The organism is Plantactinospora siamensis (assembly GCF_042434095.1).
Lineage (GTDB): Bacteria > Actinomycetota > Actinomycetes > Mycobacteriales > Micromonosporaceae > KBS50.
The window spans coordinates 621,984-678,440 of sequence record NZ_JBHLUE010000026.1 but is presented as its reverse complement, the minus strand read 5'-3'; the positions used below and the strand labels follow the sequence as shown (position 1 = coordinate 678,440).

Here is a 56,457-nt window from a genome sequence, read left to right as displayed (position 1 = left end):
GCCAGGCTGACCACCCCGTTGTAGCCCCACTTGTCGGCGCCCACCCAGTCCAGCAGCGGTGTCCAGGACTGCGCCGTCTGGTCCCACCGGTACGCGCCGCCGATGTCGGTGCGGGCGTAGATCAGGTTCTTCTCGCCGGGGTTGAAGACGACGCCGGGGACGAAGCCGCCGCCGTCGATCCGGACGTTCTTCCAGCTGTACGCGTCGGCCGCGACCGCGGCCGCCGGGGTGGCGGCCGGCACGGCCAGTTGCACCGCCACCACCGCCAGGGCGGCGGCCAGCGCGGACGCGAGCGCGCCGGAAACAATTCTCCGCATCTGCGGGTCCTCTCGGGGTCGACGCCGACGGTGGCGGGCGGGCCCGCGCCCGTGGCGTACGTCGGATCGGGATGGCCGGACGGCCAACCGCTCCGCGACGGCTGCCCGGCCTCGCGGAGGTGCTGCATCGGCTCCCGCAGATGGAGTGCATTCACGGTAGACGATCGGCCCGGCCGCACGGAAGCGCTTCGACGCCTCGTACGCTGCGGCGGTCCGCATTCGGTGGTCGCGTCGGGTCTTCCTTCCCGGCGGGTGGGGCCGCGGGTGCGGGTGGGATCGGCTATAAGTGACGCATGGATCTCCCGACGCACCTGGGCTCGATGCCGATGCACGCGATCACCGAGATCCATGGCGAGTCCGGGCTGCTGGAACGGTTCCGGCTGGAGGCGGACCGGTTCGAGCCCGGGGCACGCCGCCGGCTCACCGCCGCGCTCGAGCTCGCCGCCGAGCTGCACCGGGCCGACCGCCGGGTCCGCGAGCCGTACCTGAACCACCTGCTCCGGGTGGCCATCCGGCTGATGCACCACTATCAGGTGCGGGACGTCGATGTCATCGTGGCTGGCCTGCTGCACGACGCCGTCGAGGACCATCCGGCCGAGCTGGCCGGCGTCGTACCGGCCGGGACCGCGCCGCGGGACGCGGCGCTGGCCGCGCTGGCCAACCGGTTCGGGGACCGGGTGGCGCGCCTCGTGGCGGCGGTGACCAACCCGGAGTACGACCCCGAACGGGACCGGCACCAGCAGTACCGGGAGCACGTGGCCGCGAGTCTCGACCGGGAGCCGTGGGCTCGGGTCATCAAGCTGTCCGACTTCACCGACAACGGGGTGGGGATCATCCACACGGTCGGCCCGAAGGTGCTGTCGTCGGCCATGAAGTACCGCCCGCTCGTGCCGGTGTTCCGGGAGCTGGTGGCCCGGCCCGACACCCCGCTCTCGGAGCCGGTCAAGCAACACATCTACGAGCAGCTCGACCTGGCCGAGGAGCGCTTCAGCGCGATCCTGGACGAGGCGCCGTCCGACCGCTGATCGGGCGCTTTCTTTTCCGGCTCGCCATGGGTTTGTCCGGTGTGCCGGCGGGCACCCTGCGTACAGCGTCCTAGGATCCTGTCTTGTTGGACGGTTCCGGCCCGGAAGCGCGCGGCGCCCCGACACCCGCCAGGGTGTCGGGGCGCCGCTGGGCCGGAGCGGACCCGACGGGTTACCGCTGCGCGCCGGCGGGCGCCGGCCAGCTGTCGCGGAAGACCTTCGTGCCGCTGCCGGAGGTGATGGCGAAGCTGAAGTTGCGGTCCACCTGAGCCGCCTCACCCGAGCTCGGGTACGGGTTGGTGCAGGAGGTGCCGGCGCTGCCGCCGGACATCAGGATCGCGCAGCTGCCGTTGTAGTTGTCCGGCAGGCCGAGCAGATGTCCCATCTCGTGCGCGACGATCCGCAGCGGGCTGTACTGGGCGGCCTGCTGGGAGTCGATCACGATGTACCCGTTGCCGAGGCTGTACGTCACGGCGTACGAGCCGCCGCCGGACGTGTAGTAGATCATGATGTTCGAGCCGCAGCGGGACACGTTGATGTTGGCGGTGGCGTTGTTCCAGATCGTGGCGGCCTGGTTGGCGTAGGTCGCGTACGGGCCGGCCTGGCTGGTGCTGTAACACACGTTGCGGATGGCGAGGGTCGAGGCGCCGGCGGCCGCGGGCGTCGCGGCGCCGGCGGTGGCGGCGAGCGCGGCCAGCGAGGCGGCGGCGAGGCTGACCAGGACGCGCTTGAGGGGACGCAGTGACACGGTTCCACACTCCCGGATCGACGCTGAACGGGGACGAAACAATCGTAAGATTTGAATATCTGGATGTCTATCCCCGATCTTCGCCCGGCCGCCCGCGGGCGCTTGGCGCCCCGCACGCCACCGGCACACCGGCACACCGGCGGCCCGGCGCGGAGCGCGCCGGGCCGTCGGTGCCGTCCATCGGTCAGGGCGTCCGCCACCGCTGGTTGGAGCGGTTGTTGCAGGACCACTGGATGACCGGCGCGTTGTTGCTCGTCGAACCGCCCCGCACGTCCAGACACCGGTTGCTGTGCCGGGCGATCAACGGGGTGTTGCTCAGCGTGCTGATGTTGATCAGGAACGACTGGTTGCCGGAACCCACGCAGGTGTACTGGTCCACCTTCGCGCCCTTGGCCTTGCTGCCCCCGTGCACCGTGAGGCACTTGCCGCTCCTGACGTTGCGCAGCGCGTACGCCACCCCGCCGGTCCACTCGAAGGTCCACCGCTGGTTGGCCGCGCCCTTGCAGGTGTACTGGTCGACCGGCGCGTTGTTGGCTTTGCTGGCGCCATGCACGGTCAGACACTTGCCGCTGTGCCGGTTTTTCACGTACCCGGTGGCCGGCCGGGCCAGGACGGTGACGCCGGCCGGCGTCACCCGGCCGGACTCCGCCGGCACGAAGACCAGGCCGGCGTTCGCGACGCCCCCTGCGGCCGCCGACGTGGTGGCCGGTCCGGCGGCCGCGGTGGCGGGTTCGGGGCCGGGCCTAGCGGCCGCGGTGGCGGGTCCGGCCGCCGCCGGCAGCGCCGACGTGGCGAGGAGCGCCGCACCGGCCAGCAGTGCGGCCAGGGACATGACGATCGATGGTCTTCTCATCCTGTCAAATACCATTTCTGATTGGAGCGGCCGTTGCAGGACCACTGGATGACCGGCGCGTTGTTGCTCGTCGAGCCGCCCTTGACGTCCAGGCACTTGCCGCTGGCGTAGCCCTTGATCGGGTACTTCTTGCCGGTCACCCACCTGCTGCTGAAGAGCTGGTCCGGCGCGTTGTTGCAGGACCACTGGATCAGCGGAGCGCCCTTGCTCTTGCTGCCGCCCTTGATGGACAGGCACTTGCCGCTCTGGAAGCCGACGATCCGGGCCAGCATGGGCATCGTCCGGTAGACCACCCACCACTGGTTTCGGGCCCCCGATCGGCAGGTGTACTGGTCGATCCGGGTGCCCTTGGCCGTGCTGGCCCCGTGCACCGTGAGGCACTTGCCACTGTGCTGGTTACGGATGTAATAGACGTTGTCCCGGGCGCCGAGCACGTGCTCGAGCGCCACGCCCGACGGTCCCGGCGCGACCGCCGGCGCGGCCGCGGAGCCGACCGCCGGCGCCGGCCCGGGGAGGGCGGCCGGCGCGGCAACGGCGGCCGGCGCGGCAACGGCGGCCGGAGCGGCAACGGCGGCCGGCGGCGCCGCGAGGGCGAGGCCGGCGACGGCCAGCGCCACCGGCAGCAGCGCGCCGATCCGCCGGCCGGCGGGCCCGGTCGGTCGGGACGGCGCGGTCACGGCCGCCCCCTCGAACGGCGCGGCGAACTTTCGAATTCCATCAAATACCTCTCGTTCGGTCCGGCAGTACCGCCACGATGCATGCCGGACGATGTGCCGGCGTTGGACGGACGTTGGGCCCGGCCGGACGACGAGTGGGCAAGGGCCGTGCCGTCGCCTCCGTGGCCCGAGCGGACCGGGACGAGCGGCCCGTGGTGGGGGGAGGTCGCATGAACATCGAGTTCCGACTGCTGGGCGAGCTGGAGGCCCGCGCCGCCGACCGGCGACCGGTCCATCTCGGCCACCACCGGCAACGGTGCGTGCTGGCGATCCTGTTGGTCGAGGCCAACCGCACGGTCGGCGCCGACCAGCTGGCGGCCCGGGTCTGGGGGGACGACCCGCCGCCCGGGGCCCGCGGCACCCTGCGCAGCTATCTGTCCCGGCTCCGCCAGGCGCTGTCCCCCGCCGGCTGCCTCGTCGAACGCCGGTGGACCGGGTACGCCGTGGCGGTCGACGAGGAGTCCGTGGACCTGCACCGGTTCCGCCGGCTGGTCGCCCAGGCCCGCCGGGTCGGCCCGGGCGAACCGGCGATGGAGCTGCTCGACGAGGCGCTCCGGCTGTGGCGCGGCGACGCCTTCGCCACGCTCGACGCCCCCTGGTTGAACAGCCTGCGCGAGACGGTGGCGCGGGAGCGGTTGCTCACCCAGCTGGATCGGGCGGAACTCGGGCTGCGCCGGGGGCGGCACGCCGAGCTGCTACCGGAGCTGTCCGCGCTGCGCGCCGCCCATCCACTGGATGAGCGGCTGGTCGGGCAGCTGATGCTCGCCCTGTACCGGTGCGGTCATCAGGCCGAGGCGCTGATCGAGTACGACCGGCTGCGGCGGTCCCTCGCCGAGGAGTTCGGGGTGGACCCGGTGCCCGACGCGCAGGCGCTGCACCACGCCATTCTCCGGGCCGATCCGGAGCTCACGGCCGGCGCCGCCGACCGGACCGCCGGGTCACGGCCGTTCGAGTTCGGCCGTCACTGAGCGCGTACCCGGCTCTGCCGTCCGCCGTCCGCCGTCGGCGGCGCGGTCGCCGCGCCGGCTTCCGGCCCGTCGGCGGGCGCGGCCCCGCCCCGCGCGCCCGCCAGCCGGTACGCCCGGCGCAGCGCCGCGTACGCCCAGTAGGCGTCGGTGGCCAGGAAGCGGTGCTTGAGCCCGGCCAACCCGCCCGGGGTCGGATAGCCGTCCGCTGGCCGGTAGCGGCGAAAATGCCCCGCCGCCCGATGGAAGAAGTCGGCCCGGTCCCGCTCGGGCAGCCGGGAGTGATTGCCGACGATGACCAGGTAGTGGTCGACCATCAGCCGGAACAGCCGGGCCCGGAACGGCTCGGCCGCCGGGCCAATCCGGTCCAGCTCGGCGAAGACCCGCTCGTACTGGTCGAACACGTCGAAGTGACGGCGGCTGACCGTCCGGGTGATCCCGCCGGTCACCCGCTGCCGGTAGTGGTAGCAGACCCGGTCCAGCGCGGCGATCGTGCCGGCGCCGACCAGCAGCGGGTGACTGAACGCGCAGTCCTCGTACCAGCCCGGGTGGAAACGCAGGCCCCGCTCGACCAGGTGCGCCCGGCGGACCACCTTGTTCCAGGCGGCGTGCTGGAACTCGAGCAGCTCCGGGGCGCCCGACAGTGGACCGGCCGCCGTGATCCCGCGCAGGATCCGACCGCTCGGGTCGGTCTCGGAGCGGCCGTCCCGGTCGTACACCCGGAGGTGGTCGATCAGCAGCACGTCCGGGCGGTGCGCGCGCAGGGCGGTCAGCACCGCGTCCACCGAGCCGGGCGGGAGCGTGTCGTCGCCGTCGACGAACCAGACGTAGTCGCCCGTGGCGCGGTCGAGGCCGGCGTTGCGGGCCCGGCCGAGGCCCACGTTGGCCTCCAGGTGCAGCACCCGGACCCGCGGGTCGGCATCCGCGTACCGGTCGAGCAGCGCGGGGCACCCGTCCGGCGAGGCGTCGTCGACCGCCACCACCTCGAGATCGGCCGTGCCGTCGGCGAGCACGGAGTCGAGGCAGGACCCCAGGAACGACTCGACGCCGTACACCGGGATCACCACGCTGAGCAGTGCGTTCCGGCCGGTGGGCGCGCTGGCGGTCACTCGGACACCCTCCCGGTCGTGCGTTGGCGGACCATCACGGCAGGGCGTGCGAGAGGCTGCCGGAGGGTGAACAGCAGGCCACCACGGCAGGTTCGCGGGGCTGACGCGGCGGCACGGTGCCCGGTCACGACCGTCATCACCGTACCAGCCGGTCGGCGCGGTCCTCTGTGGCGCGATCCCCACCCGGGCCGCGGTCCGGCCGCCCGGTCCGGTCCGGGGCGGCGGCCCGCGCCAGCAGCTCGTCGGCCACCCGCCGCACGCCGCGGCCGTCGACGGCCGCCCAGGCCCGCGCGCCGAGCCGGGTGCGCCGATCGGGATCGGTCAGCAGCAAACGCAGCTGCTCCGTCGCCCGGCCGGCCGCGCCCGCCGCGTCGCCGGCCGCCGGTCGGGAAGCCTCCGCCTCCTCGCCGGCCGCCGGTCCGGAAGCCTCCGCCGCGTCGCCGGCCGCCGGCCGGGATGCCTCCGCCTCCTCGCCAGCGGGAGCGGGCAGCCCGGCGGGGTCCGCGGCGAGGTCGGCGAGCCGGCCCAGCCCGGCCACCAGCTCGCGCCGCACCAGCCGGTCGTAGCCGAGCCGCTGGTTGTCCACCACCCACACCAGCGCGGCGGGCGCCCCCAGGCAGAGCAGCTCCCAGGCCGAGGTCCCGCTGGCGGCCACCACCAGGTCGGCCGCGGCCATCAGCGGGGCCAGCTCGTCGGTGGGCTCGATGACGGTCAGCCGCTGGCCGGCGCCGGGCGCCAGCTCCCGCAGCTGTCCGCGGATCCGCTCGGTGGCGCCGACCACCGTGGCGTCCAGCGGCGCGCCGGTGCCGAGCAGCAGGCGGGCCACGGTGGGCGCGGCCCCGAACGCGTCGGTGCCGCCGAAGAAGCACAGCACCCGCGGCACGGCCCGCTCGCCGGCCGGCCGGGGCCGCTCCGGGCGGAGCCGGCGGACCGCCGACCCCAGCAGGCAGTACCGCAGGCCGGCCAGCCGAACCGCGCCGGGTGGCAGCGCCGGCGTGGCGAGCTCGGCGTCGAGGTTCTGGTCGACGTAGACGTCGGCGACCGCGCCCCGCGGCTCGCCGTCGATCAAAGCCAGCACCGGAACGCCCGCCGCGCGCAGGGCGACGCCGGTGCCGGGGTCGAGCGTGTACGAGTCCAGCACCACGGCGTCGAGGCCGAGTCGGCGGACGGCCGCCACCAGCTCGGCCGGCCCGGCCGGCGCCGGACCCCATTCGAGGTCGTGCGCGCCGATCCGGTCGACGGCCCACGGCAGGCCGCCGACGTCGGCGAGCAGGTGCACGGCCGCGCCCCGGGCGGCCAGCTCGTCGGCCAGCGCCAGGCAGCGCATCAGGTGTCCGACCCCGGTGACCGGGCCGGCGTCGCAGCGGATGCCGATCCGGATCATGCCTTCGACAGTTCCTTCTGCCGGACGTGCGCATTGAGCAGGCGCAGGTGCGGCCGCTCGGCCAGCCAGTCGGCGAGGGTGCGCAGCGACACCGGGTCGTCGCCGAAGTGCGCCACGATCTCGCTGATGAGCCGCCAGTCGTCCTCGGTGTCGAGGGTCAGTCGCAGGTGCGACAGGTCCGGTTGCAGGGTCAGCCCGACGACCCGGAACAGCTCCGGATGGGTGTAGACGTACGAGGTGACGTGGGTGCGGTGGTGCTCGGTGGCCAGCCCGTCGACGGCCCGCAGCACCCCGGGCCGGACGATCTCGACGTCCATCCCCCGCGGCAGGGTGCGGGGGATCGAGGTGCTCACGTAGTCGACCTCCGGCATCGCCGCGAAGGCGGCCGTGACCTGCGCGATCAGCGCCGGATCCAGCAGCGGGCAGTCGGCCGTGAAGCGCAGCACGGCCTCACTGTCCCGGGTGTCCAGCACCCGCATGAACCGGCTCAGCACGTCGTCGACCGGCCCCCGCACGCACGGCACGCCGAGGGTGTCGCACTCGGCGGCCACCGCGTCGTCGTCGGGATCGGTGCTGGTGGCCACCACGAGGTCGGCCACCGCGCCGCTGGCCCGGGCGGCCCGGACCACGCGATCCAGCACCGTGTGCCCGCCGAGCCGGCGCAGCACCTTACCGGGAAGCCGGCTGGAGCCCATCCGGGCCTGGATGATGCCGAGGGTACGCATGGCCGTCCTGTCGTCGGAATTTAGAAGGGTCACTCGCCGGCGGCCGCCACCGCCGGTCGCCGGGTCAGTCGCCGAGGATGCCCCGCAGGGTCGCCACCACCCGGTCCTGATCGCTCTCGGACAGGTCCACGAAGAGCGGCAGGGAGAGCTGCTCCGCGTAGAACGCCTCGGCCACCGGACACATCCCGCGACGGTAGCCCAGGTCGGCGAAGGCCGGGTGCCAGTACGCCGGGATGTAGTTGACCTGCACGCCGATCCCGGCCGCCCGCATCCGGCCGTACACCTCGCGGCGCCGGCCGGCCAGGATGCGCACCGGGTAGAGGTGGCGGGTGGGCTCGACCCAGTCCCGCCGGACCGGCAGCCGCAGCCCCGGCACGTCCGCCAGGAGCTCGTTGTACCGCTCCACCAGCGCCGCCCGGCGGGCCTTGAAGTGATCGAGCCGGGCCAACTGGGCGCTGCCGAGCGCGCAGAGCAGGTCGGGCAGCCGGTAGTTGAGGCCGAACTCGTGCACCTCCTGGTGCCATCCGCCCTCGTCCGGCTCCCGCAGCGAGTCCCGGTCCCGGACCATGCCGAGGCTGCGGAACCGGGCGGCCCGGCCCAGCAGCTCCGGGTCGGCCGCGGCCACCGCGCCGCCCTCGGCGGTGGTGAGGTTCTTGGTGGGGAAGAACGAGAACGTCGTCAGGTCCGCGAGCGTGCCCACCGGCCGGCCCCGGTAGGTCGAGCCGATCGCGTGGGCCGCGTCGGCGATCAGGGTGGCGCCCACCGAGTCGGTCACCTTGCGCAGGTCGTCGTACTCGGCGGGGTGTCCGGCGTAGTCGACCGCCGTGACGGCCCGGGTCCGCGGACCGACCAGGTCGGCCGCGGCCGCCGGGTCGAGGTTGGCGGTGTCGGACTCCACGTCGGCGAACCGCACCCGGGCGCCGAGCATGACCGCCGTCGAGGCGGTGGACACGAACGTCATCGGGGTGGTCACCACCTCGTCGCCCGGCCCGACGCCGGCGGCCGCGTACGCGGTGTGCAGCGCGGCGGTGCCGTTGCTCACCGCCACGCACGGGGCGCCGGCCACCGCGGCCAGGTCCGCCTCGAACCGCGTCACCCGCGGGCCGGTGGTCAGCCAGTCGCTGCGCAGCGCCTCGACCACGGCCTCGACGTCCGCGTCCGTGATCGACTGCCGGCCGTACGGCAGCATCGTCACGGCTTCGCCGCCAGGATGGCGCGCATCTCCTCCACGGACAGCCACAGGTCGTTGGTGTCCGACCGGTAGGTGAAGCCGTCCAGCACCTGCTCGCCGCCGGACGGGGTCTCGTAACCCCAGCTGGCCACGACCGGCTGCACCACGTACCGGTCCGGATACCGCAGCGTGCGGCGGCTGTCGTCCGCGGAGATCATCTCCTCGTGCAGCTTCTCCCCCGGCCGCATTCCGATCTCGTGCGTGGCCGCGTCCGGGGCGACCGCCTCGACCAGGTCGAGGATGCGCATGCTGGGGATCCGCGGCACGTACAGCTCGCCGCCCTGCATGCGCTCGAACGACTCGACCACGAACCGGACGGCCTGGTCCAGGGTGATCCAGAACCGGGTCATCCGCTTGTCCGTGATCGGCAGGCTCTCGCCGGCCGCGTTGAGCTGGCGGAACAGCGGCACCACCGAGCCGCGGCTGCCCATCACGTTGCCGTACCGCACCACCGCGAACCGGGTGGGATGGTGGGCCGCGTAGTGGTTGCCGGCGATGAACAGCTTGTCGGCGACCAGCTTGGTGGCGCCGTACAGGTTGATCGGGCTGGATGCCTTGTCGGTGGAGAGGGCCACCACCTTCTGCACGCCGGACTCGATGGCCGCGTCGATGACATTCTGCGAGCCCTCGATGTTCGTGTTGACGAACTCCGATGGGTTGTATTCCGCCGTGTCCACCTGCTTGAGGGCGGCCGCGTGCACCACGTGGTCGATGCCGTGCATGGCGCGGATCAATCGGTTCCGATCCCGGATGTCGCCGAGGAAGAAGCGCAGTCGCGGGTCGTTCCCGAACTGCTGGCGGACCTCGTACTGCTTGAGCTCGTCCCGGGAGAACACCACGATCCGCTGCGGGTCGAGCTCGGCGAGGGCGTACCGGAGGAACGCCCGGCCGAAGGACCCGGTGGCTCCGGTGACCAGGATGGAAGATCCGGATAGAACGCTCAAGACTGTGCTCCAAGGGGTGCGGGGTGCGTGGTACGCGGCCGCCGGTGATCAACCAGGAGCCGGTGGCTCCAACGCGACTCGGATCGGAAGCATAGCGGCGCGCGCTGGCAGGAACAGGGGGCAGGGCAGCGGGCCGGCAAAGCGCAAGCCGCTATTCACGCCTCGTTCAACCGGCATTCGACGCCGGGACGGCGCGGGTGCGGAAACTCATAATCCCTGCCCAGATGGGCCACGGCGACGCGATCGGGCGGCCGGGAGACCCAGCCGGGCCGGCCGGACGGCCCGGTCAGCCGGGCTCGCCCGGGCCGGGCCGGAGGACCCGTCGGGCGGCGCGGTGCAGCGCGGGACCGCTGGCGTACAGCGCCGGGCCGGGCTCGGGCCGCGGGCTTCCGTCGAGGCCGCCGAAGCACCCGCCCGCCTCGGTGAGGATGAGCGACGGCGCGGCGTAGTCCCAGGCCTGGCCGCCGGTCTGGACGGCGAGGTCGAGCCGGCCGGCCGCCACCAGCAGCCCGGGATGGGTGATCCACGGCACGGTCGCGGTTACGGCCGCCAGCGGCGCGATGAGGTCGCGTTCGCCCCCGCGGAGCCGGTCCGCCGGCGGGACCACCCCGAACCGGCTGGCCGGCAGGTCGTCCGGCCGGTCCCGGGCCACCCGGATCCGCCGGGGCGCCACCAGGGTCGGGCCGGAGATCTCGGCAGTGAAGGCGCCGGCGCCGCGGCCGGCCCACCAGAGCCTGCGCTGGGCCGGGACCGCGGCCACGCCCACCCGCACCTCGCCGGCCTCCTCCAGCGCGACCAGGACCAGCCACCGGTCGTCGCCGGCCACGAAGAGGGCGGTGCCGTCGATCGGGTCGATGATCCACCGGCGGCCGGCGTCCCCGGTCTGCCCGCCCTCCTCGCCGAGCACCGCGTCGGCGGGCCGGGCGCCGGTCAGCACGGCCCGGATGGCGGCCTCGACGGCCCGATCGGCCTCGGTCACCACGCTGCCGTCGGCCTTGACCTCCCGGGGCAGCCGGGCGAGGGCGGCGAAGTACCGCAGCGCCACGGCCGCGCCGGTCAGCGCGGCCCGGCGGGCGAGTTCGAGGTCGGTCTCCACCGGCTCATCATCGCGGCGCGCGGGGCGCACCCGCCTAGACCAGGTCCCAGGTGAGCGGCGTGCCCTTCGTCACATCCGTCCGGAAGGTCCGGCCGAGCACGCCGGACAGCGCGTCCGGCGCGAGGCCGCCGGCCGGGCGGATGGAACGGACGTTCTGCGCGGTGACGGGATCGCCGGCCCGGACGTCCTCGACCACGTACAGCGAACGGCGGAACCGCAGCCCCTCCCGCTCGGCGGGGGTGGGCCCGATGGTGGTGTCGCCCAGCGCCTGCCAGGCCCGCTCGGACTCGACCACCAGCGCCGCGAGCTCGGCCGGCTCCAGCGAGAAGGCCGAGTCCACCCCGCCGTCGGCGCGGGCCAGCGTGACGTGCTTCTCGATCAGGCAGGCGCCGAGCGCCACGGCCGCGACCGGGGCGCCGATCCCCATGGTGTGGTCGGAGAGCCCCACCGCGGCGCCGAAGACGTCGGCCAGCACCGGCAGCCGGCGCAGGTTGCTGTGCTCGGGCGGCGCCGGGTACGAGGCCGTGCAGGCGAGCAGCACCAGGTCGGCGCAGCCGCCCTCGCGGGCGGCCCGCACGGCCGCGTCGATCTCGGCCACGGTGGCCATCCCGGTTGAGATGATCATCGGCTTGCCCGTGCCGGCGACCAGCCGGATCAGCGGCAGGTCCACCAGCTCCGACGAGGCGATCTTGTAGATCGGCACGTCGAGCCCCTCGAGCAGGTCCACGGCCGTCGGGTCGAACGGGCTGGAAAAGGCGGTGAGGCCGTGCTTGCGCGCCCGCTCGAAGATCGGCTCGTGCCACTCCCACGGCGTGTGCGCCCGCTGGTACAGCTGGTAGAGGTGCTCGCCGCCCCACAGATCGTGCCCGGAGCCCAGCCTGAACGGCCGGTGGTCCACGTCGAGGGTGAGCGTGTCGGCCGTGTACGTCTGCAGCTTGACCGCGTGCGCGCCGGCCTCGGCGACCGCGTCGACCAGGGCCAGCGCCCGGTCCAGGTCGCCGTTGTGGTTCCCGGACAGCTCGGCCACGACGTACGGCCGCTGCCCGGGACCGATGAGCTGCGGCCCGACGGAGAACGGCTGGCTGCGCTGCACGGGGGTACCTCCGGAACTCGGGGACACGAACCGACGACGCTAGCCCCCCGGCGCCCAACCCCGGGTTACTGCCGGGGGTTTCCCGGGCGAACCCCGGGTGAAGGAACGGTCCCCGGTTGTCCCCGCCGGCACGGCGCGGGATCCCCGGTCAACCGGTCGGCCCCGGCGCGCGGACCCGCGCCGCCACCTCCAGCGCCGCCCGCACCGGGTCGCCGCCCCACCGGCTCGGGAAGGCATCGTGCAGCCGCCAGCCCGCGTCCCGCAGCGTCCGCTGCCGTTCCAGGTGCGCCTCGACGCCGTCCGCGTGCGGCCCGCAGATCAGGCCCACCGCGTCCGGGCCGTCACCCACACACAGATCGACGCGCCACCGCCCGACCGGGTACGCGTACCGGACGGGCAGCCCCAGCCGGCGCAGCCGGGTGGCCAGCTCGGCGGGCCAGCCGTCCGGGGCGGCGCCGGCGGCCGGCGGCTCGGCCAGCCGGTCGGCGTACCGGAGGTAGTCCCCGACCAGACCGTCCGGCGAGCCCAGCGAGGTGACCAGCACCATCCGCCGCCGCGCCCGGGTGATCATCACGTTGAACAGGTTCGGGTCGGTGGCGAAGCGACGCCGGGCCGGCGGGTCGGCGTCAACCAGGCCGAGCGACGCGACGACCACGTCGGACTCGCTGCCCTGGAAGCCGTGCACGGTGCCGCAGCGCAGGCCCAGCCGTTCGATCTCCTCGGCCGGGTACGCGGCCAGCAGCGCCGCCTCGATGGCGTCGGCCTGAGCGCGGAACGGGCTGAGCACGCCGATCCCGCCGGACTCCGCGCCGGCCGTACCGCCGCCGTCGGCGTGGCCGTCGCCGTCGGCGTGGCTGTCGCCGTCGGCGTGGCCGGCCCCGTCGGCGTGGCCGGCGTCGGCCAGCTGGCCGACCAGCTTCAGCACCGCCGCCACCTCGGCGCGGTTCACCCCGTCCACCACCTGCGCCGCGTCCACCCGGACCACGTCGATGACGTCGGAGCGCTCGTTGCGGGGATGCCGGGTGACCAGTTCCAGGCGGTCCGGATAGAACCGCCGGGCGGAGAATCCGATCAGGTGCGGGGCGGACCGGTAGTGCTCGCTCAGCCAGGTCACCGGCGCGGCGCCGGTGGCCACGTCCAGCACGCTGGCGCGGCGGACGTCGAGCCGGTCGGCGAGCTCGGCGAGCCCGTGCCGGCGCAGCGTGTCGGCCACCTCGACGTCGGCCACGAACGAGACGAAGCGCAGCTGCCGGGGATCGCCGGCCACCAGGGCGCGCCGGGCCCGGGCCAGCACGGGCGCGGCCCGGAGTTGGTCGAGGTGCGCGGCCTCATCCAGCACCACGAGATCGAACATGCCGGGCAGCGGCGGCAGCAGGTCCTCGACGTCGGCCGCCGTGCCGACCCAGAGCGGCAGGGTGCGGACCAGCGCCGCGCCGTCGAGACCGGCCAGCAGCTCGCGGCGGCGGTTCCGGCCGGCCTTCAGCGCCACGGCCAGCGCGGCCACGCTGCGCCGGCCGGCCCCGGTCCGGCGCAGCGGGCCCGCGGCCCGCTGTCGCATGGCGGCGCCGACCGCGCCCGCCAGCGCGGCGTCGGCAGCGGCCAGGACCGACCACGCCGACTCCAGGTCGGTGCCCCCGGTGGCCGCGAGCCGCGCCGCGGCGGCGGTCGCGGCGGCCGCGTCCAGCGCGGACCGCAGCCGCTCGACCGGTACGCCGGGGCCGGCGCCCACCCGGCGACGCAGCCGCTCGACCGCCCGGCTCCGGCGCCAGCGGCGCCACGAGCGGCCGGCCGGATCGGCGTCGACACCGGCGGCGGCGTTCGCGCCGGCGGCCGTGCCACCGGCCGCGGTCAGCAGGGCGCGGGCCGCCTCGATGTCGAAGCCCGGCTCGAACGCGCCGGGCGCCTCGGCCGCCAGCGCGGGCAGCAGCGGCTGCCAGCCGGCCAGCGAGCCGGCCGCGCGCTCGAGCTCCAGCGCGGCGGCGATGCCGGCCCGGATCGACGCGACCTCGTCGGCGGCCCGCCGGACGGCCCGGTCGGCGTCGCCGGCCGGGTCCGCCGCGGCGGCCCCGCGCGCCAGCTCGGCCGCCACGGCCTCGCGCCGCTCGGCGTCCCCGAACAGCACCGGCGGCGGACCGGGCTGCCGCCGCAGCAGCTCGCCGAGGACGTCGACGGCGTGCACCGACTGGGTGACCATGAGCACCGAACCGCCGCGGTGCACGGTGTCGAGGGCCGCCGCCACCAGGGCGTGGCTCTTGCCGTTTCCGGGCGGCCCGGAGACCACCACCAGCGGCTCGGCGCGGACCCGGCGAACCACCGCGCGCTGCGCCGCGTTGAGCGGCAGCGGCGAGAGCAGCTCGGCCGGGCCGGCCGGGGCCGCGGCCGGTTCGCCGTAGATGCGGGCCAGCGCGGTCGCCGCCAGACCGGGCCGGTTGGCCCAGCCGAGCAGCGTGTCGCGCAGCCCGGTGGCGAGCACGTCGCGCACCACGTACAGGCCGGCGGCCGGCACGCCGGCCAGGGTGGCGTCGTCGACCGCCCCGGGCGGCCCGGTCAGCACCGTGTGCAGCCGTAGGCCGGCGCTGTCCGCCGCGGTCCGCAGCCAGGCCCGGGCGTCCGGCCCGGCCAGCCAGGCCGGGGTGGCCATCCCGGGCACGTCCTCCAGCCGGGCCGCGAGCGCGCGGTCCTCGATGAGCGGGGTCAGCTCGATGTCGCCCGCGGGCCGGATCCGGTAGCCGCCGCGGCCGCGGTCCAGCCGTACCGGCTGGCTGAGCAGCGGCAGCCGAACGCGGCGCCGGGCGCCCTCGACCACCTCGGTCCCGACCACGAAGGCCAGGCCGCGGCGCAGGATCCGCTCCTGTCGGTGCAACGCGTCCAACGCCGCGAGCCGGTCCAGCCGGCGGCCCCGCGGCGCCCGATCCGGGTCCCGCAGCCACACCAGTGGGCGCCCCGGCCCGGTGACGTCGTAGACCCGTTCGGCCCGGGCGGGCGCCAGCTCGGCGAACGCGGCCAGGACCCGGTTGACCTCCATCGCCCGCAGATTCTGCCGTACGCCGGGCAACCCGGCCCGGACGGACCGGCCGGCGACCGACGGGGCGACCCGGCGCTGGCCGAAAGGCGGCGCGTGGCGCGGCGGGCGCCCTCAGGGCTTCCGGGCCACCCCGCCGAAGATCGTGTAGTAGGTGTCGGTCTGCCCCGCCGTCTCCTCGGCGTCGGGACGCCACTCGGCCAGCGGAACCAGCCCGGGCGACACCATCTCCAGGCCGTCAAAGAACGACATGATCTCCTCCGGGGAGCGCCACCTGCCGGTGCCGAGGGTCGCGTTGAAGACCTTCTCCACCTCCCGGGTCCGGCGGGAGACCTCGGGATGCGCCGCGCCCGGGTCGGTGAAGTGCGAGATCGCCAGGTAGCTCCCGGACGGGACGGCGGCCACGAGCCGCCGGACGACGCCGCCGGGATCCTCGTGGTCGTGCAGGTGGTGCAGGATCGCCAGCAGCAGCAGCCCGACCGGTAGGTCCCGATCGATCATCCGCCGCACGTCGGGGTTGTTGAGGATCTCGTCCGGCTCCCGAACATCCGCCCCGACCACCGCCGTGGTCCGGGAGTCGGCGAGCAGGGCGCGGCCGTGCGCGAGCGCCATCGGGTCGTTGTCCACATAGACCACCCGGGCGGCCGGGTCCACCCGCTGGGCGACCTCGTGCACGTTGCCCTGGGTCGGCAGCCCCGACCCGAGGTCGAGAAACTGCCGAACGCCGGCCTCGGCGGCGAGGTACCGCACCGAGCGCCGGAGGAAGGCCCGGCAGGCCCGGCCCGCCTCGGCGCCGTCCGGGGTGACCCGCAGCGCCATCTCGGCCGCCTCCCGGTCGACCGCGAAGTTGTCCTTGCCACCGAGGTAGTAGTCGTAGACCCGGGCGATGCTGGGCCGGGAGGTGTCGACCCCCGGCGGCACCCCGTACTCGCTGCGCAACGCCTCGCTCCCTCCTGGCCGGCGGCCCCATCGGGGCGCTGATCGCCGGCCGACCGTGACCACCCGGGCGAACCCGGCCCGAATCCCGGACCGCGATCAGTGCCGAGACTAGATCAGAGCTTTCCATACGTCGATCCCGCCTTGGAGCGCTCCCACCCGCCGCCGGCCGGTCGCGGCTCGCGACCGACGCCGGTGGCCGGGGCCGGCCGCCGGTCGCCGCACACCGGTCGGCGCGCCACCCGGGCGGGCGTGGACGGCAGGTCCGGGTCATGATCGGGGCATGACTTCCTTGACCCGGGACGAGGCGCGGACCAGAGCTGAGCTGCTGCGGGTACGCCGTTACGACGTGGAACTGGACCTGACCGGACTGCTGGCCGGCGCCACGCTGCGCAGCCGCAGCACCGTGGACCTCTCGGCCCGCCCGGGCGGCGAGCCGACCTTCATCGACATCGTCGCCGACGAGGTGCGGGCCTGGCTGGACGGCGCCGCGCTGCCGGCCGACGCGCACGACGGGGAACGGCTGGCGCTGCCGGCGTTGGGCGGGGACCACCGGCTGGTGGTGGAGTCCCGCACCGACCGGACCGAGCAGCGGTCCGGTCTGCACCGCTGGGTCGACCCGAGCGACGGCGGCACGTACGTGTGGACGTCGTTCGAGCCGGACGACGCCCGCCGGGTCTTCGCGTGCTTCGACCAGCCGGATCTCAAGGCGGTGGTGGCGTTCACCGTGCACGCGCCCGCGGAGTGGACGGTGGCCTCCAACTCGGCCGTCCTGGACCGCTCGCCCCGGACCGCCGACGCGACGCCGGCGAGTGCCGGACCGGGCGACGGGGGCGCCGCGCACACCTGGCGGTTCGCCGACACGCCGCGGATGTCGCCGTACGTCACGGTGGTCTGCGCCGGCCCGTTCCACCGGGTCGACCGCGCGGTGGACGGGTACGAGCTGGCCCTGCTGGCCCGCCGCAGCCTGGCCGCGGAGCTGGACCGGCAGGCCGGCGAGCTGTTCGACCTCACCGCGGCCGGGCTGCGCTTCTTCGGCGAGCAGTTCGACATGCCGTTCCCGCAGCGGACCTACACCCAGGTGTTCTGCCCGGACTTCCAGGGCGCCATGGAGAACTGGGGCTGCGTGACCTGGATGGACTCGTCCCTGTTCCGCGGCGAGGCCACGCACGCGCTGCGGGAACGGCGGGCCGTGGTGCTGCTGCACGAGATGGCCCACATGTGGTTCGGCGACCTGGTCACGATGCGCTGGTGGGACGACCTGTGGCTGAACGAGTCGTTCGCGGACTGGGCCGCCATGTGGGCGGCCGAGCGGTGCACGCCGTACACCGGCTCCTGGGTCTCCTTCCTCGGCGTGCGCAAGGAGAGCGGCTACAGCGCCGACGCCGGCCCGACCACCCACCCGATCCGCCAGGACCTGCCGACCGTCGACCACGCCAAGGCGGCCTTCGACCGGGTGACCTACTCCAAGGGCGCGAGCGTGCTGCGGCAGCTGGCCGCGTACACCGGTGAGGAGGCGTTCCTGGCCGGCCTGCGCCGGCACTTCGCGCGGCACGCGTACGGCAACGCCACCCTGGACGACCTGCTCGCCGCCCTCACCGGGCCCTCCGGCCGGGACCTGGGGGCGTGGGCCCGGGAGTGGCTGCTCACCGCCGGCACCGACACGCTGTCGGTGCGGGCCGACGTGGCCGCCGAGGCCGGGGACGACCGGCGGTACCGCTCGGTGGAGCTGCTGGTCGAGCCGCCGGCGGACCGCCCCGCCAACCGGCCGCACCGGCTGGCCGTCGGCGTGTACGACGTCGAGCACGACCGGCCGGCGCTGCGCCAGCGGGTGGAGCTGGACGCCGCCCCGCCCGGCACGGCCGTACCCGAACTGACCGGCGCGCCGGTCGCGGACCTGCTGCTGCCCAACGACGGTGACCTCACCTTCGCCCGGGTCCGCCCCGACGCCGCGACCCGGGAGGCCCTGCTCCGGTACGGCCCGACGCTGCCGGACCCGCTGTCCCGGGCGGTGGCCCGGCTCACCCTGTGGCACCTGGTCGAGGACGGGCTGCTGCCCCCGGCCGAGATCGTCCGGTACGCGGCCCGGGCGCTGGCCGTGGAGACCGACCAGTCTGTGCGGTCCGGGCTGCTGGGCACGGCCGAGCGGGCCGTCCGGAACTGGACCGACGGCGCGGCCGTGCCGGCGCTCGGCGACGAGCTGGCCACGGCCTGCGTGGCGCTGGCCCGGCGGGCCGAGGCGGACGGCGACGACGCCACCCGGCGGACCGCCCTGCGGACCGCCCTGGCCGTGTCCTGGCGAGCCGAGCGGCTGGCCGAGCTCGACGGGCTGGTCGGTTCGGACGTCGACCTGCGCTGGCGGTGGCTGACCCAGACCGCCGCCACCGGCGGGTACGACGCCGAAGCGGTGGCCGAGCTGCTGGCGCTCGATCCGGACCCGGACGCCGGCTCGCGGGCGGCGGCCGTCCGGGCGGCCCGGCCCGAGGCCGCCGCGAAGGACGAGGCGTGGCGTGCCGTCGTGGCCGGCGCCATTCCGGTGACCGCGCTGACGGAGGTGGCCGAGGCGTTCTGGGATCCCACCCAGGACGCCGTGCTGGCCCCGTTCGCCGAACGGTTCGTGGCGGAACTTCCCCGGCTGACCGAGGGTGGCATGACGGTCGTGATGGCGGTGACCGGCGCCCTGTTCCCGCTTCATGGCGTGGCCCGGGACTTCCCGGAGCGGGCGGTGACCGTCGCGGCGGGGCTGCCGCCGTTGGTGGCCGCCCGCACCCGCGGCTTCGCCGACGAGCTCAGCAAGATGCTGCGGGCCCGTGCCATGCGCTGACCCGCACCGCCCCTCCCCTGACTCCCACCGCCCCCTCCCCGCGGTCATTTTCCGGGCCGCGGTTGATCAAGAGGTCTGCGACGCGACACGCGCGGGTCCCGGCGCAGGCCTCTTGATCGACGGGCCGTCGGGGGTGCGGCTGTCAGGCGGGTCGGCCCCAGGAGAGGGTGGCGACGATCGGCAGCTCCAGCATGCCGTCGCGGGCCCACGGCCGCACCGCGGCCTCGATCGCCGCGTCGAAGTCCGCCGCCTCCCGCTCCGGCATCAGCTCCCGCGCCAGGCTCGCGGTGGAGTGGAACTGTTCCACATACGCCTCCACCGGCTGGCGGAACGGCACCGGCGCCGTCTCCACCCGGCCGACCAGGCGGAAGCAGCCGTCCGTGCGCAGCGCGTTCACCAGGGAGTATCCGGGGTCGTACCGGGCGCTGCGCGAGTGCCGCCGGATCACCCCGGTCACCTCGCGCGCCCACGGCAGGTCCCGGGCGCCGTGGTCCACGATGGCCAGCACGGCCCGCTCGGTCATCGCCGCCGACAGCCGCCGCATGAGCGGCCGCCAGCGCATCCAGTGCAGGCTGGCGCCCGCGGTCACCAGCCCGTACGGGCCGTGCAGCGGGACCGACTCCACGCCGCCGACGATCCACCGCAGGTTGTCCCGGGCGCCGCCCGGTCGGTTCCGCCCGGCCTCCACCATCGCCACGGACACCTCGACGGCGTCCACCCGGGACATCCGGGCGGCCAGCGGCCGGGCCAGCGCGCCCTCCCCGGCGCCGAGGTCCAGGACCACCCGCGGCTCGTCCACGACCAGCCGGTCCAGGATCCCGAACACCTCCGCCGGGTACGGCGGGCGGTGCCGGTACGCCTCGGCCACGCCCCGGTGCCGGAAGGTGCCGGCCAACCCGGACCGGGCCGCGTCCGGAGATCCCATGCGGTCATGGTCGCATTCCGCCCCCGGCGCCGGAGCCGGCCAAGTGGCGGATTCCGGGTGGTCCGCCCGGAGCCCGGCGACCGCCGCTTTCCGGTCGGGCGCCGGGTCCGAAATGGACGATTGCCACGGGCGCGCAGCCGATGATAAACATGGAGCGTTTGCGGCGTGACGCACCGTGATCCACGCCGCACGGCCAGCGGGGAGGTCGCCGTGTGCGGGATTGTCGGATGGGTGGACTTCGGCCGGGACCTGCGCGCCGAGGGCGCCGCGGTGCGGGCCATGACCGCCACCATGACGCTGCGCGGCCCGGACGCCGAGGGCCGGTGGCTGGGCGAGCACGTGGCCCTGGGCCACCGGCGGCTGGCCGTGATCGACCTGGCCACCGGGGACCAGCCGATGACCGTGGAACGCGGCGGCGAGACCGTGCTCGCGATCACCTACAGCGGCGAGGTCTACAACTACCGCGAGCTACGCGCCGAGCTGGCCGGCCTGGGCCACTCCTTCCGCACGACCAGCGACACCGAGGTGGTGCTGCACGCCTACCTCGAATGGGGCGCCGACTTCGTCGACCGGCTCAACGGCATGTACGCCTTCGGGCTGTGGGACGCCGACAACGACCGGCTGCTGCTGGTCCGCGACCGGATGGGCATCAAGCCGCTGTACGTCTACACCGGCCTGCCCGGCGCCGTGCTGTTCGCCTCCGAGCCGAAGGGCGTGTTCGCCCATCCCGCGGCCGATCCGGTGGTGGACGCCGCCGGCCTGCGCGAGCTGCTGGGCTTCGTCAAGACCCCGGGCCACGCCGTCTACCGGGACCTGCACGAGGTGCGGCCCGGCGAGGTGATCACGGTGGACCGGACCGGCCTGCGCCGGCGGCGCTACTGGCGGCCCGGCTACGTGGAGCACCGCGACGACCTGGACACCACCATCCGCACCGTACGCGAGCTGCTGGACGACATCGTGCGCCGGCAGGTGATCGCGGACGTGCCGCTGTGCACGCTGCTCTCCGGCGGCCTGGACTCCTCGGTGATCACCGCGCTGGCCGCGGCGGCCCTGCGGGACGGCGGCGCGGACCCGCTGCGGTCGTTCGCCGTCGACTTCGCCGGGCAGACCGAAAGCTTCCGGCCGGACTCCATGCGCCAGACCCCGGACGGGCCGTACGTGCACGACGTGGCCAAGCACGTGGCGATCGACCACGAGGACATCGTGCTGGACGCGGCCACCCTGATGGACCCGGTGGCCCGCTCCGCGGTGGTGGCCGGCAACGACCTGCCGGTCGGCCTCGGCGACATGTACACCTCGCTGTACCTGCTGTTCCGGGCCGTGCGCGAGCGGTCCACCGTGGCCCTGTCCGGCGAGGCGGCCGACGAGGTGTTCGGCGGGTACCGCTGGTTCCACGAGCCCTCGGTGGTGGCCGCCGAGACCTTCCCCTGGCTGGCCCTGCCGGTCGGCCCCGGCAACCTGGCCGCGCTGCTGCGCCCCGACCTGGCCGACCGGCTGGAGCTGGCCGACTACCGGCGGGACGCGTACCGGGACGCGCTGGCCGAGGTCGACCACGGCGACGATCCCGATCCGCACAACCGGCGGATGCGGGAGATCTGCTACCTGCACCTGACCCGGTTCGTCCAGATCCTGCTCGACCGGAAGGACCGGATGAGCATGGCGCACGGGCTGGAGGTGCGGGTGCCATTCTGCGACCACCGGCTGGTCGAGTACGTCTACAACACGCCCTGGGCGATGAAGACGTACGACGGGCGGGAGAAGAGCCTGCTGCGGGGCGCCGCCGCCGACGTGCTGCCAGCCTCGGTGGTGGCCCGCACCAAGAGCCCGTACCCGTCCACCCAGGACCCGAGGTACGAGCGGGCCCTCCGGGACGGTTTGCGCCTGGTGCTCGACGACTCCCCCGTGCTGCCGCTGCTCGACCAGCGGCGGGTCCGGCCGCTGCTGGACGCGCCGTTCGAGCACGACGGCTTCGGCGCCGCCCGCAGCGCCATCGAGTTCGTGCTCAGCCTCGACCTGTGGCTGCGCCGCACCCCCACCCGGCTGGTCGGCTAAGCACGGGCCTTCGCACCAGCGGCAAGCGGGTCGCGGCGGCGGGTTATCGGGGCGGCCGTACGCGGAAGCTGTTGCCGCCCGGATCGGCCAGCAGAACGGTGCCGTCCGCATCCTCCCCGAGCCGGGTGGCGGCGAGGGCGAGCAGCCGGTCCACCTCCGCCCGGTGGTCGGCGTCGGCCGGCGCGACCAGCTCGAACCACTGCCGGTTCCGCCCCTCACGCGGGGTCTCCGGCGGACCTCCCCAGGCCACCTTGGTGCCGCCCCGCGGCGACTGGATCGCCGTCTCCTCGTCCTGATCCCACACCAGCGGCCAGTCCAGCGCCGCGCTCCAGAAGTGCCCGACCTCCCGGCTGCCGTCGCAGGCGGCCTCCCCCAGCGGACCGCAGCCGGCCAGGAAGCGGTTGCCGGGCTCGATCACGCAGAACGCGTTGCCGCCGGGATCGGCCAGGACGATGTGCCCCTCCTCGGGCCGCTGCCCGACATCGAGGTGGCTTGCGCCGCGCCGCAACGCCGCCGCCACCTGGCGCTGCTGGTCGTCGTCGCTGGCGCTGGTCAGGTGCAGATGCAACAGCGCCGGCCCGGCCCCATCCGCGCTGCCCGGCACGAACCGGAGGCCGACCTGGCGGTCGTCGCCGGGCAGGTGCACCCCGCTGCCGTCGTCGACCATCTCCCGGCCGAGCGTGTCGGCCCAGAACCGGGCCACGGTGGGCGCGTCCTCGACGTGGAAGGCCACTGTCAGCTGCCGCGGGCTCATGGCCGGATTAGACCCGAGCCCGGCGCCCCGCGAAACCGATTTACCGCCCCGGCATCAGCTCACCGTGCCGGCGGGCGCGGCCCGGTAGGCGCCGTGGCCGCGGACGACCAGTCCGTCCCGCACCTCGAGCACCTCCGCGGCGAGGTCGCCGCGCTGGTTGCGGTAGGCGATCATCAGGGTGTCGACGCCGACGAACAGCGACTCCACCTCGAAGCGCAGGTCGGGCACCGTGCGCAGCGCCGCGGTCCAGTACGCGCGCAGCGCCGCCCGACCCCGGATCACCCCGCCGCTGTCCGGCACCACGCGGGCCGCCACCGGCGAGGTGAACACGACGTCCTCGGCGAAGTGCGCGAGCACCGCCTCGACATCGTGCGCGTTCCAGGCCCGCACCCACCGCCGCGCGAACGACTCGGCCCACGACTGATCCATCCGGACAGTCTGGCGGACGGTCCGCCGCGCGTCAGCCCCCGTTCGGGATGGCGAACAGGCCGGCCACGGCCACGGCGTACAGGACGAGCACCACCAGCGAGTCGACGCCCATCCCGGCGATCCGGCGCGCGGGCCGGAACAGCAGGCCGGCGGCGTACACGAGGGTGAGCAGCATGCCCACGGCCGTGAGGTAGATGTCGCTGGCCTGCGCCTGGGGCAGCACGGCCTTGCCGGACAGCAGCGTGGCCATCAGGAACAGCACGGGCAGGAAGGCGTTGCCGCCGAAGATGTCGCTCATGGCCAGCTGGTAGTCGCCGTTGCGCACCGAGGTGAGGCCGGTGGACAGTTCCGGCAGCGAGGTGGCGGCAGCCAGGATGGTGGCGCCGAACAGCACCCCGGACAGCCCGATGTGCCCGGCGATGGCATCGCCGCTGCGTTCCAGCACCACGCCGGCCACCAGGGTCGCCACCGCGGCCACCGCGAAGATGGTGGCCGACCGGGCCGTGCTCGTGCCCTTGGCGGTCGCCTGCTGCTCGCTCCGCTGCTGGCTGTGTCCGCGCGGCGGCTCCTGGTTGTCGGGCGCCTCCCCGGACTCGTGCCAGGGCAACGCCCGGCCGGCCCGGCGCAGCAGGAGCAGCCCCACCACCCACAGGATCGCGATGAGCACCGGCGCGGGCGTCAGGCGCAGCGCGATCAGGCTGTCCGGCAGCTGACTGCCGGCCACCACGACGGCCAGCACGGCCACCACCAGGGCGGCCTCGAGCACGAGCACGAGCGAGGCGGCGCGGTAGGTCAGCGGCCGCTTGCCGCGCACGCCGAACGCGTCGAGCGCCACCAGCACGACCGTCTGGATGGCGATGCCGCCGAGGATGTTGCCGACCGCCACGCCGAGGTTGCCGGCCACCGCCGCGCTGGCCACGATGGCGATCTCGGGCAGGTTGGTGGCGATGGCCAGCAGGATCAGGCCGCCCAGCGCGGAGCCCAGCCGCAGCCGCACCGAGAGCACGTCCGTCTGGTTGGACAGCTGGACGCCGGCCACCCAGATCACCGCCGCGGCCGCGACGAAGATCAGCAACAACCACCACAGCGACAAGCCCGCCACCACGCCTCCCCTGCCGGCCCTTGCCGACCGCCCTGCCGGCGGCCGGTGCCGACAATCGGTGCCGACAGCCGCTGCCGGCGATGGGTGCCGCAGCCGGTGCCGGCGGCTGGTGCCGGCAGCCGGCGCCGACCGGCCGTCCTGGCCGGCAGGCATTCCCGCTACCCGGGGACCGGCCGGGGAAAACCGCCCGAGCCGGCGTCAGTTCCCGTGCCGCCGGCGGACCATCTCGGCGATCCAGACCGGCGCGTACGGGGACGTGCAGTTCGGCGGGGTCGGATGGTCCTTGAGCACCTGCAGGCGTTCCCCGATCTCGACCGTCCGGGCGCGGTGCTCGGCATGGTCGATGCCGATCTGCGCCAGGCAGTGGTTCATGGCCCACTGCAGGCGGTCCGGGGCGTCCCGCAGCTCGGCCTCGATGACGTCGAGCAGGGCTGCGAGGTCGAGGCCGGCCGGGCGCTTCGCCACCCGTTCGGTGGTCAGCGCCCAGCCGGCGCCGGCGACCACCGGATCCGGGTCGGCGGACCAGGCCAACCGCAGCTCCTCGACGTGCTGGCTCTTCTTCACCACGTAGTTCACCAGCCAGTCGTGCACCTTCGGGGTGCGCGCCTCGCGCAGCATGGCGTCCAGCTCGTCCCGCCCGAACGCCTTCGGCCGGCAGATCAGCGTGGCCAGCAGTCGCGCCGCACTGTCGTCGGTACTCCAGAGCCGGCGCGCGAGCTCCTGCCGCGGCCCCAGCCGCTTGGCGAGGGCGCGCAGCGCGCCGAGGTTCACGCCGTGATCGTCACCGTGCCGGCCGTTCACCTCGCGCGTCCTCGCGTCCGCCAGCGCAACCAGCTCGGCCAGCACCTCGGCCACCGTCGTGCCGGCCGCCGTCGCCCCGTCGGCCGTCGCCTCGCCCGCCGCCGTCGCGCCAGCCGCCGTCCCGGACATCCCGGCCTTCCCTCAGGCCCCGGGGGCGAACTGCCCGACCGCGAACGCGACGGCCTGCGCGATGTCGTCGTCGCTCGTCCCCCAGGCGGCCTGGATGACCGGCCCCCAGGCGTGGCAGCTGCGTACGGCGAAGTCCCGGCCCGTCGGCGTGCCCAGCCAGGTGGCGGGGTCGAACGGCTCGCCCCGCAGGTGCAGGTCGAGGCCGAGCAGCGCGAGGTCCCAGCCGCAGCCGATCCCGATCGTGCCGCCCGGACCGTAGGCGCGTACGAGCTCGTCGACGATCCGGGCCGGCGAGGCGTGCTCCAACTCGAAGCGGGTCCCACCGTCGTCGCCGGGCGACAACCGCACCTCCACCTCGGTCGGCATGCCCTCGCCGAGGATCCACGTCACCTTGATCAGCCGAGGTTCCTCGCACTCGAGGATCTCCCCGCCCGCGTTGTCCTTGAGTTGGAACGTGCCGCCGCGCCGCAGGTCGCCCTCGATCGGGCCCAGCCACCGGCCGAGCCGCTCCGGATCGGTGCAGGCGTCCCAGACGTCCTTGATCGGGGCGTCGTAGGTCCGGCGTAGCAGCACCGACCGCCCCGGGCCGGTGGCCACCGCCTGCTCACCCAGCCGCCGCTGGGTGGCGTTGATCTGGTTGACGATGTCGATCACTGATCCTCCTCGCTGCCGGGCTCGGTGTGCTGATCGTTCGCTGCGCCGCCGGAGCCGCCGGCCGGACGCCGCCGGGCACGGTGATCGCGCCGGCCGCGGGCGAGTTCGGTGCCGAGCGCGTCCAGGCGCTGGGTCCAGAACCGGCGGAACCGCTCCAGCCAGATGTCGACCTCCTGCAGCGGCGCGGCCTCCACGGCGTAGAGCCGGCGCGTGCCGTCCGGGCGGGCGGTGACGAAGCCCGACTCCCGCAGCACCCGCAGATGCTGCGACACGGCCGGTGGCGAGATGCCGAACTCCGCCCGGATGACCTCGCTGACGGAGCCGGCGGCCCGCTCGCCGTCGGCGAGCAGCTCCAGGATCCGCCGTCGCACCGGGTCGCCGAGGACGTCGAACGCGTGCACCGACGTACTATCACAGGAGCGGCTTAATTAAGTCAAGCCTGAAGAAGTTTCCTCGGGTGACGCACCGGAGATCCGGCCGCCCGGGTGGGTCGACGGAGGTCAGCCGCGCTCCACCAGGTGGCCCACCGTTTCCGGGCCGAGCAGCACCGGCGTGCCCGAGGCGTCCCGGCGCGGGTTCGGCGCCGGCAGCTCGACCGGCTCGCCCGAGCCGGCCGACGCGGCCGGGCGCGGCCCCACCCAGGCCACCACCAGCCGCTCCTCCCCCTTGAGGAACCGCTGCGCGCGCACCCCGCCGGTGGCCCGCCCCTTCGCCGGGTACTCGGCGAACGGCGTGACCTTCACCCCCAGGCCGGTGGACGTGACCACCACCGGTTCGCCGTGCTCCGCGTCATCGGTACGGACCGCCCCGAAGAAGATCACCTCGGCGCCGGTCGACCTGGCGATGCCCGCCATCCCGCCGCCCTTGAGCCCCTGCGGGCGGACCACCCCGGCCCCGAACCGCAGCAACTGGGCGTCCGAGGCCACGAACACCAACTGCTCGGCGCCGTCGGTCAACCAGACAGCGCCCACCACCTCGTCGCCCTCGCGCAGCCCGATCACCTCGAACTGGTCCGACCGCACCGGCCACTCCGGGGCGCACACCTTCACCACACCCTGCCGGGTGCCCAGCGCCAGCCCCGGCGACGCCGGATCCGCCCCGCTCAGCGGGGCCAGCCCGACCACGGTCTCCCCCGGCTCCAGGTCCACCAACTCGGCGGCCGACATCCCACCGCGCAGCGACACCGTCCCCGGCTGCTGCGGCAACACCGGCAGCGGCAACACGTCCGTCTTGAACGCCCGCCCCCGGCTGGTCACCAGCAACACCTGGCCGCGGGCCGTCGAATGCACCAGCGCCCGTACCGCGTCGTGCCGCACCCGGCCGTTGCGCCGCTGGCCCTCGGACGCCTCCTCCGACTCGGCGGCGGTCCGCGCCACCAGCCCGGTCGCCGACAGGATCACCTGGCACGGGTCGTCGGCCACCTCCAGCGGGCCGGCCGGCGCCGACGCGGCCAGCACCTCCTTCAGGTCGCCGTCCACCAGCGTGGTCCGCCGCTGCGCGGCGAACCGCTGCCCGACCTCGGCCAGCTCGTCGGAGACCACCTGCCGCAGCACCCCGCGATCGTCGAGGATCCGGGACAGCTCGGCGATCTCCCCCCGCAGCCGCTCCTGCTCCGCCTCCAGCTCCAGCCGGTCGTACCGGGTGAGTCGCCGCAACGGGGTGTCCAGGATGTACGTGGCCTGGATCTCCGACAGCCCGAACTCGCTCATCAGGCCGTCCCGGGCCGCCTGCGCGTCGTCGCTGCCCCGGATCAACCGCACCACCCGGTCGATGTCCAGCAGCGCCACGAGCAGGCCGTCCACCAGATGCAGCCGTTCCTGCCGCTTGCGCCGGCGGTACGCCGTCCGCCGCGTCACCACCTCGTAGCGGTGCGCCAGGAACACCTCGAGCAGCTCCTTCAGGCCCAGCGTCCGCGGCTGCCCGTCCACCAGCACCAGGTTGTTGATCCCGAACGACTGCTCCAGCGGGGTGAGCCGGTAGAGGTCGGCCAGCAACGCCTGCGGGTTCACCCCCACCTTGCACTCGATCACCACCCGGGTGCCGTTCTCCCGGTCGGTCAGGTCCTTCACGTCCGCGATGCCCTGCAGGCGCTTGGTCCGGGTCACCTCGTCGGTGATCTTCTCGATGATCTTTTCGGCGCCCACCCCGTACGGCAGCTCCGTCACGGTGATGGCCTGCCGGCCCCGGCTGCCCTCCAGCGGCCCGGTCCGCACCCGGGCCCGCATCCGCACCACCCCGCGGCCCGTCTCGTACGCCCGGCGCACCTCGTCCAGCCCGAGCAGCACCCCACCGGTGGGCAGGTCCGGACCGGGCACGAACTCCATCAGCCGGTCCAGGCTGGCGTCCGGGTGCTCGATCAACCACCGGGCGGCCGCGACCACCTCGCTGAGGTTGTGCGGGATCATGTTCGTGGCCATCCCGACCGCGATCCCCGCCGCCCCGTTGACCAGCAGGTTCGGGAAGGCCGCCGGCAGCACCGTCGGCTCGACCAGCGACCCGTCGTAGTTGGGCTTGAAGTCGATCGTGTCCTCGCCCAGCTCGCCGACCAGCAACATCGCGACCTGGGACATCCGTGACTCGGTGTATCTGCTCGCGGCCGGTCCGTCGTCCGGGGAACCGAAGTTGCCGTGCCCGTCGATGAGCGGCGCGTTCAGCGAGAAGTCCTGCGCCAGCCGCACCAGTGCGTCGTAGATGGCCAGGTCGCCGTGCGGATGGTATTTACCCATGCAGTTGTGCACGACGTAGCCTTCGGCGATGAACGAGTGATCGGCTGATCCAACCTGGATGTCGTAGGTGGTCCCCACCCCCACCGGCTCCACAGAGACAACACGTAGGAATGATCGGCCCCGGAGGAACTCCAGTCGGCCAGCGAGCGACGAGCCGATCCTCGCCAGCTTTTCCACCCAACCGTCGCGCTCTGCGCGCCAAAGCGGAAACAGGCGATCCGCGAGCGCCACACCGCGACGGTCTCGGCCGTACGTCACCTTGGCCGTGGTTCCGGGAGACAGCGATGCCCGGAAAGCATTCCCATCGGTATCCCTAAACCAGCCTCCGCCTACATGAGCCCCAGTGAAGGCCGCCATGACAGGTTGACAAGGAAGGCGATCGTTTCCCTGTTTTCCGCCGTACGCGTAATTCATCTCCGAAACGCGACCGAGCCCGTCCCGCTTGTAGCCAATCCGCACCCACGGAAGGAGGAGGCCGGCGAGTGCTGCCGCATCCCGACCCGAGACCGACAGCGCGAAGAGGGGACGACTTCGCTCGCGAGCGGGACGAGACCAATGATGCCCGTGCATCCCGAGGTCGGCAAGCATCGAATAGACCTGGCGCATCAACTGCTCGCTGGTGCTGACGAGGACAACCTCCCGATGATTTTTCCGAACATACCCGTCCCCATCGAAGAAACCGGCGATAAACGGGATCCAGGACGAGCGTTCATGCAGGATGTCCTGCGGCACCTGCTTCTTGTAACTGAGTGGCGTCGCCACCTCAAGCAAACCGCCATGCCGGCTGAAGGTCAGCACGTGCTGATCCCGATGACGGGGTTCGGCCGCGCGCCGAACCGACCGGGAAACCTTCAGGCCACCCCCTATGGCCCAGCCTTCGGCGGCGTCGATCGGTTCGGTGTCGCACATGTGGAGCCGTACCCTGCCGTCGGCGACACGACTGCGGTCGACGGCAAAGCCCTCTGCAACAACCAGCCCTCGCACATAGTCGTACAGTTCCCCCGCGCCGCTTGACGCCTCCGCGAGCCGCGCGGCGCCAGACGCCAGCGTCAGGTGTCCCTGCAGATCGCGCGCCTCCACCCATCGAACGGAAAGATCATCCTCCACCACGCGGAATCGCTGTCCAGGCGTGACAACCATCTGGTGGCCGCTGCTCCAGGTGACCCGAACAAGGTCTGAGACTGGATTTCGGTACACGCCGGTCACCGGAACGGGTTTGCCACCGGAGCCGACGACAAGGTCGCCGACATCCAATTCCTCAATGGCCTTCATGCCACTCGGCGTCGACACCAGGGTTCCTGCTACGAAACAGTCGCCGACCACCCGGGCCGACTTCACGTGCGCCCGGTCCGGCCGGTGCCCCTGCTCGCTCATCGAATACAACAGGCGGCGGTGCACCGGCTTGAGGCCGTCGCGGGCGTCCGGCAGCGCGCGGGAATGGATGACCGAGTACGCGTACTCCAGGTAGGAGTCCTCGACCTCGGTGCTCAGCGGGTTGTCGAAGACCTGTGCGCCCGCCTGGTCGAAGGCGGACAGGTCCACCTTGGTCGCGGTGCCCTTCCGGCGTGCCATCAGTGCTCTCCTCGGCTGCGGTGCTGCGGTGCGGAACTGCCGGCCCGGGGGTGGCGCCTCATGTGTCGATCGCCGCCTGGTCGATCCGGCCGGCCGCGTTGATCAGCCAGTTCTTGCGCGGCTCGACCTTCTCCCCCATCAGCAGCTCCAGGGTCTGCTCGGCGGCCTCGACGTCGCGCAGCGTGATCCGGCGCACGGCCCGGGTGGCCGGATTCATCGTGGTCTCCCACAACTCGTCGGCATCCATCTCGCCCAGCCCCTTGAACCGGGGGATCGGGGTGACCACCTGCTTGCCCCGCTTCTCCAGCCGGGCCACCGTCGACTCCATCTCGCCCTGGGTGTACGTGAAGATCGTCTCCGGGTTGCGGCCCCTGGTGGTGATCTTGTGCAGCGGCGGCATGGCCGCGAAGAGCCGGCCGGCCTCGATCACCGGCCGCATGTACTTGGCGAACAGCGTGATCAGCAGGGTCCGGATGTGTGAGCCGTCGACATCGGCGTCCGCCATGATCAGGACCCGGCCGTACCGCATGGACGGCAGGTCGAAGGTGCGGCCCGAGCCGGCACCGAGGACCTGGACGATGGCCGAGCACTCGGCGTTGTCGAGCACCTGTTGCAGGTTGGCCTTCTGCACGTTGAGGATCTTGCCCCGGATCGGCAGCAGGGCCTGATATTCGGACGAACGGGCCATTCGGCTCGTTCCGAGGGCGCTGTCGCCCTCCACGATGAATAACTCACTTCTGTCGATGCCTGTGGAGCGGCAGTCGACCAGCTTGGCCGGCATGGCCGCGCCCTCCAGCGCCGTCTTGCGCCGGGCCGCGTCCTTCTGCTGCTTGTGGGCGAGCCGGACCCGGGCCGCGTCCACGATCTTCTGCAGCACCGTGCGGGCCTCGACGCGGGTGCGGCGCGCCTCGGTCCAGGCCCGCAGGTGCTGCTCGACCAGCGTCTGCACCACCTTGGTGATGCCGGCGGTGGACAGCTCGTCCTTGGTCTGCGAGGTGAACTGCGGCTCCGGGATGCGCACGTGGATCACGGCGGTCATGCCCTCGAGGACGTCATCGACGGTGGGCGGATCCTCCTTGGGCCGCAGCAGCCCGCGGGTGTTGCGGATGACGTCGGCCAGCGCCCGCAGGGCGGCCCGCTCGAAGCCGCGCCGGTGGGTGCCACCGTGCGCGTTGCGGATGGTGTTGGTGAAGCACTCGACGGTGCGGTCGTACCCGGTGCCCCAGCGCAGCGCGATCTCGACCTCGGCCCGGCGCGGGACGTTGGCCTGCATGACGCCGTTGGCGTCGGCCGCGTTCTCCCGGTAGGTGCCCTCGCCGGTGATCAGCAGCGTGTCGCAGACCGGGCGGTCACCGGCCGGCGCGAGGAAGTCGACCATGTCGGCCAGGCCGTTCGGGAAGTGGAAGACCTCCTCGCCCGCCTCGTCGGCGGTGGCGTCGCGGAGCACGAAGGTGACGCCGGGCACCAGGAACGCGGTGTTGCGCAGCTTGGTGCGGACCGCCTCGACGTCCAGCGCCGCGCCGGTCTCGAAGTATCGGGTGTCGTACCAGTATCGGATGGACGTGCCGGTGGGCTCGCCGCGGCGCATCTTGCGCACGGTCCGCAGGCCGGAGCCGGGGGTGAAGGGGGCGTCCGGGCCGGGGCCGTCGAACTCGCCGGGGACGCCGCGCCGGAACGAGATCTCGTGTACGACGCCGTCGCGCCGGACGGTGACGTCGAAGCGGTGGGACAGGGCGTTGACGGCGGACGCCCCGACGCCGTGCAGGCCGCCCGAGGTCTTGTAGCCGGAGCCGCCGAACTTGCCGCCGGCGTGCAGCCGGGTGAGCACCAGCTCGACGCCGGAGATGCCGGACCGGGCGTGGATGTCGGTGGGGATGCCGCGCCCGTCGTCGTCGACCCGGACCGACCCGTCGGCCGCGAGGGTGACCTCGATCCGGCTGGCGTGCCCGCCGACCCCCTCGTCGGTGGAGTTGTCGAGGATCTCGTTGACCAGGTGGTTGACGCCCCGGCTGTCGGTGGAGCCGATGTACATGCCGGGTCGCTTGCGTACCGCGTCGAGTCCCTCGAGGTGGGTGAGGTCGTCGGCGCCGTAGCGAATGTCGGGCTGCGCGGTCAACTCGTCGTACTCCCAGGTCGTCGGCGGCTCCCCGGGCGGGGGCGGCGCGGCGAGCCTATCCGGCGGCTCCGACAGCAATCCGCAACCGGGTGGCGGCCGGCGTGCCCGGCGCCGGGCGGGGAGCCCGCCCGGCGTCGATGCCGCGCTGCACGCCGGGGCCAGCGGCGCGGTGACCCCGGCAGCACGAAGATCGGCCGGAACCGGGTGGCGCCGGCGTTGACCTGGGGCGACGACGGGGCGGCACTTCGTCGCCCGCACCCGTGGCCGTCGCCCGGGGTTAACCGGCGGGCAACCAACGCCACCTAGCGTCACCGTCCGGGTCGCGCTGCGCCGCGACGCGAGCAGACCGATCCGGCCGCCCACCCGGGCGCTCCGGGCGCCCGCCCGGGCGTCCCGGCCGGGTCCCGAGGCGGAAGTTGGCTGGTCGATGTCCTACCCACCCGATGTGAGCGTGGTGATCCCGACTCGGCTCCGGCCGGAACTGGTGCTGCGGGCCGTTCGCGGCGCGCTCGCACAGACGGTGACCGACATCGAGGTCATCGTGGTGATCGACGGTCCCGACCCGGACACCGAGGCGGCGCTGGAGCGGCTCGGTGACGCCCGGCTGCGCCCTGTTCCGCTGGCCGAGTCGGGCGGGGCGCCGAACGCCCGCAATGTGGGGGCGCGGCACGCCCGCGCCCGCTGGACGGCGCTGCTGGACGACGACGACGAGTGGCTGCCGGACAAGCTCGCCACCCAGCTGGAGCTGGCCCGCGGGTCCCGCGCCGCGCTGCCGATCGTGGCCAGCCAGCTGATCAACCGGACGCCGCGGGCCGAGTACGTGATCCCGCGCCGGCTGCCCGACCCGGGCGAGCCGTTGAGCGAGTACTTCACGGTGCGCCGCGGTCTGTTCCACGGCGAGGGTTTCATTCAGACGTCCACCATCCTGGCCCCCACCGAGCTGTTCCGGGCGGTGCCGTTCACCGTCGGGCTGCGCCGGCAGCAGGAGCTCGACTGGGCGCTGCGGGCGGTCCGGCACCCCGGTGCCGAGCTGCTGATCGCCCCGCGGCCGCTGGTGGTGTGGCACCAGGACGAGGACCGGGCGCGGATCAGCCACGACATGCCGTGGCAGGAGCAGCTGGCCTGGTTGCGGACGGCGCGGGAGCTGTTCACCCCGCGCGCGTACGCGGCCTTCCTGCTCAGCGTGGTCGGTTCGATGGCCGCGCACACCCGCAGCCGGGCGGTCTTCACCGAGCTGCTGACCGAGGCCCGCCGGCACGGCGACCCCGCGCTGATCGACTACCTCACCTTCCTGCAGATCTGGATGATCCCGCCGGGCCTGCGGCACGCGGTGCGGGACCTGGTGCTGGGGCGCCGGCAGTCCCGCCGCGCCGACCCGGCGGACCCGGCCGCCGACCCCGCGGATCCGGCCGCCGACCCGGCGGACTTGGCCGCCCACCCCGCGGAGCCGGCCGCCGAACCGGCCCACACGGCCGGCTCCCGGCCCGCGGCCGTCGCCCGTGTCCGGTCCTGACCCGCTGGCCGGCGGCGGGACGTCCACCGAGCGCCGGGTGGTGATCTGGCGCAGCTGCCTGCTGCCGGCGTCCGAGACGTTCATCCGGCAACAGGGCGCCGCGCTCACCACCTGGCGGCCGAGCTACCTGGGCGCCGTCCGGGTCGACTCGGCGCTGGCCTCGGCGTCGGACGTCATCGCCTTCCCGGACACGCCGGCGGGCCGCCGGGGCTGGCTCGAGCTGCGGCTCACCGGCCGGTCCGGGCGGCTGCGCGAGCTGCTGGCCGAGCTGGATCCGGCGCTCGTGCACGCGCACTTCGGCGGCGATGGACGGCTCGTGGCCCGGTCCGCCCAGCGGCTCGGCATCCCGCTGGTGGTCACCCTGCACGGGCTGGACGTGACCCGCCAGGCCGCCGCCACCGGCGCGCGCGGCAGGCGGCACCGGCACAACCTGCGGGACGCGTTCGGGCGGGCCGCGCTGATCCTGGCCGTGTCGGGGTTCATCCGCGACCGCGCCGTGGCGCTGGGCGCCGACCCCGACAAGGTCCGGGTGCACCACACCGGCGTGCCGGTGCCGCCCGAGCCGGCGCCGGCGGCCAAGGGGTGGGACGTGGCGTTCGTGGGCCGATTCGTGCCCAAGAAGGGCGTCGACGACCTGGTGGCGGCGTTGAGCCGGTCGGCCCGGCGGCCGCGGGCGGTTTTCATCGGCGACGGACCGCTGTTCGGGGAGATCCGGGACCGGGCCGCGCGGGCGGGGCTGGACGCCACCTTCCTGGGCGGCCAACCGCCGGCCGTGGTGGCCCGGGAACTGGCCGCGGCGCGGATCCTGGTGGCGCCGTCGAAGACCGCGGCCGACGGGGACACCGAGGGCCTGCCGACCACGCTGCTCGAGGCCGGCGCGCTGGGCGTACCGGCCGTCTCGACGTACCACAGCGGCATCCCGGAGGCCGTGCTCGACGGCGAGACCGGCCTGCTCTGCCCGGAGGCGGACCCGGCGGCGCTCGCCGCGGCCATCGACCGGCTGCTGGGCGACGACGAGCTGCGGACGCGGCTGGGCCGCGCGGCCCGGCGCCGCGTCGCGGAACACTTCGACATCCGCCGGCAGACGCGCCGGCTGGAGCTGTTGTACGACGAGGTGGCCGGGCGCGAGACGTAGATTGGCCGGATGAGCGAACCGGCCACAGTGGTCGAGCGGGTCCGCACCGAGCGCGGCGAGCTGGCGCTGCGTAGCTGCGGCGACCACTACGAGATCATCAGCAACGGCGTGTTCCTGATGGACACCCGGGCCGGCGCCTCGGAACGGCTGCTGGTGCGGGCCGCCCTGGAAGCGGTCGGCGCGCCGGCCCGGGTGCTCATCGGCGGGCTCGGGGTGGGCTTCTCGGTGGCCGAGGCGGCCGCGTCGGGCCGGCCCAGCGAGATCGTCGTGGTGGAGATCGAGGACGCGCTGATCGGCTGGCACCGGCGCCACCTCGCGCCGTACAGCGCTCATGCCCTCGACGACCCCCGGGTACGGGTGGTCGCCGACGACCTCGTCGGCTGGCTCGGCCGGACGCGGTCCACCTTCGACGCCATCTGCCTGGACACCGACAACGGACCGGACTGGACGGTGTTCGACCACAACGCGGAGCTGTACGGGGAGCCGGGGCTGGGCCTGCTGCGTACCCGGCTGAACCCGGGCGGGGTGCTCGCGGTCTGGAGCGCGGCCGCCTCTCCCGGGTACGCCGCCCGGCTGGCCTCGGTGGTCGGCCCGGTGACCGAGCTGCGGGTCGAGGTGCCGCGCGGCGAGCCGGATGTGATCTACCTGGCCCGCCGCGCCTGACCGCCCGCCGCGCCTGACCGCCCGCCATGCCTGACCGCCCAGCGCGGCTGACCGCCGCCGGCCCGGCGTTAACAAGGGGCCCCTGCTATACAAAAAGCGATAACAAGGGGCCCCTCCTTCGGCTCAGGCGGCGGGGGCGGACCAGTCGATGGTGTAGCGCTGCTGGGGGCCGAGGGTCTTCTCGGGGTTCATCGCCACCTTGAGCAGCACCCGCATCAGCACCGGCAGGACGGCCCGGGCCAGCGGACCGGGCGCCTTCGTTCGGTTGATCTTCGCGGCCCCCGCGGCGATGCCCTCGACCCGGGCGCGCCGCAGCCGTTCGTACGCCGCGAACGCGGCCGGGACATCGGGCAGGTCGCGCAGGCAGCGGGCGAGTTGCACGGCGCTCTCGATGGCCAGCGACGCGCCCTGGCCGGAGCTGTTGGACGGCGCGTGCACCGCGTCGCCCAGCAGCACCATCCGGCCGGCGTGCCAGCGCGGCACCGGCGGCATGATGTGCAGCGATCCGGAGACCAGCAACCCGGCCGGGTCGGTTCTGCGCAGCAGGTCGCCGGCCGGCTCGTCCGCGCCGTACGCGGCCAGCAGCCGGCGCTGCCACTGCGCCGCCGGCACGGCGCGGGCCTCGGTGAGAGTCATCGGCCGGTCCTGCGCCAGGTTGATGCCCCACCGGGTGCCACCGCCGGGCTCCGGCCAGTACAGGTAGTAGCCGCCCCGGCCGAAGGTGAAGGTCATGGTGCCGGCGGGCGCCTCCACCTCGTGCCGGGCCAGCCCCTCGAAGCCGAGCAGCCCGGTGTACCGCGGCCCGGGGGCCGCCGGGTCGATGAGCCGGCGCACCGTCGAGTGCACCCCGTCGGCGCCGATCAGGATGTCGGCCGTGGCGGTGGCGCCGTCGGCGAACTCGGCCGTGACACCGGCACCGGTCTCCCGAGCGGCCGTGAGGCGCTTGCCGTGCTCGATCCGCACGCCCGCCGCGGCCGCCCGCTCGTGCAGCGCCCGGTGCAGGTCGTTGCGGTGCACCACGCGCAGCGGCGGCAGGTCGGCCAGGCCGGGCAGATCGATCCGCTTCCGGCCGATGGCCATGGCGGTGTGCCGGATCGGGGTGGCGCCGGCGGTCACCGCCGCGTCCGCGTCGATCACGCGGAGCGCCGCCACGCCGTTGGGGGCCAGCGCCAGGGTTCCGCCGGTCCCGCCGGTGCTGCTGGGGTACGCCTCGTACACCGTCGCGGTGATGCCCGCCTTCGCCAGCGCGAGCGCTGCGACGGGGCCGGCGACACCGCCGCCGATAATGATCGCTGTTCGTACGTCGGTCATGGTCGTTCCTCCCGTGTGGTTGCGATGCATGTGGTTGCGATGCGCGAACCATCCCGGGAGGGGCGCCGGCTATCCTCGTGATTGCCGCCTCGGGCCGGGCGCCTTCCCAGGTGTGGTTCGAGGTCAGGACCCCGGCGTGGTGTTGGCGCACCCGCCGGGGTCCGTTTTTCGTCAGTCCGGTGTGCCCGTCCTCTCCGCGAGTTCGGCCAGCTCGGCCGGCATCTCGCCGGTTTCGTGGAACCGTCGCCACTCGGTCAGCCCCGGCAGGCTGCCCGAGTCGAACTCGGCGAGCAGCGCCCGGATCCAGGCCGCCTCGGCCCGCAGGATCGCCAGGTCGTACTCGGCCTCGACCAGGAACAGCCGCGGCACCTGCCGCAGGTGTCCGGCCAGCGTTTCCTCGGCCGCCGCCACCGTGCCCTCCAGCCGGCTCAGCCGGCCGCGCAGCAGCTCGGCGGCCTCGTCCGGATGCAGCACGGAGAGCACCGACAACCCGGCCCGGAACCGGGGGAACTCCGGTTCCGGGTCGCCGATCAACTCCCGGGCCCAGTCGGCCATCTCGGCCCGACCCGCGTCGGTGATGCGGTAGACGGTCCGCTCGGGCCGCCGGCCCTCCCGGACGCTCTCCACCTCGGCGATGAAGCCGTGCTTGTCGAGGTTGCGGACGACCGTGTAGAGCGATCCCCACTTGATCGCCATGTCCTGGTCCTTGCCCCAGCCGCGCAGGGCCGAGGCGATCTCGTACGGGTGCATGGGCCGCTGGCCGAGCACGGACAGCACGGCCAACCCCAGCAGGTTGCCGACCTTGCGTCGCTTCGCCATCGCCCCACCTCCCGACGACGTTATACTCGCACGCGAGTATGACGATCGCAAGTAATCGTCGGCGAGCTGCCCCGAGCGCTACTTCCGGCCGACCGCCCCATAGGTGGAGACCTCGGCCGGCGCCGGGCGGTCGGGCCGGTCCGGCCGCCACTGGCTGACCGGGACCACGCCGGGCGCCAGCAGGTCCAGGCCGGCGAAGAACGCCGACACCCCGGCCCGGTCCCGGGGCCAGGTGTCCACCTGCCCGGCCACCAGCATGGCCGCGAACCGCCGCGCGGTCTCCGGATCGACGAAGTCGCTGGTGCCGTGGGTGGCCACCAGGTAGCTGCCCGGCGGGACCGCGTCGAGCAGCTCCGCGACGACCCGGCGGGCCTGCTCGTCGTCCCGGATGAAGTGCAGCACCGCGATCAGCAGGATGGCCACCGGCTCCCGCAGGTCGAGGGTGTCTGCCAGCTCGGGCGAGCCGAGGATGGACGCCGGGTCGCGCAGGTCGGCGTCGAGGTACCGGGTGGCGCCCTGCGGCGCGCCGACCATCAGCGCCCGGGCGTGGGTGAGCACCATGGGATCGTTGTCCACGTACAGCACCCGGGAGTCCGGGGCGACGGCCTGGGCGACCTCGTGGGTGTTGGCCGGCGCCGGCAGGCCGGTGCCGATGTCCAGGAACTGCCGGATCCCCGCCTCGGCGGCCAGGTACCGGATGGCCCGGCCGTGAAAGGCGCGGCCCTCCCGTGCGGCCGTCCGGATCCCCGGATAGACCCGGGCGATCCGGTCGCCCGCGTCCCGATCGACCTGGAAGTGGTCCTTGCCGCCCAGCCAGTAGTTCCAGCGCCGGGCCGCGGAGACGGTCTGCGAGTCCAGCCGGTGGTCCGGCGCGGTCTGGTCGGCGTCGCTCGTGGACACGGTGGTCCTCCACAGGGCTGGGGGCGTTCCCGGGCGCCGCTCATGGTAGCCACCCCCGCACTCGCGGCGGCCCGGCGCGGGCACCGGCGTTGCCGCCGTCGTTTAGCATCACCGTGCCGTTCATTGGTTGCCCATTCACGGGGGAGATTCATGTCAGCATCGAAGAAGGCCGCCGTCCTGGCCGGCGTCGCGGTCGCCGCGCTCGCGCTCGGGGCCTGCGCCAAGCCGGCCGGCAGCGGCTCGGCCGAGGCGCCCAAGCAGCAGAGCGTGCTGGCCCTGATGGCCGCCGACGCCACCGGCTCGTTGCACAAGTCCGTCGAGACCACCGGCAAGTCCACGTCGGTGACCGTGACGATGACCGGCACCGCGGCCGGCCAGAAGCTCAACATGCGCGGAGCGGTCGACCTCGGTGATCCGCACAAGATGGACATGACGCTGGACGACCCGAAGCAGGGCCCGACCACGGTCCGGATGATCGGCACCGCCATCTACGTCCAGGTCCCCGCCGCGCAGCGGAAGTCCATGAACGGCAAGAAGTGGTTCAAGATGGACCTCGGCGCCGAGAACTCGGCCGAGATGAGCCGGCAGTTCGACGACATGGACCCGGCCAAGGGGATGAAGCGGCTGCTGGACGGCAAGAACGTCACGGTCGTGGGGCAGGAGACCGTCGACGGCGTGCCGACCGTGCACTACACGACCACCACCTCGATCGACAGCTACCTGGGCGAGGTCGACGGCAAGGTCCGCAAGGACGCCAAGGCCCAGCTGGCCAAGACCGGCGTCAAGGAGGTCAAGATCGACGCCTGGGTGGACGAGCAGTACCGGCCGCGCCAGGTGCACATGCTGATGGGCAAGCAGGGCGACTTCACCGTCCGGTACACCGACTACGACAAGCCGGTGACGGTCCAGACGCCGCCGGCCGGCGAGGTGATGGACTTCGCCACCATGATGAACCAGCTCAAGGACCTCTCCGCGGGCAACTGAGCACCGGTCACCGGGACGGCTCCGCGGTCATCCGGGGCCGTCCCGCCGGGTCCGCCGCGCCCGCCCGATCCGACACGCCCGCCGGGTCCGCCGCGCCCGCCCGATCCGACACGTCCGCCGGGTCGAGCTGGAGCAGCCGGACCAGCTCGGCCACCACCGGCTCGGGCTGGGCGTACGCCTCGTCCAGCAGCTCGCCGTCGGCCCGCTCCCGCAGCCGGGTCGGCATCGGCCCGGGGCAGACCAGCAGGACCCGCACGCCGTCGTCGCGTCGCTGCCCGGCCAGCGACTCGACCAGGCTGGTCCCGTAGCTCCTGGCGGCCCGGTAGACCGGGAGATCCGGCCGGGCCGAGGTGGCGGCCGCCGCGCCCGGGTAGACGATCGTGCCGAAGCCCTGCCGGCGCAGGTGCCGCAGCGCCTCCCGCAGCACGTACGTGGCGCCGAGCACGTCGACCTCGACGATCCGGCGCAGCTGGTCCGGGCTGAGCTCGTCCAGGTCACCCCCCGCCCACCTGGCCGTGCACGCGGCCACCCCGGCGATGACGCCCGTCCGGTCGACCACCTCGGCGAACGCGGCCCGCACCTGCTCGTACGAGGACACGTCGCACACCGCCCCGGCACAGCCGAGCTCGTCGGTCACCGCGGCCACCTCGTCCGGCGCGTCGCCGAACACCGTGACCCGGTGCTCGTTCACCAACAGCCGCGCCGCCGCCAGGCCGAGGCCGGCGGTGCCACCGACCACCACGAAGCTCCGGGCCGTCATGTCTCCCCCGCCCTAGCCGGAAGCGCGCCGAGAGGTCGTCCGGCGCGCCGACCAGGGCGCGTTCCCGCTGGTCGCGGTTCCAATCGCCGGCCGACCCGGCGCCGGCCCGCGGTCGGTGCCGGTTACCACCCGCTATCTTCCGGTGTGTGTGCGGATGCACGGGCCTGCGGCCGGATCATGCCGGAGATCCTGGGTAGCAACTCGGTTCCGGATAGGCCGAACCGATCGGCGGCGCAGGCCGTACTTCCATCCGGGTACAGGTGTCCATCGGGAGGAACGGTGCCAAGGATGCGAATCGGTCCGCTGGTCGGAGTCGTGGGCCAGGCCGCCGTGCTGGCCGGGCTGGCCGGAACGGTCGGCGTCGGTCTCGGGGGCTGGTTGGTGGCCATGGCGTACGCCGTCGGCACCTGCCTGGCGCTCACCCGGGGGCTGATCCGGGCCGACGCCGCCGCGCTCGGCCCGGCCGACCGGGTGACGCTGGCCCGGGCCACGCTGGTCGGCGGGGTGGTGGCGCTGACCGTGGACTCGCTCACCCGGCCGGTGTCCGTACCCGTGCTCATCACGCTGACCGTGCTGGCGCTCGCCCTGGACGGCGTGGACGGGCAGGTGGCCCGCCGCACCGGCACCGTCAGTGATCTGGGCGCCCAGTTCGACATGGAGATCGACGCCATCCTGCTCATGTCGCTGAGCGTCTATCTGGCCGGCTCGCTGGGCCCGTGGGCGCTCGTCTTCGGCGGGATGCGGTACGTGTTCGCGCTGGCCGTCTGGCTGCTGCCGTGGATGCGCCGGCAGCTGCCGCCACGGTTCTGGCGCAAGGTGGTGGCCGCCGTCCAGGGCGTCGCGCTCGTCGCGGTCCCCGCCGGGGTGCTGCCCGGTCCGCTGGCCAGCGCGGTCCTGGTGGTGTCGCTGGTGCTGCTGCTGGAGTCGTTCGGCCGGGACGTGCTGTGGCTGGTCCTGCACCGCACCGACGGACCGGTCCCGACGGCCGCCCGGCTCTCCGCTCCGGCCGCCCGGGCGCCGTCGCCGACGACCTCGGTCCCCTCGCCGGCCGCGCCGGCGAACCCGATCCCCTCGCCCGTCGCGCCGGCAACCCCGGTCCCCTCGCCCGTCGCGCCGGCAGCCCGGGCTTCCGCCCTCGCGGTGACCGCCCCGGCCGGCCGGAACGCGCGGGCCGCCGCGGCGGCCGCCCGCGGGTCGACCCCGGCCGCCGGGCGACGTGCCCCGGACCGCCGCACCGTCGCCCCGGACGGCCGGCGGTCCCTCCCGGTCACCGCGGGGTCCCTCTCGCGTTCCTGATCGCCGGCTGAGCGATCATCGTCGAACCAGCGCACCACCAGGAAGGCTTGCGGATGTCAAAGGTCATGCGTTCCCACCCGGACCCGACCGCCGACGCGGGCGGGCCGGAGCCGGCGGCCACGGACGCCGGGGCGGCCGCGTACGCCGGGCCGACGGGCACGGACCCCCAGCCGGAGGCGGGCACGGACCCGGCGCGACCGGGCGCGGGCACGGACCCGGCGCGACCGGGCGCGGACACGGACCGGGCGCGACCGGGCGCGGGCGCGAACCCCCAGCCGGGCACGGACCCCGAGCCGGCGGCGGGCGCCGAGCCGGCGCGACCGGGCGCGGAGCCGGAGCCGGCGGGTGCGGACCGGGCCGACCGGACGCCGGCCGGGCCCGTCCGGGACGAGGAGGCCGCGGGCGGGGGCACCGGTACGCGTTCCCTGGTCCGCCGCGTCCTGGCCACCACGCTGACCGTGCTGTCCTGCCTGGTGGTGCTGTTCGCCCTGCTCGCGCCCAACCGGCTCGACCGGATGGGACCGGGCTCGTTCGTCCGCATCCCCGGTGAGGCGCTGGTCGGGGCCGCGCTGGTGCTGCTGCTGCCGCCGCGGCTGCGGCGGATCGCCACCGTGGTCATCGGCGCCGGCCTCGGCGTGCTCACCATTCTCAAGATCGCCGACATGGGGTTCTATCTGGTGATGGCGCGACCGTCGAACCCGGCGGTCGACTGGCCGTTCCTGGGCGCCGGCGTCGGTTACCTCAGGGACTCGATGGGCCGGGGCGCGAGCATTGCCGCGGTGGTGGCGGCGATCGTCGCCGTGTTCGCCGTACTCGTGCTGCTGGTGCTGGCCGTGCGGCGGGTGACCGGCGTGCTGGTGGCGCACCGCACCCCGACCATGCGGGTGGTGACCGGGCTGGGCGTCGTCTGGATCGCCTGCTCGCTGATCGGCGTGCAGATCGTGCCGGGCGTCCCGCTGGCCGCCGACAGCGCGGCGCACCTGGCGTACGCGCACACCCGGCAGGTGGACGCGGGCCTGCGCGACCGGCAGCTGTTCGCGGCCGTGACCGGCAACGACCCATTCAAGGACACCCCGGGTTCGCAGCTGCTGACCGGCCTGCGCGGCAAGGACGTCATGGTGACGTTCATCGAGAGCTACGGCCGGGCCGCCGTGGAGGATCCGCAGATGTCGGCCGTGGTGAACCCGGTCCTGGACGAGGGCACCCGGCAGCTGCACGCGGCCGGCTACGACGCCCGCAGCGCCTTCCTCGGCTCGCCCACCTACGGCGGCGGCAGCTGGCTGGCGCACGCCACGCTGATGTCCGGGGTGTGGGCCAACAACCAGCAGCGCTACAGCACGCTGGTGAACAGCACCCGGCTGACCCTCAACGGCGCGTTCCGGCGGGCCGGCTGGCGGACCGCGCTGGTCATGCCCGCGCTGGAGGGTCGCTGGCCGCAGGCGCGGTTCTTCGCCTCCGACCACATGTACGGCGCCGCCGAACTCGACTACCACGGCCCGAAGTTCGGGTTCAGCCCGATGCCGGACCAGTTCACCCTGGGCGCCATGCAGAAGGCCGAGCGCGGCCCCGGCCACTCCCCGGTGATGGTGGAGACGGTCCTCACCTCCAGCCACTCCCCGTGGACCCCCTGCCCGCAGCTGATCGACTGGAACGCGCTGGGCGACGGGTCGATCTTCACGCCGATGGCCGCCGGGGCGAGCACCGCCGAGTCCCTCAAGCGCAGGTCCGCGCAGACCCGGGCCGACTACGCGAAGACCATCGCGTACTCGTTGAGCAGCCTCATCTCGTACGTCAAGACATACGGCGACCGGAACCTGGTGCTGGTCTTCCTCGGCGACCATCAGGCGGCGCCCGAGGTGAGCGGCAACGAGGCCAGCCACGACGTGCCCGTCACCATCGTGGCCAAGGACCCGGCCGTGCTCGACCGGATCACCGGCTGGGGCTGGCAGCCCGGCATGCACCCGAGCCCGCAGGCGCCGGTGTGGCCGATGGACGCCTTCCGCGACCGCTTCCTCACCAGCTTCCAGCGATAGGGACGGGCCATGGGCGGACGGCTCCGCGGCCTCCTGCGGTCGCTGGTCATCTACCACGGCCAGCCCGCCAAGCACCGGCGGGCGGCCCGGCTCTACCGGCAGTTCCTGGCTCCCGGTGAGCTCGGCTTCGACGTCGGCGCGCACGTCGGCGGCCGGGTCCGCACCTGGCGGCGGATCGGCGCCCGGGTGGTGGCGCTGGAGCCGCAACCGGACTGCCTGCGGGTGCTGCGGCTGCTGTTCGGCCGGGACGGCGCCGTCACCATCGTGCCGGCGGCCGCGGGCGAGCGGGCCGGCACGGCCAGCCTCGCGCTGTCCACCGCCACCCCCACCGTGTCGTCGCTGTCGCCGGACTGGATCCGGTCCGTCTCGGCCGATCGCGGCTTCCGCCGGGTGCGCTGGGACCGCCGGGTCGAGGTGCCCGTCACCACCCTGGACCGCCTCATCGCCGAGCACGGCGAGCCGGCCTTCTGCAAGATCGATGTGGAGGGGTTCGAGCTCGACGTGCTGCGCGGGCTCACCCGGCCGGTCCGCGCGCTGTCCTTCGAATACCTGCCGCCGGCGCACGACGCCGCCCTGGCGGCGCTGCGGCTCGTCGAGAAGCTCGGCGAGCCGGCCGGCGGGTACGTCTACAACTACTCCCCTGTGGAGACCATGCGGTTCGCCCGAGACCGCTGGCTGGACGCCGCGGAACTCGTCCGCCTGCTGGACGGGATCCGCCCGCTCGGCCGCTCGGGCGACGTCTACGCCCGGCTGCGCACCGCCGCCGCCCCGGCGGGAACCGGCCCGACAGGGACCGCCCCGCCGAGGACCGGCCCGACGGGGACCGGCCCGACGGGGACCGGGACGACAGGGACCGGGACGGCGGGCGGCCTCGGCTGAGTCAGACCGGCGCCGGCGGCACCGCCACGAGGGTGAGGATCAGCCCGTCGGTCACCAGGAAGCGCCCGTCCAGGGTGTCCAGCCGGCGCCCGCCGACCACCGGCCCGGGCACCAGCAGGCGGGCGGTGAACGTGCCGGCCGCCGGCGCGAAGCTGACGTCCGCCTCGGTGAAGTCCAGCCACCGCCCGGTGAGCGGGAACCACGCCTTGTAGACGCTCTCCTTGGCGCTGAACAGCAGCCGGTCCCACCACACCTGCGGGCGAGCCGCGGCGAGCCCGGCCAGCCGGTCGCGTTCGCCGGGGCCGGCGACCAGCCGGATCACCCCGTCGGGCAGCGCCGCGTGCGGCTCGGCGTCCACACCCACCCCCGCCAACGCCGCGGCCGGGGCCAGCACGGCGCCCCGGTAGCCGTCGCAGTGCGTCATGCTGCCCACCACGCCGGCCGGCCATACCGGCGCGCCGCGCTGGCCCGGGAGGATCGGCCCGGCGGGGTGACCGAGCAGCACCAGTGCCCGCCGGGCGCAGTCCCGGACGGTGGTGAACTCGCGGCGGCGCTTGTCCACGACCCGGGCCAGCAGGGGTTCCTCGGCCGGGTGCGCGGTCAGCCCCGGCGGATCGGTGCGGGCCTCCACGGCCACCGCGCCGGCCGGCAGGATCGGCTCGATCATCCGGGCAGCACCACCCGGGGCAGCGCGGGCGCGCCGCGGCGGCGCCACTCCCGCGGGTAACCCAGCGAGACCTCCTCGAACCGCACGCCGTCGTACCAGGTGGTCCGCGGGATGTGCAGGTGGCCGTAGACGACCACGCTGGCCCGGAACCGGACGTGCCAGTCCGCCGTGTGCACGGTGCCGCACCACTGCGCGAACTCCGGATAGCGCAGCACCTCGGTGGGCTGGCGGACCAGCGGGAAGTGGTTGACCAGCACCGTCGGCAGCGCCGGGTCCGTGCCGGCCAGTCGCGCCTCGGTGAGCTGCAACCGCCGCGCGCACCAGGCCTCCCGCCCGGGGTACGGGTCGGGATGCAGCAGCCACTCGTCGGTGCAGACCACCCCGGCCTCGTACGCCCGGCGCAGCGACTCCTCCTTGCTGGCCGTGCCGGGCGCCCGGAACGTGTAGTCGTACAGCACGAACAGCGGCGCCACCGTCACCGGCCCGCCCGGCCCGGTCCACACCGGATAGGGATCCTCCGGGGTCAGCACGCCGAGCTCCCGGCACATGTCGACCAGCGCGGCGTACCGCTCCACGCCCCGGAACCGGACCGGGTCGTCGCGCACCGTCCACAGCTCGTGGTTGCCCGGCGCCCAGAGCACGGTCTCGAACCGGTCGCGCAGCTCGGCCAGAGTCTTGCGGACCTCCGCGAAGCGCTCGGCCACGTCGCCGGCCACGATGAGCCAGTCGTCCGGGTCGCCCGGGCGCAGCCGGTCCACCACGGCGCGGTTGTCGGCGTACCCGACGTGCAGGTCGCTGACCGCGAGCAGCCGGCCCACCGGTCACCGCCCGCCGTGCCGGCGCCGGCCGCCGCCGTGCCGCTCGTGCATGCCGCTCCCCCGCTCGTCGCCGACGGCGGCCCCACCGCCCGAGCGGACCATATCCGGCCGGGCGACCCGGGTGAAGCCCCCGACCCGGCCCGTCCGGCGCTCCGGCGCGGGCGCCGGAGCGCAGTCGACCGGGGCACACCGCCGCCGCCAGCCGGCGCGGCGCCCGACGTCACTCGCCCGGGCACACCGCCAGCGCCCGCGGTCGGCCGCAGGTGGTTGCGGGCGCGGCGCCCGTCCGGGCCGACCGCGCCAGCGCGGACTGCCCGACCAGGCCGGCCAGTTCCAGGGCGATCACCACCACGACGTACCCGAGGACCGTGGCGCGCAGGCCCAGCGGCGCGATCAGTTGGCCCGCGACGATGGTCGGCAGCCCGAACGCCAGGTAGTTGACCATGAAGCAGGCGGCGAAGAACTCGGCCCGCTCGTGCGGCTCGGCCAGCGGGGCGAGCAGCCGGAGGGTGCCGGTGAAGGCCGCGCCGAAGCCGACGCCCGCCACGGCCGTGCCGGCGAACAGCAGGGCGAGCGACCCCGACCACACGGCGCCGAGCAGCACCACGCCGCCGACGCCGACGGCCGTCGCGCCGATCACGGTGGTCCGGCGCGGGTGCAGGCCGCCGAGCGCGACCGAGGCGAGCGCACCGACGCCGGCCAGCGTGGCGATGGCGAAGCCGCTGACGAGCCCGCTGTCCACCCCGAATGTGCTGCGTACCAGGGTCGGCACGAGGGCGAGGTAGAGCCCGCCGAGGGCCCAGTTGGCGATCGCGATCGGCAGGCTCGTCGCGAACTCGCGGCTGGCCCGCGGCGGCACCGACAGGCGCGGCGACAGCGACCGCCAGGCACCGGGGCGGCGCCGCACGGTCTCCGGCACCGCCAGCACGATGCCGGCGGCCAGCACGAAGAACGCGGCGAGCCCGGCGAAGACGATCTCCGTCGGCCGGCCGGTGAACCGGACCACGAACCCGGTGGCCAGGGCCCCCACCGCCAGGCCCGCGAGCGGCGCCAGGCCGCCGACCAGCGTGCCGAACCGGCGGTACGCGGGCGGCGCGGCCTCGGTGACCGCGGCCGTCAGCGCCCCGCTGGCCGCGCCGGTGGCCACGCCCTGGACCACCCGGGCCATCACGATCCAGCCCACGCCGTCGGCGAGCAGGAACATCACCATGGCGACCGCCTGCAGCAGCAGGGCGGCCACCAGCACCGGGCGGCGACCCAGGTGGTCGGAGAGGGATCCGGCGACGAGCAGGGTGGCCAGCAGGGCGAGCGCGTACACGGCGAACGCGACCGTCAGCATGCCGGGCGCGAAGCCCCACTGGTGCTGGAAGATCGGGAACAGCGGGGAGGGCGCGCTGCCGGCCGCGAAGAGCCCGAGCAGCGCGACGGCCAGCAGCGGAAATGCGGCCGCCGGCGGCAGCCGCCGAGCGCCGTCCGGCGCAGGGTCCCGGCGGCTCCGGGGCCGGGCGTCGAGCTCGGCCGGTTGGATCGAGGTCACAGCGGCTCCTTAACGCATAGTTTTTTGCGTTAGCCACTGTACGGGCCCGCGTTGGTCGATGCAAAGATCTTTGCGTTAAGCTGTTGCCATGACCACAGCGGAAGGCGTGGCCCGCCGGGAGGGCGGGCGGAGCGCGTTGGTGCTCGCGGCCGTCCGGTCGGCGGTGACCGAGCTCACCGCCGAAAGGGGTGCCGCCCAGTTGACCGTGCCGGCGATCGCCGAGCGGGCCAACGTGAGCGCGTCGAGCATCTACCGCCGGTGGGGCGACCTGCCCACCCTGCTCGCGGAGGTGGCGACCTACCGGCTCGATCCGGACCGCCCGCTGCCGGACACCGGGGACCTCCGGTCCGACCTGCTGGGCTGGGCCCGCGAGCTGGTCGAGCACCTCGGCCGGCCCAGCAATGCGGCGATGCTGCGCGCCGGGGCGGCGCTCGCCGGGGACGGCGAGAGCGACTGCCTGCGCAACCGGCGGGCCGAGGCGACCCGCCTCGTCGAGCGGGTGGCGGCGGCGAGCAGCGGGCCCGTCCCGGACGTCCCGGAGGTCATCGACCACGTCGTCGCCCCCATCGTCTACCGGGTGATCTTCGATCCCGGCTCACTCGACGACGCGGTGGCCGAGCGCCTGGTCGACGGCCTGCTCGCCGCCCTCCCCGCCGGCGACTGAACGCACGGCGCACGCCGCACCGGCACCGCGCCGGTCAGTCCCGGTCGGCGCTCGGCTCGAGCCGGGCCACGGCGCCGGTCTCCAGGGCGACCCACACCGCGCCGTCCGGACCGATCGCGAGCGCGGCTACGACGCGCTGAGCGTCGACGCGGTGGCCGACCGCGCCGAGGGCACCGCACCACGGTCTACCGGCGCTGGCGCGACGTCGGAGGGTTGCTCGCGGACGTGCTCGCCGAGGCCACCGGGGACGGCTGGCGGCGGCCGCGGCGCTACACGATTTTTGGATCGGCCGGTACGACCGCTGCGCGCCCGTCGTCCGCCGGGCGATCGACCGCGGCGAGGTCCCGCCGCGGACCGACCCGCGCCGGCTGTTGATCGCCGCCACCGCGCCGCTGTATCACGAGGTGGTGCTGCTGCGGTCGGCCGCCACGACCCGGTTGGCCGAACGGGCCGCGCGGGACGCCGTCGTGGCGGCCCGGGCCGGCGCCTTCGCGGGCCCCCGGTAGCCGCCGTTCGTCGGCCGGGTGGTCAGCAGCAGGAGCAGGCCGCCGGCGCAGAGCGCGCAGGCCATCCCGAAGGCCGAGCGGTAGCCGAACCCGGCCGCCAGGCCCCACAGCGGGCCGGCCAGCACCGCGCCGATCGGGAAGGTGTTGGTGAACAGCGTGGTGGCCCGGCCGGGCTGGTGCGGCAGCATGTCCTGCAGGTAGGAGATGCCCAGCGCGGACACGCCGGCGATGAACAGCGCGTTCACGACCTGCGCGGCGCCGAGGACCCAGATGTTCGGCGCCACCGTGGCGACCGCGTAGTACAGCACCCCGCACGCGCCGCCGGCCGCCAGCAGGAGACGCAGCGGGACCCGGGTGGTGAGGGCGCCCAGGGCGAGCATGGCCGGGATCTCCAGGGCGGCGCACAGCCCGAGGATCAGGCCGGCCCGGGACGGGTCGCCGCCCAGGTCCTCCCCGATGAGCAGGGGCAGGGCCTGGACCCCGAGGGTGAGCGGGCACTGCAGCATGGTGAACGCGACCACGGTCGAGGCGAGGACCCGACGGGACACGCCGACCGGACCGGCGGCGCCGTCGGCTGGCGGCCCGCCCACCGCGGCCGGATCCGCGCCATCGGGCGGCGCCGGGGCGTCGGGCGGTGCCCCGGCGTCGGGCGGTGCCCCGGCGTCGGGCGGTGCCGCGGCTGGCGGCCCGGCCGCGGCTGCGCCACGGCCGTCCTCGGCGACCCCGACGCCCGTTCCGCCGCCGGGCACGCCGATCTCGGCGAGCAGGAAGGTGGCCACCGCCGCGGCCCCCGCGTAGGTCGCGGCCGCCACCGCGTACACCAGCGGGAACCCGCCGGCGGTCAGCAGCACGGAGGCCAACGGCGGCCCCGCCACCCAGGCGAGCGAGAAGGCCGTCCGGATCCGGCTGGCGTCCAGGGCTGCCCGCTCCGGACTGTGCCGGGCCACGGCCTGCCGGGCGTACGCGAAGGTCTGCGGGTAGAGCGAGGCGGCCAGCGCGGTGCTGGTGGCCGCCAGCCCGAGCAGGACCCAGTAGTCCCGGATGACGGCGGTGAGCCCGCTGCTGAGCAGCCCGGCCAGGGCGGCGCCGATCAGCAGCTTGCGCCGGATGGGCCACCGATCGGACAGCCGCCCCAGCAGGGTGGCCACCAGCACGCCGGCCAGCGGCGTGACGACCAGGAACACCGTGATCCGGGTGGGCCCGGCGTGCACCGCGGTCCGCAGGAACAGCGCCAGGAAGGGCAGCACCACGGACGTCGAGAGGCCCGTCGACAGGGAGATCAGGGCCAGCGGGAGCAACGTCCGGGCGCTGGACCGCGTACGCGGGGCGTCCACGGCCATTCCGGCACAGTACCTCTCGCCCATCGCGGCGGCGAGCGTGCGGAGGGCCCGCGCGGTCCGCCGGTCAGCGCCGGCGCCCACCGCCCGGTCGGTCGCCCGGCCCGGCCGGCGCGCCCGGCCCGACCTGGCCAGCTGGCGCGACCTGGCCTGCCGATCCGGCCTCATCGGCCCGTGCGGCCCCACCGGGCGGCACGACCTGGCCGGCCGGTTCGGCCCCGTCGGCCCGTAAAGCCTGGCCGGGCGGCGCGAGCGGGCCGAGCACCAGCCTGGCGCCCGTCGGGTCGACGCAGTAGCGGTAGCGGTCGAGATACTCGGCGCCCAACAGTCCGTCGTGGATGATCCGCTGGAACTGGACCCGGGGCGCAGCCTGCCGGGTCTGCGGCGCCGCGGCCAGGTGGACAGCGCCGGGGATCGTTGCCCAGTGCCGGGTCCAGGCATAGCCGGTCTCGTCCGTGCCCGTCGTCGTGGTCACCTCCGGGGCGCCCGGCTCGATACCGCAGTCGGCCATGAATCGGGTGTCGAGAATGAGGCTGCCGGACCCGGTGTCGATCTCGACCAGCACCTCCCGCCCGCTGGGCAGCACCAGGCGGGCGAACGGGTCGACGGAGGGGCCGTTCCGTCGGATCTCCAGCGGAATCTCGACGCCGCCCGGCGGGACGTCCGCGGCCGGGTGCACGGTGAGGGTCGACGCGGCCGGGTCGGTAGTGTAAGCGTGATCGCCGAGGAAGCCGAGCCCGAGGATGCCCGTGAAGCCGGCCGGGCCGTCGGTCTCGCCGAGGTCGGCCACGCAGGCCAGATGATCGTCCACAGTGTACGCCCCGAGTCGCAGCCGGGGCAGCCGCACCAGGGGCGCCTCGACCAGCTGGCCGGACATCCGCCGGGCCCCGAACACCTGCCCGGTGGGCCGCACGTCCGGGCGGGCCGCGATCGCGGACGACACGACCGTGACGCCGATGCCGGTGTCCATGAGGAACCGGTGGCCGTCCCCGGCCAGCTCGACGGGCACCCGGACCAGATGCTGCACCCGGTCGAAGGGCACGACGGTGTTGACCATCCGGACATCCTCGGCCACATCGCGGCCAGGGTCCAGGGCTTGCGCGCCGGCCGCTCGGTGCGGTCCGGCCGCTGGCCGACGCCGTCGCTCAGCCCACGGGGTCCGCGGTGAGCAGCTCGGCCAGCCGGTCCACCTGCGCCGGATCGGCCAGGGCCGACCCGATCCCGACCATCCGCACCCCGGCCGCAAGGAAGTCCCCCGCGTTGTCCGCGTCCAGGCCGCCGGTGGCCACGAAGTGCAGCGCCGGCAGCGGCCCGGCCACCGCCCGGAACCAGGCGGGCCCGAGGGTCACGGCGGGGAACGCCTTGAGCCAGGTGAAGCCGTGCCGCAGCGCCAGCTGCGCCTCGCTCGGGGTGGCCACCCCGGGCAGGTGGGGCAGGCCGTGCCGGAGCGAGTCGTCGGCCACGGCCAGGTCCAGCCCGGGAGCCACCGTGAACGCCGCGCCGGCCTCGAGCACCGCGGTCACCTGCTCGCCGGTGATCACCGTGCCGGCGCCCACCGGCCGGCCGCGCTCACGACCGGCCGCCACGGCCGCGCGCAGCGCGGGCACCGCGTCGGAGGTCTGCACCGGAACCTCCACCAGGTCGATGCCGAGCGCCCAGGCGCGCTCCGCGAGCCGGACGGTCTCCGCCGGGGGCATCCCGCGCAGGATGGCCATCACCCGACGGGCGCCGAACAGGGTGTCGAAGTCGGGGTGGGTCACGGTCCGCTCCATCCGAGGTCTCGGGAGATCCCGTCCGCCGTGGTCAGCAGGTCGGGTACGACATGACGCAGGTCCGCCAGCGTGGCGACGACCTTCGGCGCGGTCACCGAGACCGCCGCCCGGACGGTGCCGTCGGCGCCGCGTACCGGGGCGGCCACGCAGTTGACCAGGGCTTCGAACTCGCCGTCGTCCTCGGCCCAGCCCCGCTCCGCGACCGCCGCGAGGTCGGCGCGCAGCCGGGCCGGGTCGCTGATGGTGGCGGGCGTGAACGGCCGCAGCTCGTGCCGGGCCAGCAGCGCCGACCGGGCCGGCTCCGGCCGGTACGCGAGGATCACCTTGCCGATGCCGGTGGCGTGGGCCGGGGCGGTCCGGCCGATCCGGGAGTGCATCCGCACCGGGCTGCGCGCCTCCACCTTGTCGACGTAGACCACCTCGCCGTCGACCAGCTGTCCCAGGTGGACGGTGTGCCCGCACCGCCGGCCCAGCCACTCCAGCCGGTCCCGGGCGACGGGGCGCACATCCAGCGAGTCGAGGGTAAGCTGGGCGATCCCCAGCAGGCCCAACCCGACGGCCCAGGCGCCGTCGGGACGCCGACGGGCGAAGTCACCGGCCTGCAGGGTCCGCAGCAGGCGCAGCGCGGTCGACTTGTGCACGCCGAGATGATCGGCCACCTCGGTGAGCCGGCGGGGACCGCCGGCCAGCAGCTCGATGACGGTCATCGCCCGGTGCACGGCCTGCGACACCGGTCAGCCCGCCACGTACCGCGGGTCGGTCAGGTCCAGCGGTGACCACACGGTGGCCGGCGCGGCCACCAGGTCGTCGAACCAGCCGCGGGCCGGCAGCGCCGCGTTGTCGCCGGCGCTGGCCAGCGCCTGCGCGGCGACCAGGTGGCCCAGCCGCAGCGCCGGCACCGGGCCGAGCCCGCGCAGCAGCGCCGACAGGTATCCGGCCGCGAAGGCGTCACCGGCGCCCACCGGTTCCACCACGCCCACCCGGGGGGCCGGCACGGTGGCCGGCGCGCCGGAGCGCGGCAGGGCCGTGGCGGCGATCGGGCCGTCCTTCACCACCACCAGTTCCGGCCGGGGCAGCAGCCGGCGGACGGCCGCCGGATCCGGCGTGCCCCACAGCGTCTCGGCCTCGTCCCGACCCACGAACACCAGGTCGGCGGCGTCGGCCAGCTCGCGCAGCACCGGGGCGGCCCGACGCGCCGGCCACAGCGCGGGCCGGTGATTGACGTCGAAGCTGACCAGCGCGCCGGCCACCGGGCGCCGGTGCACCGCGTCGGCGACCAGGGCGCGGCAGGAGCCGGAGAGCGCCGCCGTGATGCCGGACAGGTGCAGCACCCGGGCGCCAACGAGCCGGGGATCGGCCAGGGCCTCCGGCCCGAGCCGCGAGGCGGCCGACCCGGCGCGGTAGTAGTGCACCCGGGTGCCGCCGGCGTGCGGGTCCTTGAAGTAGACGCCCGTCGGCGCGTCCGGGTCGACGGTCACCAGCGCGGTGTCGACGCCGGCCGCGGACACGTGCCGGAGCACCCGCCGGCCGAAGGGGTCGGCGCCCACCCGGCTGAGCCAGGCGGTCCGGTGTCCCAGCCGGGCGAGGCTCATCGCCAGGTTGGACTCGGCGCCGCCGACGGTCACGGAGACCCGCTCGGCGTCGGCGAGGGTCTCCGGCGGGGGCGGGCAGAGCACCACCATCGACTCGCCGCAGGTGACGACCTCGGGCGCGGCGGCGACTGACGGAAGCGGGCTCGGCACGGCACGTCCTTCCGGGGTCGGCGGGGCGGGGTGGGCTCACGCTAGCCGCGTTGCGCTGAGCGCCACAACTTGTTGCATCCTGCGCAACCCGGTCCTCGGAACGGACCGCCTGCAGCGCGGGCCGAGCCGGGGTGGCGGCCTGGGCATACCATGTCGGTGGTCAGCCCCGAGCGGGCGGTGGAGGTCGCCATGGACGTGCACTGGTGGTCGATCGAGGTACGCGACGGCGCCTTCCCGGCCGCGCGTTGGAAGGACGCCCACGGCGAGTCGCTGGTCGAGGCCGCGCTCACCAACGGCGCCCGGGAGTGGAACTGGGTCGAGGCGCCCTGGGGGCTGGTCCTGGAGGTCGGCTTCCGCGAGCCGGCGGAATGGTCGCGGTTCCGCGACCTGCCCGGCGTGCAGGCGGCCCTGGACGCCGTGCCCGACCGGGTGAACGGGCTCTACATCTACCCGGGTCGCGGCGGCGGCGCGGGCGCGGGCCAGCCGCGCCGTCCCCGCCGGCCGCGCGGGGCCGGGGCCGCGCCGGTGCCCACCGAGCCGGCGCCGGTGATCGTGGCGGGTCATCCTCCGGCGACCTGGCGGCCCCCGCTGGTCGACACCGGCGAGCGCTGACCCGCCGCGCACCCGGGCACCGCCCCACCCTTGCCGTCCGGTCAACGGGCGCGCCGGCGACCGCCGACCCCGTCCGGTCCGGTCCGGGAGCCGGGCGGCGGGCGGCGGGCGGCGGGCGGTTAGCGCTCGTCGATCGGCCCGAGGACCGGCTTGAGGTCCACCACCGGCGTGCCGTCGATCGCCTCCAACCCGTCGACGGTCAGCGTGTCGCCGTCGACGGCCAGCAGGGTCACCGCATGCAGTCCGATCGGGTTGGGCCGGTCCGGTGACCGGGTGCCGAACACGCCCTGGCGCGGCCGGCCGGTGTCGCCCCGCGGGTGAACGGCGAGCACGTCCCGCCGGCCCCGGTGCAGCCAGGTCAGCACCAGCATCCGGTCGCCGGCCGCCAGCCCGGCGGCGGCCTCGCGCAGCTCGGGGCGGAGCACGATCCGCGCTGGCGGCGCGCCCTCGTCGGCCTGCCGGGGGGCGTCGCCCCGATCCGCCAACGGCGAGGCCACCCAACCCACGGGCCGCACCAGGTAGTCCTGCTCCGGATGATCCGACTCCTGCTCGGGCACCCGTGCCCACCTCCAGCCGAAGACGCACGTCCCACCGTCCACGAACGACGATACGGCCCCGAGCGGCCGCGCCGGGGGCGTCAGCCGACACCGCCGGCCGGCGAATCCGGGAGCAGCGGCCGCATGAAGGTCCGCTCGTACCTCAGCACGCAGCCGCTGTCGTCCCGGATCCGGTCCGCCGCGACGAACTCCGGGTCCACGCCGAACAGCGTGCGGTACCGCTCGTAGGCCGCGAGGCTGGGAAAACTGAACAGGGCCAGGGCCCGGTCACTCGCGCCCTCCCCCGGCAGGAAGTATCCGTGGTGCGTGCCGCCGTGCCGGCCGACGAGGTCCAGCCAGCGGCGCGCGAAGCGCTCGAAGTCGGCGATCTTGGCCGGGTCGATGGTGTACTCGACGACACAAGTGATCATCCGTCGATTGTGCCCCGGTGGTCCCCCCGCGGGGTACGGGCAGGTCGACGCCGGACGGCGGGAACGGCACGAGGCGGGGCGAACCGGGCCACGGCTCGCGCCGTTCCCGCCTCGTGGGTCTCAGACTCGCCGGCGGCCCATGATGCCGGCCACCAGGGCGACGCCCACGGCCGCGAAGACCACCTGGATGAGCAGCTCGATCCAGTCGATCCCCTTGGTGTCGGCCACGCCGAGGGCGCCGGCCACGACGGTGCCGATGATGGCCGCCACCACGCCGATGAGCAGCGTCAACAGGATCCCGATGTCCTGCTTCCCCGGCACCACCAGCCGACCGAGCGCGCCGATGATCAGACCGATGATGATGGCGGTGATGAAGCCCGTAACGTGCACGATGTCCTCCCTGATCGAGTGCCGTCGACATGATTCTCCCCGGGACCGATCGACATCGGAACCTCGCGACCACGGGTACGGCAACCGTTATGGTCGGCGCGGCAGGGCGCACGGCCCGGCACCGCACGGGCAACGGCAAGCAAGAGCAGGGCCAGAGCAGGCAAGGCACAGGCAGGCGCACGGCAAGGGCAGGGCGCGACGCGGCGGATCCGGCCCCGGCGCGACGCGGCGGATCCGGCCCCGGCGCACCGCGGCGGCCGGAGGGTGCGACCGTGGTGGTCGCACGGGCGGATCGTGGGGAGACGGGGATGGGCAGGCGCTGGCGACTGGCCTGCGTCGCGGCGACGGCGACGTACCTTCTCGGCATGCCGGCGGCCGCCGGCGCCAGCGGGCTTCCGGCGACCGCGCTGGCCAAGGCCGCGCTGGCCAAGGGCACGCCGGCCAAGGGCACGCCGGCCAAGGGCGCGCCCGCCAAGGGCACGCCAGTGTGCCGGGTCCGCGACGACCGGCTGACGGAGATCTCCGGGATGGCCGCCGTGGACGGCGGCTTCGTGGTGGTCAACGACAGCGCCGACGAGGAGCCCCGGCGCCGGATCTTCTTCCTCGACGCCGGCTGCGCGGTCGTACGGACCGTGCGCTACCCGTCGCGTCCGCGGGACACCGAGGACCTGGCCGTCGGGCCGGACGGCACGATCTGGGTGGCGGACATCGGCGACAACGACCGCACCCGGGAGACCGTCGCGGTCTGGACCCTGCCGCCGGGCGGCGCCCGGCCGGCGCTGCGCCGGATGCGCTACCCGGACGGCCCGCACGACGCCGAGGCGGTGCTGCTGACCGGCGACGGGCGGCCGATCATCGTGACCAAGGAGCCGAGCGCCGCCGGCCTGTACGCCCCGGCCACCGC

General features: G+C 74.5%; 50 protein-coding genes and 2 pseudogenes (2 of these 52 running past the window's edge). 15 read left to right on the top strand and 37 right to left on the bottom strand.

Annotated elements, in window-relative coordinates; translation table 11 throughout:
* A protein-coding gene (locus ACFFHU_RS28345; protein ID WP_377343450.1) for a cellulose binding domain-containing protein crosses the window boundary here: on the bottom strand, positions 1–317 show its 5' portion. Its footprint begins 2,446 nt before the window's first position; only the first 317 of its 2,763 coding nucleotides appear in the window; the start codon lies at positions 315–317; the stop codon falls past the left edge of the window.
* A 293-nt stretch (positions 318–610) separates the two neighbouring features.
* Here ACFFHU_RS28345 and ACFFHU_RS28340 point away from each other — a divergent pair, with 293 nt between their 5' ends.
* Positions 611–1,342: an HD domain-containing protein gene (locus tag ACFFHU_RS28340; RefSeq protein ID WP_377343449.1), complete on the top strand. Its 732-nt coding sequence runs from the start codon at positions 611–613 to the stop codon at positions 1,340–1,342.
* 172 nt (positions 1,343–1,514) lie between these two features.
* On the opposite strand, the gene ACFFHU_RS28335 is transcribed toward ACFFHU_RS28340, so the two are convergent.
* The 3 genes from ACFFHU_RS28335 to ACFFHU_RS28325 form a co-directional block, all read right to left on the bottom strand.
* Positions 1,515–2,090, bottom strand: coding sequence for a snapalysin family zinc-dependent metalloprotease (locus tag ACFFHU_RS28335; RefSeq protein WP_377343448.1), 576 nt, complete (start codon positions 2,088–2,090; stop codon positions 1,515–1,517).
* A gap of 184 nt (positions 2,091–2,274) precedes the next feature.
* Positions 2,275–2,922, bottom strand: a complete 648-nt coding sequence (locus ACFFHU_RS28330; RefSeq protein ID WP_377343446.1) for an RICIN domain-containing protein — start codon at positions 2,920–2,922, stop codon at positions 2,275–2,277.
* A gap of 17 nt (positions 2,923–2,939) precedes the next feature.
* Entirely contained in the window at positions 2,940–3,620 is a 681-nt protein-coding gene (locus tag ACFFHU_RS28325; RefSeq protein WP_377343443.1) for an RICIN domain-containing protein, read from the bottom strand.
* 209 nt (positions 3,621–3,829) lie between these two features.
* Between ACFFHU_RS28325 and ACFFHU_RS28320 the strand changes: the two genes are divergently transcribed.
* A complete protein-coding gene (locus ACFFHU_RS28320) occupies positions 3,830–4,627 on the top strand; it encodes an AfsR/SARP family transcriptional regulator (RefSeq protein WP_377343441.1) in 798 nt (265 codons plus the stop codon).
* On the opposite strand, the gene ACFFHU_RS28315 is transcribed toward ACFFHU_RS28320, so the two are convergent.
* The 9 genes from ACFFHU_RS28315 to ACFFHU_RS28275 form a co-directional block, all read right to left on the bottom strand.
* On the bottom strand, positions 4,621–5,733 hold the full coding sequence (locus ACFFHU_RS28315; RefSeq protein WP_377343440.1) for a glycosyltransferase family 2 protein: 1,113 nt from the start codon (positions 5,731–5,733) through the stop codon (positions 4,621–4,623). The two genes, ACFFHU_RS28320 and ACFFHU_RS28315, sit on opposite strands and share 7 nt — an antisense overlap.
* 136 nt (positions 5,734–5,869) lie before the next feature.
* A complete protein-coding gene (locus ACFFHU_RS28310; protein ID WP_377343438.1) occupies positions 5,870–7,117 on the bottom strand; it encodes a PseG/SpsG family protein in 1,248 nt (415 codons plus the stop codon).
* A complete protein-coding gene (locus tag ACFFHU_RS28305) occupies positions 7,114–7,842 on the bottom strand; it encodes a cytidylyltransferase domain-containing protein (protein WP_377343437.1) in 729 nt (242 codons plus the stop codon). The genes ACFFHU_RS28310 and ACFFHU_RS28305 overlap by 4 nt, the downstream gene beginning before the upstream one ends.
* 64 nt (positions 7,843–7,906) lie before the next feature.
* Entirely contained in the window at positions 7,907–9,031 is a 1,125-nt protein-coding gene (locus ACFFHU_RS28300; protein WP_377343510.1) for a DegT/DnrJ/EryC1/StrS family aminotransferase, read from the bottom strand.
* A 2-nt stretch (positions 9,032–9,033) separates the two neighbouring features.
* Positions 9,034–10,017 carry a UDP-N-acetylglucosamine 4,6-dehydratase (inverting) gene (pseB, locus tag ACFFHU_RS28295; RefSeq protein WP_377343435.1) on the bottom strand — a complete coding sequence of 328 codons (984 nt, stop codon included), beginning with the start codon at positions 10,015–10,017 and terminating at the stop codon, positions 9,034–9,036.
* A gap of 286 nt (positions 10,018–10,303) precedes the next feature.
* Positions 10,304–11,113: an inositol monophosphatase family protein gene (locus ACFFHU_RS28290; protein WP_377343434.1), complete on the bottom strand. Its 810-nt coding sequence runs from the start codon at positions 11,111–11,113 to the stop codon at positions 10,304–10,306.
* Between the two features lie 34 nt (positions 11,114–11,147).
* Positions 11,148–12,206, bottom strand: coding sequence for a pseudaminic acid synthase (gene pseI / locus ACFFHU_RS28285; protein ID WP_377343433.1), 1,059 nt, complete (start codon positions 12,204–12,206; stop codon positions 11,148–11,150).
* A 148-nt stretch (positions 12,207–12,354) separates the two neighbouring features.
* On the bottom strand, positions 12,355–15,231 hold the full coding sequence (locus ACFFHU_RS28280; RefSeq protein ID WP_377343432.1) for an AAA domain-containing protein: 2,877 nt from the start codon (positions 15,229–15,231) through the stop codon (positions 12,355–12,357).
* A gap of 111 nt (positions 15,232–15,342) precedes the next feature.
* Positions 15,343–16,167, bottom strand: a complete 825-nt coding sequence (locus ACFFHU_RS28275; protein ID WP_377343431.1) for an SAM-dependent methyltransferase — start codon at positions 16,165–16,167, stop codon at positions 15,343–15,345.
* Positions 16,168–16,447: 280 nt separating this feature from the next.
* Between ACFFHU_RS28275 and pepN the strand changes: the two genes are divergently transcribed.
* Entirely contained in the window at positions 16,448–18,988 is a 2,541-nt protein-coding gene (gene pepN / locus ACFFHU_RS28270; protein WP_377343429.1) for an aminopeptidase N, read from the top strand.
* Between the two features lie 142 nt (positions 18,989–19,130).
* Here the strand turns inward: pepN and ACFFHU_RS28265 are convergent, their stop codons facing one another.
* Positions 19,131–19,913 carry a class I SAM-dependent methyltransferase gene (locus tag ACFFHU_RS28265; RefSeq protein ID WP_377343428.1) on the bottom strand — a complete coding sequence of 261 codons (783 nt, stop codon included), beginning with the start codon at positions 19,911–19,913 and terminating at the stop codon, positions 19,131–19,133.
* A gap of 210 nt (positions 19,914–20,123) precedes the next feature.
* Between ACFFHU_RS28265 and asnB the strand changes: the two genes are divergently transcribed.
* Positions 20,124–21,965, top strand: a complete 1,842-nt coding sequence (gene asnB, locus ACFFHU_RS28260; RefSeq protein ID WP_377343427.1) for an asparagine synthase (glutamine-hydrolyzing) — start codon at positions 20,124–20,126, stop codon at positions 21,963–21,965.
* Positions 21,966–22,008: 43 nt separating this feature from the next.
* Here asnB and ACFFHU_RS28255 read toward each other — a convergent pair whose 3' ends face one another.
* From ACFFHU_RS28255 to ACFFHU_RS28220, 8 genes and pseudogenes are all read right to left on the bottom strand, one after another.
* Complete coding sequence (locus tag ACFFHU_RS28255) at positions 22,009–22,719, bottom strand: VOC family protein (RefSeq protein ID WP_377343426.1); 711 nt, start codon at positions 22,717–22,719, stop codon at positions 22,009–22,011.
* Between the two features lie 54 nt (positions 22,720–22,773).
* Positions 22,774–23,148, bottom strand: coding sequence for a nuclear transport factor 2 family protein (locus ACFFHU_RS28250; RefSeq protein WP_377343425.1), 375 nt, complete (start codon positions 23,146–23,148; stop codon positions 22,774–22,776).
* Positions 23,149–23,179: 31 nt separating this feature from the next.
* The gene (locus ACFFHU_RS28245; RefSeq protein WP_377343424.1) at positions 23,180–24,250 is read right to left on the bottom strand and encodes a sodium:calcium antiporter; all 1,071 of its coding nucleotides are present in this window, start codon (positions 24,248–24,250) and stop codon (positions 23,180–23,182) included.
* A 198-nt stretch (positions 24,251–24,448) separates the two neighbouring features.
* Positions 24,449–25,180 (bottom strand): DNA alkylation repair protein, encoded by a 732-nt coding sequence (locus tag ACFFHU_RS28240; RefSeq protein WP_377343423.1) that lies wholly within the window; start codon positions 25,178–25,180, stop codon positions 24,449–24,451.
* A gap of 12 nt (positions 25,181–25,192) precedes the next feature.
* Complete coding sequence (locus ACFFHU_RS28235; RefSeq protein ID WP_377343421.1) at positions 25,193–25,834, bottom strand: SRPBCC domain-containing protein; 642 nt, start codon at positions 25,832–25,834, stop codon at positions 25,193–25,195.
* Positions 25,831–26,235, bottom strand: coding sequence for an ArsR/SmtB family transcription factor (locus tag ACFFHU_RS28230; RefSeq protein ID WP_377343419.1), 405 nt, complete (start codon positions 26,233–26,235; stop codon positions 25,831–25,833). Before ACFFHU_RS28230 ends, ACFFHU_RS28235 begins: the two co-directional genes overlap by 4 nt.
* 99 nt (positions 26,236–26,334) lie before the next feature.
* A pseudogene (locus tag ACFFHU_RS28225) lies at positions 26,335–30,036 on the bottom strand (DNA topoisomerase (ATP-hydrolyzing)); the annotation flags it as partial.
* 154 nt (positions 30,037–30,190) lie between these two features.
* A complete protein-coding gene (locus ACFFHU_RS28220; RefSeq protein ID WP_512699502.1) occupies positions 30,191–32,248 on the bottom strand; it encodes a DNA gyrase/topoisomerase IV subunit B in 2,058 nt (685 codons plus the stop codon).
* 427 nt (positions 32,249–32,675) lie between these two features.
* Between ACFFHU_RS28220 and ACFFHU_RS28215 the strand changes: the two genes are divergently transcribed.
* Genes ACFFHU_RS28215 through ACFFHU_RS28205 form a run of 3 tightly spaced genes read left to right on the top strand, consistent with a single transcriptional unit; the run spans position 32,676 to position 35,559 of the window.
* Complete coding sequence (locus ACFFHU_RS28215) at positions 32,676–33,761, top strand: glycosyltransferase family 2 protein (RefSeq protein ID WP_377343416.1); 1,086 nt, start codon at positions 32,676–32,678, stop codon at positions 33,759–33,761.
* A complete protein-coding gene (locus ACFFHU_RS28210) occupies positions 33,748–34,896 on the top strand; it encodes a glycosyltransferase (RefSeq protein WP_377343414.1) in 1,149 nt (382 codons plus the stop codon). The genes ACFFHU_RS28215 and ACFFHU_RS28210 overlap by 14 nt, the downstream gene beginning before the upstream one ends.
* A complete protein-coding gene (locus ACFFHU_RS28205; RefSeq protein ID WP_377343509.1) occupies positions 34,897–35,559 on the top strand; it encodes a spermine/spermidine synthase domain-containing protein in 663 nt (220 codons plus the stop codon). It abuts the gene before it with no gap.
* Positions 35,560–35,682: 123 nt separating this feature from the next.
* On the opposite strand, the gene ACFFHU_RS28200 is transcribed toward ACFFHU_RS28205, so the two are convergent.
* The 3 genes from ACFFHU_RS28200 to ACFFHU_RS28190 all read right to left on the bottom strand — a co-directional run bounded on the left by ACFFHU_RS28200 (position 35,683) and on the right by ACFFHU_RS28190 (position 38,589).
* The gene (locus ACFFHU_RS28200; protein WP_377343413.1) at positions 35,683–36,870 is read right to left on the bottom strand and encodes an FAD-dependent oxidoreductase; all 1,188 of its coding nucleotides are present in this window, start codon (positions 36,868–36,870) and stop codon (positions 35,683–35,685) included.
* Positions 36,871–37,041: 171 nt separating this feature from the next.
* Entirely contained in the window at positions 37,042–37,689 is a 648-nt protein-coding gene (locus ACFFHU_RS28195) for a PadR family transcriptional regulator (protein WP_377343412.1), read from the bottom strand.
* Positions 37,690–37,767: 78 nt separating this feature from the next.
* A complete protein-coding gene (locus ACFFHU_RS28190; RefSeq protein ID WP_377343410.1) occupies positions 37,768–38,589 on the bottom strand; it encodes an SAM-dependent methyltransferase in 822 nt (273 codons plus the stop codon).
* A gap of 150 nt (positions 38,590–38,739) precedes the next feature.
* Here ACFFHU_RS28190 and ACFFHU_RS28185 point away from each other — a divergent pair, with 150 nt between their 5' ends.
* Entirely contained in the window at positions 38,740–39,573 is an 834-nt protein-coding gene (locus tag ACFFHU_RS28185; protein WP_377343409.1) for an SCO4651 family lipoprotein, read from the top strand.
* Positions 39,574–39,580: 7 nt separating this feature from the next.
* Here ACFFHU_RS28185 and ACFFHU_RS28180 read toward each other — a convergent pair whose 3' ends face one another.
* The gene (locus ACFFHU_RS28180) at positions 39,581–40,333 is read right to left on the bottom strand and encodes an SDR family NAD(P)-dependent oxidoreductase (protein ID WP_377343407.1); all 753 of its coding nucleotides are present in this window, start codon (positions 40,331–40,333) and stop codon (positions 39,581–39,583) included.
* Positions 40,334–40,621: 288 nt separating this feature from the next.
* Between ACFFHU_RS28180 and ACFFHU_RS28175 the strand changes: the two genes are divergently transcribed.
* The 3 genes from ACFFHU_RS28175 to ACFFHU_RS28165 are packed head-to-tail and all read left to right on the top strand — an operon-like array spanning position 40,622 to position 44,541.
* The gene (locus tag ACFFHU_RS28175; protein ID WP_377343405.1) at positions 40,622–41,629 is read left to right on the top strand and encodes a CDP-alcohol phosphatidyltransferase family protein; all 1,008 of its coding nucleotides are present in this window, start codon (positions 40,622–40,624) and stop codon (positions 41,627–41,629) included.
* Between the two features lie 53 nt (positions 41,630–41,682).
* Complete coding sequence (locus ACFFHU_RS28170) at positions 41,683–43,662, top strand: sulfatase-like hydrolase/transferase (RefSeq protein WP_377343403.1); 1,980 nt, start codon at positions 41,683–41,685, stop codon at positions 43,660–43,662.
* Between the two features lie 9 nt (positions 43,663–43,671).
* Positions 43,672–44,541, top strand: coding sequence for an FkbM family methyltransferase (locus tag ACFFHU_RS28165; RefSeq protein ID WP_377343402.1), 870 nt, complete (start codon positions 43,672–43,674; stop codon positions 44,539–44,541).
* A gap of 1 nt (position 44,542) precedes the next feature.
* Here ACFFHU_RS28165 and ACFFHU_RS28160 read toward each other — a convergent pair whose 3' ends face one another.
* From ACFFHU_RS28160 to ACFFHU_RS28150, 3 genes are all read right to left on the bottom strand, one after another.
* Positions 44,543–45,208 (bottom strand): 4'-phosphopantetheinyl transferase family protein, encoded by a 666-nt coding sequence (locus ACFFHU_RS28160; protein WP_377343401.1) that lies wholly within the window; start codon positions 45,206–45,208, stop codon positions 44,543–44,545.
* A complete protein-coding gene (locus tag ACFFHU_RS28155) occupies positions 45,205–46,026 on the bottom strand; it encodes a metallophosphoesterase family protein (RefSeq protein WP_377343400.1) in 822 nt (273 codons plus the stop codon). The genes ACFFHU_RS28160 and ACFFHU_RS28155 overlap by 4 nt, the downstream gene beginning before the upstream one ends.
* 220 nt (positions 46,027–46,246) lie before the next feature.
* The gene (locus tag ACFFHU_RS28150; RefSeq protein WP_377343399.1) at positions 46,247–47,563 is read right to left on the bottom strand and encodes an MFS transporter; all 1,317 of its coding nucleotides are present in this window, start codon (positions 47,561–47,563) and stop codon (positions 46,247–46,249) included.
* 88 nt (positions 47,564–47,651) lie between these two features.
* On the opposite strand from ACFFHU_RS28150, the gene ACFFHU_RS28145 reads away from it, so the two are divergent.
* Together ACFFHU_RS28145 and ACFFHU_RS28140 are read left to right on the top strand one after the other, a co-directional pair.
* Positions 47,652–48,227, top strand: coding sequence for a TetR/AcrR family transcriptional regulator (locus ACFFHU_RS28145; RefSeq protein ID WP_377343398.1), 576 nt, complete (start codon positions 47,652–47,654; stop codon positions 48,225–48,227).
* A gap of 136 nt (positions 48,228–48,363) precedes the next feature.
* Positions 48,364–48,733 (top strand): annotated as a pseudogene (locus ACFFHU_RS28140) (TetR-like C-terminal domain-containing protein).
* On the opposite strand, the gene ACFFHU_RS28135 reads toward ACFFHU_RS28140, so the two are convergent.
* The 5 genes from ACFFHU_RS28135 to ACFFHU_RS28115 form a co-directional block, all read right to left on the bottom strand.
* Positions 48,625–50,073, bottom strand: a complete 1,449-nt coding sequence (locus tag ACFFHU_RS28135) for an MFS transporter (protein WP_377343397.1) — start codon at positions 50,071–50,073, stop codon at positions 48,625–48,627. The pseudogene ACFFHU_RS28140 and the gene ACFFHU_RS28135 overlap by 109 nt on opposite strands.
* Positions 50,074–50,137: 64 nt before the next feature.
* Positions 50,138–51,127, bottom strand: coding sequence for a retropepsin-like aspartic protease (locus tag ACFFHU_RS28130; protein WP_377343396.1), 990 nt, complete (start codon positions 51,125–51,127; stop codon positions 50,138–50,140).
* A gap of 88 nt (positions 51,128–51,215) precedes the next feature.
* A complete protein-coding gene (locus tag ACFFHU_RS28125) occupies positions 51,216–51,830 on the bottom strand; it encodes a bifunctional 4-hydroxy-2-oxoglutarate aldolase/2-dehydro-3-deoxy-phosphogluconate aldolase (RefSeq protein ID WP_377343395.1) in 615 nt (204 codons plus the stop codon).
* Positions 51,827–52,573 (bottom strand): IclR family transcriptional regulator, encoded by a 747-nt coding sequence (locus tag ACFFHU_RS28120; protein WP_377343393.1) that lies wholly within the window; start codon positions 52,571–52,573, stop codon positions 51,827–51,829. Before ACFFHU_RS28120 ends, ACFFHU_RS28125 begins: the two co-directional genes overlap by 4 nt.
* Before the next feature lie 3 nt (positions 52,574–52,576).
* Positions 52,577–53,584, bottom strand: coding sequence for a sugar kinase (locus ACFFHU_RS28115; protein WP_377343392.1), 1,008 nt, complete (start codon positions 53,582–53,584; stop codon positions 52,577–52,579).
* A gap of 156 nt (positions 53,585–53,740) precedes the next feature.
* Here ACFFHU_RS28115 and ACFFHU_RS28110 point away from each other — a divergent pair, with 156 nt between their 5' ends.
* Positions 53,741–54,196: a hypothetical protein gene (locus tag ACFFHU_RS28110; protein WP_377343391.1), complete on the top strand. Its 456-nt coding sequence runs from the start codon at positions 53,741–53,743 to the stop codon at positions 54,194–54,196.
* A gap of 119 nt (positions 54,197–54,315) precedes the next feature.
* Here ACFFHU_RS28110 and tsaA read toward each other — a convergent pair whose 3' ends face one another.
* The 3 genes from tsaA to ACFFHU_RS28095 all read right to left on the bottom strand — a co-directional run bounded on the left by tsaA (position 54,316) and on the right by ACFFHU_RS28095 (position 55,553).
* The gene (gene tsaA, locus ACFFHU_RS28105; protein WP_377343389.1) at positions 54,316–54,753 is read right to left on the bottom strand and encodes a tRNA (N6-threonylcarbamoyladenosine(37)-N6)-methyltransferase TrmO; all 438 of its coding nucleotides are present in this window, start codon (positions 54,751–54,753) and stop codon (positions 54,316–54,318) included.
* A gap of 80 nt (positions 54,754–54,833) precedes the next feature.
* Positions 54,834–55,163 carry an NIPSNAP family protein gene (locus ACFFHU_RS28100; RefSeq protein ID WP_377343388.1) on the bottom strand — a complete coding sequence of 110 codons (330 nt, stop codon included), beginning with the start codon at positions 55,161–55,163 and terminating at the stop codon, positions 54,834–54,836.
* A 120-nt stretch (positions 55,164–55,283) separates the two neighbouring features.
* Complete coding sequence (locus ACFFHU_RS28095) at positions 55,284–55,553, bottom strand: GlsB/YeaQ/YmgE family stress response membrane protein (protein WP_377343387.1); 270 nt, start codon at positions 55,551–55,553, stop codon at positions 55,284–55,286.
* A 308-nt stretch (positions 55,554–55,861) separates the two neighbouring features.
* Here ACFFHU_RS28095 and ACFFHU_RS28090 point away from each other — a divergent pair, with 308 nt between their 5' ends.
* On the top strand, positions 55,862–56,457 hold the 5' portion of the coding sequence (locus ACFFHU_RS28090; RefSeq protein ID WP_377343386.1) for an NHL repeat-containing protein. 553 nt of this gene lie beyond the right edge of the window; the window shows 596 of its 1,149 coding nt (coding positions 1–596); the start codon lies at positions 55,862–55,864; its stop codon lies off the right edge, out of view.

What these genes read in the sequence shown, in the direction of transcription:
- ACFFHU_RS28200 (WP_377343413.1), bottom strand. Translation starts at nt 36,870, where the DNA reads ATGACCGACGTACGAACAGCGATCATTATCGGCGGCGGTGTCGCCGGC.
- ACFFHU_RS28300 (WP_377343510.1), bottom strand. Translation starts at nt 9,031, where the DNA reads ATGCTGCCGTACGGCCGGCAGTCGATCACGGACGCGGACGTCGAGGCC.
- ACFFHU_RS28280 (WP_377343432.1), bottom strand. Translation starts at nt 15,231, where the DNA reads ATGGAGGTCAACCGGGTCCTGGCCGCGTTCGCCGAGCTGGCGCCCGCC.
- ACFFHU_RS28100 (WP_377343388.1), bottom strand. Translation starts at nt 55,163, where the DNA reads ATGATCACTTGTGTCGTCGAGTACACCATCGACCCGGCCAAGATCGCC.
- ACFFHU_RS28320 (WP_377343441.1), top strand. Translation starts at nt 3,830, where the DNA reads ATGAACATCGAGTTCCGACTGCTGGGCGAGCTGGAGGCCCGCGCCGCC.
- ACFFHU_RS28310 (WP_377343438.1), bottom strand. Translation starts at nt 7,117, where the DNA reads ATGATCCGGATCGGCATCCGCTGCGACGCCGGCCCGGTCACCGGGGTC.
- ACFFHU_RS28330 (WP_377343446.1), bottom strand. Translation starts at nt 2,922, where the DNA reads ATGTCCCTGGCCGCACTGCTGGCCGGTGCGGCGCTCCTCGCCACGTCG.
- ACFFHU_RS28175 (WP_377343405.1), top strand. Translation starts at nt 40,622, where the DNA reads ATGCGAATCGGTCCGCTGGTCGGAGTCGTGGGCCAGGCCGCCGTGCTG.
- ACFFHU_RS28265 (WP_377343428.1), bottom strand. Translation starts at nt 19,913, where the DNA reads ATGGGATCTCCGGACGCGGCCCGGTCCGGGTTGGCCGGCACCTTCCGG.
- ACFFHU_RS28165 (WP_377343402.1), top strand. Translation starts at nt 43,672, where the DNA reads ATGGGCGGACGGCTCCGCGGCCTCCTGCGGTCGCTGGTCATCTACCAC.
- ACFFHU_RS28135 (WP_377343397.1), bottom strand. Translation starts at nt 50,073, where the DNA reads ATGGCCGTGGACGCCCCGCGTACGCGGTCCAGCGCCCGGACGTTGCTC.
- ACFFHU_RS28240 (WP_377343423.1), bottom strand. Translation starts at nt 25,180, where the DNA reads ATGTCCGGGACGGCGGCTGGCGCGACGGCGGCGGGCGAGGCGACGGCC.
- ACFFHU_RS28145 (WP_377343398.1), top strand. Translation starts at nt 47,652, where the DNA reads ATGACCACAGCGGAAGGCGTGGCCCGCCGGGAGGGCGGGCGGAGCGCG.
- ACFFHU_RS28170 (WP_377343403.1), top strand. Translation starts at nt 41,683, where the DNA reads ATGTCAAAGGTCATGCGTTCCCACCCGGACCCGACCGCCGACGCGGGC.
- ACFFHU_RS28160 (WP_377343401.1), bottom strand. Translation starts at nt 45,208, where the DNA reads ATGATCGAGCCGATCCTGCCGGCCGGCGCGGTGGCCGTGGAGGCCCGC.
- ACFFHU_RS28185 (WP_377343409.1), top strand. Translation starts at nt 38,740, where the DNA reads ATGTCAGCATCGAAGAAGGCCGCCGTCCTGGCCGGCGTCGCGGTCGCC.
- ACFFHU_RS28340 (WP_377343449.1), top strand. Translation starts at nt 611, where the DNA reads ATGGATCTCCCGACGCACCTGGGCTCGATGCCGATGCACGCGATCACC.
- ACFFHU_RS28215 (WP_377343416.1), top strand. Translation starts at nt 32,676, where the DNA reads ATGTCCTACCCACCCGATGTGAGCGTGGTGATCCCGACTCGGCTCCGG.
- ACFFHU_RS28180 (WP_377343407.1), bottom strand. Translation starts at nt 40,333, where the DNA reads ATGACGGCCCGGAGCTTCGTGGTGGTCGGTGGCACCGCCGGCCTCGGC.
- ACFFHU_RS28130 (WP_377343396.1), bottom strand. Translation starts at nt 51,127, where the DNA reads ATGGTCAACACCGTCGTGCCCTTCGACCGGGTGCAGCATCTGGTCCGG.
- ACFFHU_RS28195 (WP_377343412.1), bottom strand. Translation starts at nt 37,689, where the DNA reads ATGGCGAAGCGACGCAAGGTCGGCAACCTGCTGGGGTTGGCCGTGCTG.
- ACFFHU_RS28255 (WP_377343426.1), bottom strand. Translation starts at nt 22,719, where the DNA reads ATGAGCCCGCGGCAGCTGACAGTGGCCTTCCACGTCGAGGACGCGCCC.
- ACFFHU_RS28305 (WP_377343437.1), bottom strand. Translation starts at nt 7,842, where the DNA reads ATGCGTACCCTCGGCATCATCCAGGCCCGGATGGGCTCCAGCCGGCTT.
- ACFFHU_RS28250 (WP_377343425.1), bottom strand. Translation starts at nt 23,148, where the DNA reads ATGGATCAGTCGTGGGCCGAGTCGTTCGCGCGGCGGTGGGTGCGGGCC.
- pepN (WP_377343429.1), top strand. Translation starts at nt 16,448, where the DNA reads ATGACTTCCTTGACCCGGGACGAGGCGCGGACCAGAGCTGAGCTGCTG.